The sequence below is a fragment of the Pseudoalteromonas ruthenica genome, from assembly GCF_008808095.1.
Classification (GTDB): domain Bacteria; phylum Pseudomonadota; class Gammaproteobacteria; order Enterobacterales; family Alteromonadaceae; genus Pseudoalteromonas; species Pseudoalteromonas ruthenica.
Genome location: NZ_CP023396.1, coordinates 1,611,515 through 1,669,185 on the forward strand (window position 1 = coordinate 1,611,515; position 57,671 = coordinate 1,669,185).

At 47.5% G+C, this 57,671-nt stretch carries 53 protein-coding genes and 1 tRNA gene (2 of these 54 running past the window's edge); 14 read left to right on the forward strand and 40 right to left on the reverse strand.

Annotated elements, in window-relative coordinates:
- The 6 genes in view from PRUTH_RS07630 to PRUTH_RS07655 are tightly spaced (at most 49 nt apart) and all read right to left on the reverse strand, a layout consistent with a single transcriptional unit that may run on beyond the window.
- A protein-coding gene (locus tag PRUTH_RS07630; RefSeq protein WP_151172977.1) for a sensor histidine kinase crosses the window boundary here: on the reverse strand, nt 1-134 show its start. It extends 1,180 nt beyond the left edge of the window; 134 of the gene's 1,314 nt are visible here — the first part of the coding sequence; it begins with the start codon at nt 132-134; the stop codon falls past the left edge of the window.
- Complete coding sequence (locus PRUTH_RS07635) at nt 134-1,459, reverse strand: sigma-54-dependent transcriptional regulator (RefSeq protein WP_151173717.1); 1,326 nt, start codon at nt 1,457-1,459, stop codon at nt 134-136. Before PRUTH_RS07635 ends, PRUTH_RS07630 begins: the two co-directional genes overlap by 1 nt.
- Before the next feature lie 49 nt (nt 1,460-1,508).
- Nucleotides 1,509-2,714: an FtsX-like permease family protein gene (locus tag PRUTH_RS07640; RefSeq protein ID WP_151172978.1), complete on the reverse strand. Its 1,206-nt coding sequence runs from the start codon at nt 2,712-2,714 to the stop codon at nt 1,509-1,511.
- 10 nt (nt 2,715-2,724) lie between these two features.
- Nucleotides 2,725-4,038 (reverse strand): ABC transporter permease, encoded by a 1,314-nt coding sequence (locus PRUTH_RS07645; protein WP_151173718.1) that lies wholly within the window; start codon nt 4,036-4,038, stop codon nt 2,725-2,727.
- A 2-nt stretch (nt 4,039-4,040) separates the two neighbouring features.
- Nucleotides 4,041-4,775 (reverse strand): ABC transporter ATP-binding protein, encoded by a 735-nt coding sequence (locus PRUTH_RS07650; RefSeq protein ID WP_151172979.1) that lies wholly within the window; start codon nt 4,773-4,775, stop codon nt 4,041-4,043.
- 24 nt (nt 4,776-4,799) lie between these two features.
- Entirely contained in the window at nt 4,800-6,059 is a 1,260-nt protein-coding gene (locus PRUTH_RS07655) for an efflux RND transporter periplasmic adaptor subunit (RefSeq protein WP_130147314.1), read from the reverse strand.
- A 389-nt stretch (nt 6,060-6,448) separates the two neighbouring features.
- Between PRUTH_RS07655 and PRUTH_RS07660 the strand changes: the two genes are divergently transcribed.
- Nucleotides 6,449-7,639, forward strand: coding sequence for a porin (locus tag PRUTH_RS07660; RefSeq protein WP_045978151.1), 1,191 nt, complete (start codon nt 6,449-6,451; stop codon nt 7,637-7,639).
- 10 nt (nt 7,640-7,649) lie between these two features.
- A complete protein-coding gene (locus PRUTH_RS07665) occupies nt 7,650-8,057 on the forward strand; it encodes a substrate-binding domain-containing protein (RefSeq protein WP_045978152.1) in 408 nt (135 codons plus the stop codon).
- 242 nt (nt 8,058-8,299) lie between these two features.
- Here PRUTH_RS07665 and PRUTH_RS07670 read toward each other — a convergent pair whose 3' ends face one another.
- The gene (locus tag PRUTH_RS07670; protein ID WP_257221065.1) at nt 8,300-9,535 is read right to left on the reverse strand and encodes an FG-GAP repeat protein; all 1,236 of its coding nucleotides are present in this window, start codon (nt 9,533-9,535) and stop codon (nt 8,300-8,302) included.
- 306 nt (nt 9,536-9,841) lie between these two features.
- Between PRUTH_RS07670 and PRUTH_RS07675 the strand changes: the two genes are divergently transcribed.
- Nucleotides 9,842-10,780 (forward strand): LysR family transcriptional regulator, encoded by a 939-nt coding sequence (locus PRUTH_RS07675; protein ID WP_257221066.1) that lies wholly within the window; start codon nt 9,842-9,844, stop codon nt 10,778-10,780.
- A 177-nt stretch (nt 10,781-10,957) separates the two neighbouring features.
- On the opposite strand, the gene PRUTH_RS07680 is transcribed toward PRUTH_RS07675, so the two are convergent.
- A complete protein-coding gene (locus PRUTH_RS07680; protein ID WP_045978155.1) occupies nt 10,958-12,583 on the reverse strand; it encodes a methyl-accepting chemotaxis protein in 1,626 nt (541 codons plus the stop codon).
- Between the two features lie 226 nt (nt 12,584-12,809).
- On the opposite strand from PRUTH_RS07680, the gene PRUTH_RS07685 reads away from it, so the two are divergent.
- Together PRUTH_RS07685 and PRUTH_RS07690 are read left to right on the forward strand one after the other, a co-directional pair.
- Nucleotides 12,810-13,889, forward strand: coding sequence for a porin (locus PRUTH_RS07685; protein WP_022945684.1), 1,080 nt, complete (start codon nt 12,810-12,812; stop codon nt 13,887-13,889).
- Nucleotides 13,890-13,904: 15 nt separating this feature from the next.
- On the forward strand, nt 13,905-14,309 hold the full coding sequence (locus tag PRUTH_RS07690; RefSeq protein ID WP_171036757.1) for a type 2 periplasmic-binding domain-containing protein: 405 nt from the start codon (nt 13,905-13,907) through the stop codon (nt 14,307-14,309).
- 69 nt (nt 14,310-14,378) lie between these two features.
- On the opposite strand, the gene PRUTH_RS07695 is transcribed toward PRUTH_RS07690, so the two are convergent.
- From PRUTH_RS07695 to rlmE, 22 genes are all read right to left on the reverse strand, one after another.
- A complete protein-coding gene (locus PRUTH_RS07695) occupies nt 14,379-14,708 on the reverse strand; it encodes a Na+/H+ antiporter subunit G (protein WP_022945686.1) in 330 nt (109 codons plus the stop codon).
- Nucleotides 14,709-14,716: 8 nt separating this feature from the next.
- Entirely contained in the window at nt 14,717-14,986 is a 270-nt protein-coding gene (locus PRUTH_RS07700; RefSeq protein WP_022945687.1) for a K+/H+ antiporter subunit F, read from the reverse strand.
- Nucleotides 14,980-15,516: a Na+/H+ antiporter subunit E gene (locus tag PRUTH_RS07705; protein WP_022945688.1), complete on the reverse strand. Its 537-nt coding sequence runs from the start codon at nt 15,514-15,516 to the stop codon at nt 14,980-14,982. The genes PRUTH_RS07700 and PRUTH_RS07705 overlap by 7 nt, the downstream gene beginning before the upstream one ends.
- Nucleotides 15,517-17,043, reverse strand: a complete 1,527-nt coding sequence (locus tag PRUTH_RS07710) for a monovalent cation/H+ antiporter subunit D (protein ID WP_053910343.1) — start codon at nt 17,041-17,043, stop codon at nt 15,517-15,519.
- Entirely contained in the window at nt 17,044-17,382 is a 339-nt protein-coding gene (locus tag PRUTH_RS07715) for a Na+/H+ antiporter subunit C (protein WP_022945690.1), read from the reverse strand.
- Nucleotides 17,382-20,174: a monovalent cation/H+ antiporter subunit A gene (locus PRUTH_RS07720; protein ID WP_022945691.1), complete on the reverse strand. Its 2,793-nt coding sequence runs from the start codon at nt 20,172-20,174 to the stop codon at nt 17,382-17,384. Before PRUTH_RS07720 ends, PRUTH_RS07715 begins: the two co-directional genes overlap by 1 nt.
- A 234-nt stretch (nt 20,175-20,408) precedes the next feature.
- Nucleotides 20,409-21,623 (reverse strand): hypothetical protein, encoded by a 1,215-nt coding sequence (locus PRUTH_RS07725; RefSeq protein WP_151172981.1) that lies wholly within the window; start codon nt 21,621-21,623, stop codon nt 20,409-20,411.
- Nucleotides 21,613-22,491, reverse strand: coding sequence for a lipoprotein NlpI (nlpI, locus tag PRUTH_RS07730; protein WP_022945693.1), 879 nt, complete (start codon nt 22,489-22,491; stop codon nt 21,613-21,615). The genes PRUTH_RS07725 and nlpI overlap by 11 nt, the downstream gene beginning before the upstream one ends.
- An 88-nt stretch (nt 22,492-22,579) precedes the next feature.
- Entirely contained in the window at nt 22,580-24,709 is a 2,130-nt protein-coding gene (gene pnp, locus PRUTH_RS07735) for a polyribonucleotide nucleotidyltransferase (protein ID WP_151172982.1), read from the reverse strand.
- A 264-nt stretch (nt 24,710-24,973) separates the two neighbouring features.
- Nucleotides 24,974-25,243 carry a 30S ribosomal protein S15 gene (gene rpsO, locus PRUTH_RS07740; protein ID WP_026111212.1) on the reverse strand — a complete coding sequence of 90 codons (270 nt, stop codon included), beginning with the start codon at nt 25,241-25,243 and terminating at the stop codon, nt 24,974-24,976.
- Nucleotides 25,244-25,371: 128 nt separating this feature from the next.
- Complete coding sequence (truB, locus tag PRUTH_RS07745) at nt 25,372-26,307, reverse strand: tRNA pseudouridine(55) synthase TruB (protein WP_022945695.1); 936 nt, start codon at nt 26,305-26,307, stop codon at nt 25,372-25,374.
- Nucleotides 26,308-26,312: 5 nt separating this feature from the next.
- The gene (rbfA, locus tag PRUTH_RS07750; RefSeq protein WP_022945696.1) at nt 26,313-26,702 is read right to left on the reverse strand and encodes a 30S ribosome-binding factor RbfA; all 390 of its coding nucleotides are present in this window, start codon (nt 26,700-26,702) and stop codon (nt 26,313-26,315) included.
- Between the two features lie 78 nt (nt 26,703-26,780).
- Nucleotides 26,781-29,450, reverse strand: a complete 2,670-nt coding sequence (infB, locus tag PRUTH_RS07755; RefSeq protein WP_022945697.1) for a translation initiation factor IF-2 — start codon at nt 29,448-29,450, stop codon at nt 26,781-26,783.
- Nucleotides 29,451-29,475: 25 nt separating this feature from the next.
- Complete coding sequence (gene nusA, locus PRUTH_RS07760; RefSeq protein WP_151172983.1) at nt 29,476-30,975, reverse strand: transcription termination factor NusA; 1,500 nt, start codon at nt 30,973-30,975, stop codon at nt 29,476-29,478.
- A gap of 39 nt (nt 30,976-31,014) precedes the next feature.
- The gene (gene rimP, locus PRUTH_RS07765) at nt 31,015-31,470 is read right to left on the reverse strand and encodes a ribosome maturation factor RimP (protein WP_022945699.1); all 456 of its coding nucleotides are present in this window, start codon (nt 31,468-31,470) and stop codon (nt 31,015-31,017) included.
- Nucleotides 31,471-31,912: 442 nt separating this feature from the next.
- Nucleotides 31,913-31,998 (reverse strand) — tRNA-Leu (locus PRUTH_RS07770).
- A gap of 8 nt (nt 31,999-32,006) precedes the next feature.
- Nucleotides 32,007-32,360, reverse strand: coding sequence for a preprotein translocase subunit SecG (secG, locus tag PRUTH_RS07775; RefSeq protein ID WP_022945701.1), 354 nt, complete (start codon nt 32,358-32,360; stop codon nt 32,007-32,009).
- A 6-nt stretch (nt 32,361-32,366) separates the two neighbouring features.
- Nucleotides 32,367-33,110, reverse strand: coding sequence for a triose-phosphate isomerase (gene tpiA, locus PRUTH_RS07780; RefSeq protein ID WP_022945702.1), 744 nt, complete (start codon nt 33,108-33,110; stop codon nt 32,367-32,369).
- A gap of 80 nt (nt 33,111-33,190) precedes the next feature.
- Entirely contained in the window at nt 33,191-34,534 is a 1,344-nt protein-coding gene (gene glmM, locus PRUTH_RS07785) for a phosphoglucosamine mutase (RefSeq protein WP_022945703.1), read from the reverse strand.
- Nucleotides 34,535-34,542: 8 nt separating this feature from the next.
- A complete protein-coding gene (gene folP / locus PRUTH_RS07790) occupies nt 34,543-35,391 on the reverse strand; it encodes a dihydropteroate synthase (protein ID WP_151172984.1) in 849 nt (282 codons plus the stop codon).
- Between the two features lie 96 nt (nt 35,392-35,487).
- A complete protein-coding gene (gene ftsH / locus PRUTH_RS07795) occupies nt 35,488-37,422 on the reverse strand; it encodes an ATP-dependent zinc metalloprotease FtsH (protein ID WP_151172985.1) in 1,935 nt (644 codons plus the stop codon).
- Nucleotides 37,423-37,486: 64 nt separating this feature from the next.
- Entirely contained in the window at nt 37,487-38,116 is a 630-nt protein-coding gene (gene rlmE / locus PRUTH_RS07800) for a 23S rRNA (uridine(2552)-2'-O)-methyltransferase RlmE (protein ID WP_022945706.1), read from the reverse strand.
- Nucleotides 38,117-38,205: 89 nt separating this feature from the next.
- Between rlmE and yhbY the strand changes: the two genes are divergently transcribed.
- A complete protein-coding gene (gene yhbY, locus PRUTH_RS07805; RefSeq protein ID WP_022945707.1) occupies nt 38,206-38,502 on the forward strand; it encodes a ribosome assembly RNA-binding protein YhbY in 297 nt (98 codons plus the stop codon).
- Between the two features lie 61 nt (nt 38,503-38,563).
- On the opposite strand, the gene PRUTH_RS07810 is transcribed toward yhbY, so the two are convergent.
- On the reverse strand, nt 38,564-39,718 hold the full coding sequence (locus tag PRUTH_RS07810; RefSeq protein ID WP_026111214.1) for a serine hydrolase domain-containing protein: 1,155 nt from the start codon (nt 39,716-39,718) through the stop codon (nt 38,564-38,566).
- 111 nt (nt 39,719-39,829) lie between these two features.
- Here PRUTH_RS07810 and PRUTH_RS07815 point away from each other — a divergent pair, with 111 nt between their 5' ends.
- From PRUTH_RS07815 to PRUTH_RS07840, 6 genes are all read left to right on the forward strand, one after another.
- The gene (locus tag PRUTH_RS07815) at nt 39,830-40,684 is read left to right on the forward strand and encodes a hypothetical protein (protein WP_151172986.1); all 855 of its coding nucleotides are present in this window, start codon (nt 39,830-39,832) and stop codon (nt 40,682-40,684) included.
- Nucleotides 40,685-40,785: 101 nt separating this feature from the next.
- A complete protein-coding gene (locus PRUTH_RS07820) occupies nt 40,786-41,616 on the forward strand; it encodes a MipA/OmpV family protein (protein ID WP_045978163.1) in 831 nt (276 codons plus the stop codon).
- Nucleotides 41,606-42,001, forward strand: coding sequence for a DUF3019 domain-containing protein (locus tag PRUTH_RS07825; protein WP_151172987.1), 396 nt, complete (start codon nt 41,606-41,608; stop codon nt 41,999-42,001). Before PRUTH_RS07820 ends, PRUTH_RS07825 begins: the two co-directional genes overlap by 11 nt.
- Nucleotides 42,002-42,709, forward strand: coding sequence for a response regulator (locus PRUTH_RS07830; protein ID WP_151172988.1), 708 nt, complete (start codon nt 42,002-42,004; stop codon nt 42,707-42,709). It abuts the gene before it with no gap.
- Between the two features lie 19 nt (nt 42,710-42,728).
- A complete protein-coding gene (locus tag PRUTH_RS07835) occupies nt 42,729-43,997 on the forward strand; it encodes a HAMP domain-containing sensor histidine kinase (protein WP_151172989.1) in 1,269 nt (422 codons plus the stop codon).
- Between the two features lie 210 nt (nt 43,998-44,207).
- Nucleotides 44,208-45,557, forward strand: coding sequence for a sodium-dependent transporter (locus PRUTH_RS07840; protein ID WP_151172990.1), 1,350 nt, complete (start codon nt 44,208-44,210; stop codon nt 45,555-45,557).
- A gap of 26 nt (nt 45,558-45,583) precedes the next feature.
- On the opposite strand, the gene PRUTH_RS07845 is transcribed toward PRUTH_RS07840, so the two are convergent.
- The 3 genes from PRUTH_RS07845 to PRUTH_RS07855 form a co-directional block, all read right to left on the reverse strand.
- Nucleotides 45,584-46,558, reverse strand: coding sequence for a GGDEF domain-containing response regulator (locus PRUTH_RS07845; protein ID WP_170268918.1), 975 nt, complete (start codon nt 46,556-46,558; stop codon nt 45,584-45,586).
- Nucleotides 46,559-46,674: 116 nt separating this feature from the next.
- Nucleotides 46,675-47,124, reverse strand: coding sequence for a GNAT family N-acetyltransferase (locus tag PRUTH_RS07850; protein ID WP_268838310.1), 450 nt, complete (start codon nt 47,122-47,124; stop codon nt 46,675-46,677).
- A 61-nt stretch (nt 47,125-47,185) separates the two neighbouring features.
- Nucleotides 47,186-47,929, reverse strand: a complete 744-nt coding sequence (locus PRUTH_RS07855) for a sporulation protein (protein ID WP_151172992.1) — start codon at nt 47,927-47,929, stop codon at nt 47,186-47,188.
- Nucleotides 47,930-48,124: 195 nt separating this feature from the next.
- On the opposite strand from PRUTH_RS07855, the gene PRUTH_RS07860 reads away from it, so the two are divergent.
- Together PRUTH_RS07860 and PRUTH_RS07865 are read left to right on the forward strand one after the other, a co-directional pair.
- Entirely contained in the window at nt 48,125-49,699 is a 1,575-nt protein-coding gene (locus PRUTH_RS07860) for a cation:proton antiporter domain-containing protein (RefSeq protein WP_045978168.1), read from the forward strand.
- Between the two features lie 270 nt (nt 49,700-49,969).
- On the forward strand, nt 49,970-50,236 hold the full coding sequence (locus PRUTH_RS07865) for a hypothetical protein (RefSeq protein ID WP_022945719.1): 267 nt from the start codon (nt 49,970-49,972) through the stop codon (nt 50,234-50,236).
- 76 nt (nt 50,237-50,312) lie between these two features.
- On the opposite strand, the gene PRUTH_RS07870 is transcribed toward PRUTH_RS07865, so the two are convergent.
- From PRUTH_RS07870 to PRUTH_RS07895, 6 genes are all read right to left on the reverse strand, one after another.
- Nucleotides 50,313-51,293, reverse strand: coding sequence for a sterol desaturase family protein (locus PRUTH_RS07870; protein ID WP_022945720.1), 981 nt, complete (start codon nt 51,291-51,293; stop codon nt 50,313-50,315).
- A gap of 12 nt (nt 51,294-51,305) precedes the next feature.
- Nucleotides 51,306-53,510 carry a TonB-dependent receptor family protein gene (locus tag PRUTH_RS07875; protein ID WP_151173721.1) on the reverse strand — a complete coding sequence of 735 codons (2,205 nt, stop codon included), beginning with the start codon at nt 53,508-53,510 and terminating at the stop codon, nt 51,306-51,308.
- 8 nt (nt 53,511-53,518) lie between these two features.
- Nucleotides 53,519-54,799, reverse strand: coding sequence for an imelysin family protein (locus PRUTH_RS07880; protein WP_151172993.1), 1,281 nt, complete (start codon nt 54,797-54,799; stop codon nt 53,519-53,521).
- A 126-nt stretch (nt 54,800-54,925) separates the two neighbouring features.
- Nucleotides 54,926-56,683 (reverse strand): DUF4856 domain-containing protein, encoded by a 1,758-nt coding sequence (locus PRUTH_RS07885; protein WP_151172994.1) that lies wholly within the window; start codon nt 56,681-56,683, stop codon nt 54,926-54,928.
- Nucleotides 56,684-57,017: 334 nt separating this feature from the next.
- Nucleotides 57,018-57,632 carry a hypothetical protein gene (locus PRUTH_RS07890; protein WP_151172995.1) on the reverse strand — a complete coding sequence of 205 codons (615 nt, stop codon included), beginning with the start codon at nt 57,630-57,632 and terminating at the stop codon, nt 57,018-57,020.
- A gap of 16 nt (nt 57,633-57,648) precedes the next feature.
- Nucleotides 57,649-57,671, reverse strand: partial view of a helix-turn-helix domain-containing protein gene (locus PRUTH_RS07895; protein WP_045978285.1) — the final stretch only. It continues 208 nt past the right edge of the window; the window shows 23 of its 231 coding nt (coding positions 209-231); the start codon falls outside the window, past its right edge; its stop codon occupies nt 57,649-57,651.

Genomic DNA, 57,671 nt, shown 5'->3' on the forward strand with positions numbered 1-57,671 from the left:
GCTAAGAGCAACGCCTGCAACACCGATAACAACCCTAGCAATACCCCAGCTACAACCGGCGCACAAACAAACAAGCTCAGCCATGAGCTCAGCTGCCAGGTAAGGCGACTGGTGGGTGAAGTTAACAGGGCCATTAGTATTCAATACCAAATTTCTGCATACGCCGATACAACGCTTGTCGCGATAAACCAAAATCCCGTGCCACTTTGGCCACCACGCCTTGATGTAGACGCATAGAGTGTTCAATGTCCTGCTTCGAGGGCTCATGTTTTTGCACCTGTGCTTGTTCAGCACTTTGCAAAGCAAAATCATCTGCCTGTAATTCGCCTTGCGGCTTAAGCACCGCTATACGCTTACAGGCGTTTTCCAACTCGCGTACGTTTCCTGGCCAACAATGATGACGCAGCGCCTGCTCGGCATGAGGGCTCAGCTCTCGACCTGGTAAAAAGTGCGCAATTAGAGCTGGGATATCATCTTGGCGTTGGCACAAAGGTGGCACCGCTAATTCAATGACATTGAGACGATAATATAAGTCTTCGCGAAAACGCCCTTGTTGAATATCACTGCGCAGGTCTGCATTGGTCGCGGAGATCACCCGCACCGAGACCTTACGGGTTTGCGTGGAGCCCACGCGTTCAAATTCGCCACTTTGCAGCACACGCAACAATTTCATTTGCCCATCGAGTGATAGGTTACCTATTTCATCAAGGAACAAGGTGCCCCCATCAGCGGCTTCAAAGCGTCCTATGCGTGTGGTTTTGGCTCCGGTAAATGCGCCGGCTTCAGCGCCAAATAATTCCGCTTCAATTAAGTCGCTAGGCAGTGCCCCGGCATTCACTTTAATAAAGGGCTGTGCTTTGAGTACAGAGTTACGGTGCACAATCTCAGCAATGCCTTCTTTACCACTGCCATTCGCTCCCGTGATAAGCACAGGCACATCAGCATGGGCCACCTGCAACGCCATATCCACAACCCGCTGCATTGCAGCACTGGCAAATACCAACCCGGCTAAATCAGCGCCAGCATGAGCTTGGCTGCGCTCTTGGGCTTGGCGTTTAAAGGTTGCATTCTCACTGGCGGCTTCGCCCAGCGCGACAAGGTTTTCGATGGTCGTTAACAGCTTTTGGTCATCCCAAGGCTTACCAATGTAGTCGGCTGCGCCGGCTTTGACTAATTCCACTGCGGTACTGAGCTCGGTCCAAGCGGTGATCAAGACCACCGGAAGGTGTGGGTTGATTTCTCGTAACTGATAAAACAGCGCTCTGCCCTCCTCACCTGAGGTGGTGTCGGCACTGAAGTTCATATCCTGTAAAACTAAAGCAATGCGTTGATAGCGAACGATATGCAGCGCCTCGGTGGGCGTTTCACAGACCACGGGATGATAACCATGAATCTCCAGTAGTAGCGACAATGCTTCCAACACTGCGGTGTTATCGTCAACGATGAGTATCTTTTTCATATTATCCATAATGTGGCGGCGCACCTATCGGCGCCGCTTGTTATTGTAATTATATAGACCGCGTAGCGATGCTGGGTTCGATATTGGCGGCCCGCTGAGCCGGCGCCCAGGCGGCAATCAAACTCATTATGAGCATAAAAGTGGCACTCGCCAAGACAAAAGTCCACGATAGACTGGGCAAAGAAAAGACCGTCATAAGCTGCTGCCCTAATAACATGGCCAGACCCGCTCCAAGAACAATACCGACACTGGCAACCAATGCATTCTCGACCAAGAAGTAACGAACAATGGCCGAGCGTCTTGCACCTAAGGCGCGACGCGTACCGATTTGTTTAGTGCGTTTGGAGATATTAAACAGCGTCAAGCCAAAAATACCTAGCGCAGTAACCAGTACTAAGACCACAATTAACACGATCAGCATACGCATGACCAGCCTATCACGCGCCATATAAGCGGCTTTGCTTTCATCTAATCCCTCAATACGATAGATCACGCGCTGAGATTCGTTGTTAAGTAACAGCTCTTCGATTTGTGCCATTACCTGTGCTCGTTTATGGGCCTCGGTGCGAACAATGAACTCGGCTCGCGAGTCGGCATAATTAAACGGAAAGAAGATCACATTGGCCGGGCGACTATCATCAAGCCACGGGCCTTTAATGGTATCGATAACCCCGATTATTTTCAGTGCGCCTTGCCCTTGATAAACGGTTTTCCCAAGCGCTGACTCATCGGGAAACATCTCCTCGGCCAAATCTTTGGTGACAATGGCTGTGGTTGGCAAATTGTCGCGATTATCACTGTGCACGACTTCATCAGCACGGAAGTTACGCCCAGCAATTAATGTGGCACCTAGGGTATTGAGGGCGCTGTCGCTGGTAAGCTGATACGCTGCACGCACACCACGGCCCATCTCTGGCGGTGGCGAAGTGTGCATACTGCTCGAGTCACCACTGCCGGACAGTGGCACCCAGTTAGTCATCGCCACATCAACCACACCATCGAGAGAGCGGATCGCCTGTTCATCCAAGGCGTATTGCTGAACCAGGTTGATATCAGGGTCAAAGTTATTCACTCGAAAGCTAAAAATAGCCGACTCGTCATAGCCAGTAGGTTGATTCAAATAGGCGAGACGGTCGCTTATCATAAACGCCGCGTTACTGACGATAGCCAAGGTGATGGCTACCTGTACCAGTAGTAACACAGCACCAATTTTTGAGCGCAGTAATGCGTTTATCATGGGTTTTAATTCTGACATGCTTTAGCTCCTACTGCGTTTTCAGATAATAAGCGGGGTTGGTTCGACACACCTGCCAGGCTGGTAACAAGCCAGCGACGACACACGCGATAATGGCAATGACTGGCGCACTGATAAGCATGAGCGCGTCCATGGTAGCCAAGTCACTGTAGGCGCTGTAACTTTCTCGCACGCCCCAGAGGCTCAACTGTGCCAGAAAAATACCGAGCACACCGCCTAAGCTGCCAAGCAAGGCAACCTCGACCAAATGCTGCATAAATACTTGTGTTTTGCTCGCCCCCAAGGCTCGGCGCACACCCACTTCGGGTGCCCTACGCATAAACTTAGCGAGCAGTAGACCGAGGATATTCGCCAAGCAAACAGCCAAGAACATAAAGCTTAATAACACTAAAATTTTATTGTCTTCGCTGACGACCTTGTTGTACGTCATCCACTGATTAACATCGCGCAAGGAAAACTTCGGATGCTCTCGCGTGAACCGCCCCAGTTGCTTTTGCTGGTCGATATAATTGCGCAAATAGTCGCTGTATTGCTGCTTTTGCTCATCATTATCTAGCTCGACCCAATATTGCAGCCAATAAATCTCCGAATTCAATTTATCTTGATAGCTTTTGATCTCTTCGCGTTTCCAACCGTTGGAGTTCCCCCATGAGGGCAATTCCAGCTCACGAATTAAAGAGAACGGCACAAAAATGCGTTCTGGCTTGCGAAACGCGCCATTATTCAAATCGTAAAATTTGATATGACGGGTGACTGGCGCAACAACTCCCACCACTTCAAACACATGATTGTCGAGGTATAAGGTTTTTCCCACTGGACTTTGCTGGCCGTAAAGTTCTTCGCTCAAGCTACGCTCAATGACCACCTGTTTCATTGCGTCTTTGTCCGCCTGCTCGCGCCATGCTCCACCATGCACAAACTGGGCGTTAAACATGCTGAAAAAGTCGCGACTCGTTGCTCTTGCCCCCATCAGTTGTGGCTTGGTACGCGCATCTCCAAGATGTACGGCAAAACCTGTGCGCAACATTGGCGCTTGCGCTTTCGCTGCACGGTCTTGGTATAGATTTTCTGCATCTGGGAAAGACAGTTGATAAGGCAAATCATCGCTGGTCCACCAGCCGTCGCCATCGTCCATAGACTGCAATTGCACGGCAAACAGTTGCTTGCTTTTTGCCGGAATAGGGTCGGCGCTCATCATGTGATACACCGATAAAGTCGTCATCGTTACACCAATGCCAATGGCGATAGCCAACACCATCAAGGTGCTCACCATGGGGGTACGCTTGAGCGAACGCCAACTTAAATCAATATAGTGCCAAAACATCATTAGCCCCCTACAGCCTGTTGAGCAATATCGCCGGCACTGCTTGCGCTACTAGGTCGGCCTTGATACAGACTAAAATCAGCAAGTTGGCCATCGACGACCTGAATATTGCGCGGCGCTCGGCGTGCCAACTCCGGATCATGAGTAACCATGACAATGGTCGCCCCTTCACGGTTAATATCTTCAAGAATTTCCATGACCTGACGCGCCATTAAACTATCGAGGTTTCCGGTTGGTTCATCGGCAAGTAGAAAGCGCGGTTCGCCGGCCAACGCCCGAGCGATCGCGACACGCTGTTGTTGTCCCCCGGAGAGCTGTTGTGGTAGGTGTTTAGCGCGAGCACCGAGGCCTACCAGTTCAAGACACCGCTCTATGCGCTTTTTACGTTCTACGGCTTTGATACCGCGATATCGCAATGGTACTTCCACATTTTCATACAAGTTCAAATCTGGGATAAGGTTAAATCCTTGGAAAATAAAGCCAATTTTTTGGTTTCGCAAATCAGCTCGTTGATTATCGTTCAAACCACCCACATCCACACCGTCGAGCTGATACTGACCGCTAGAGAATGGCTCTAACATCCCGGCAATGTTTAAAAACGTGGTTTTACCGCTGCCGCTCGGCCCAGTGACAGCGATAAATTCACCCTGCTCAACATTAAGATTGAAATCCCGTAGGGCGTGGGTTTGCACCATATCCGTTTGGTATATCTTGTTAATATTATTCATTTTAATCATTTTTATATCCTTTTATAAAAGCGCTTAACGCAGCAATACACGTTGCGCTTGGTTAAATACATCGTAACTGGACACCACAAGTTCATCGCCTTGCTGTGCCCCTGCGGTGAGCTCGACCGCCGCCATACTGCTCGCCCCTGTTTGAATTTGAATTCGTTCAGCCACGTCGCCATTGACGCGATAGGCCACAAAGCCGCCTTGATTCATAAATGCCCCACGGCGCACCATCAATACATCTTCACGGTTTTCTAGAAGAATGCGTGCCGAAATCCGTTGGTTTTGACGAATGCGCAAGCCCTCACGCTGGGTAAAACGCACTCGGGCGCTCACTTGGCGATCTTTCACTTCAGGAGAGATAGACACCAGCTCCCCCACCAGCTGCTCAGAGCCAATACTGAGTTCGACCTCAAGGCCTAAGCCAAGCTCATTGGCATAGCTTTCAGGTACCTGTAATTCGGCCTCAAAAGCGCTTAAATCAACCAACGTCATCAGTGCCTGGCTCGGAGCCACAGCTGCTTGCTGTTGAACAAAGTGGTTACCCACCACCCCGCTGACCGGCGCAACAATCGCTAATTCGCGCACTTTACGACTGATGTCATCAACAACAAGCTGCTGCCTGGTGACATCGCTGTGTGCTGACTTTAATTCGAATGCTAAGGTGTCTTCGCCAATTTGTACTTCTTGCTGAGCATGTTTATAGGCCAATTTGGCACGCGCTAATTCATCTTGTGCCTGTTCCATATCAATTTGGCTGATAAGATTGTCTTTAATAGAGATAAGCGCTCGACGATGCTCACGTTTAGCCGCATCTAAAGTCACTTTGGCCATATCCAGCGTGCGCATAAGTGCGAGTTTATCGCGGCGCACCTGTAATTCTTTGCGCGAAAGCTCATCTTCTAAACGCTGAAGCTCAGACTGCTGTTGTTTTAAGTTGTTGGCCAGCTCGGGGCTTTTAACTCGCGCCACGACCTGCCCCACGGCAATGGTATCGCCGGGGTTGACCAGCAGTTCCACATAGCCCTGCGTTGGGCTATATACTTGCGGGGCATTGGCCGCGACGATAAACCCTGTGGTAGCGATATCGCGAACCAGGTTGCCCCGCTCGACGGTGGCAATTTTGACACTCTCACGGGCAATGGAGTGGCTGGTATTAGACTGGGGACTAGCAAAGGTATAGAGCGCTGCAGCGATGACTAATACGCTGATAAGACCAATCAACAAGGGTTTGTATGAGCGCTGGCGCTCTTTCACAACAGTGTCCTGTGCTTGGGTATCGCGGATCATGACTGCGCCTCCCCGACCAACAGGCAGTTACTGTGTAACCAGGTGCTGATAAGTGCCGCCGCAAGCACCAATAATGGAGAGGTAAAAAAAACAAATAAAGTTAATAGCATAACAACTTCCCTTAGTACGTATGAGTACAGGGTTACGAAAACCATGCCAACTTAGAAAGAAAGATTAACTCATTGTTTTGTATGCACTTTTAATATAACTCTTGAGAATCTAAGGTGTCCGCGGACAATGAAAGTGTCCGCTGCGGACACTTTCTTCACTTCATTAGCAATACGCTTACCTTGAACTACTGCTTAAGTATCAGTCACCTACCTTGTTAACTAGGTATTTTATTCTATGCTCAAAAGGCACCCTTAATCGGTAACAGTAAGGAAATCAACATGAAGAAAACGTTACTAGGGCTGTCTATTGCAGCCGCACTGGTTAGCTTGCCCAGCTTTGCTGAGGTAAGAATAAATGGTTTCGCCTCTATTGTCGGTGGTCAAACTCTGGATGATGACGATACGCTCTATGGATATGATAACGACTTTAATATGGAGCAAGAGAGCAAGTTCGCCTTGCAGGTGTCGGCCGATTTGCAAGAGCGCCTAAGCGCCACCGCACAGGTCATTGCGCGTGGAGAGAACGACTTTGATGCTGAGTTTGAATGGGCCTATCTCACCTACGAGATATCTGACAATTCACAGCTTAGCGCCGGGAAAATGCGTATTCCTTTTTATCGCTATTCAGACTTTTTAGATGTGGGTTACGCCTATCGTTGGGTGCGCCCGCCAAAATCGGTGTATAACCTCAACTTTTCCACTTATGAAGGGTTAAGCTATTTATATAACAGCAATATTGGCGAATGGGATAGCAGCATCCAGCTGATGTATGGCTCAGTGAATGAAGATATAGCAGCAGTTACCGAGAGCGATAATGTCGAAATCAATGATGCATTTGGCTTCAATTGGACACTATCAAAAGACTGGTTTACTGCGCGAGCGGCATACATTCTCAGCGAGGTTTCTATTGATGTAAGTAATAGTGCACAGTTAAGTGCATTGTTTAGTGGCCTTTCAGGCTATGGACTCAATGAGCAACGCCAAGACTTAGCTGTTGAAGAGGATGACTCTTACTTCGCCGGCATTGGTTTTGGTATTGATTACAATAACTTTTTATTTGACGCTGAATATACCCAGTATGAAATTGAGGATAGCTTCTTAGCAAAACAGAGTCAGTACTATGCCTCGGTGGGTTATCGTATCGATGACTGGACAGTGCATTTTACCTATGAAAACAACGACGACGAAAATGATAGTTCCGAGTTGAATACGATACCCGCACAGATCCAAACACCTAACGGCCCTATCAATGTGTCGACTAACCCGAGTGACCCAAATGCGCCGTTGCTGCGAGATGTAACTAACTTTGCCTTACTCTCTCAGCGGGCAGAATCCAATACCTACACTATAGGCGCACGCTATAATTTCCATCCATCGGCGGCATTTAAAATTGATGTGAGTCGATTCGAAGACGATATTACCAATACCGAAGTAGATCTTGTATCTATGGGTGTAGACTTAGTGTTCTAAGGGGAAAAACATGTTAAAAAAAGTAGCAGCAGTTTCGCTTTTAGTATTCGCGCAAGGGGTGTGGGCTGATATTGCCGTAGTTGTTCACCCCAGTAATGGTGCAAGTCTAGATCAAAATGCGATCAAGAAGCTTTATCTCGGTAAATCTAAGTCTTTCCCTGATGGCAATAGCGCCACGGCGGTGAATCAAGATGGCACACCCGCCTTTGATGAGTTTAACGATAAGGTGGTAGGCAAATCGAGTTCACAACTTAACGCCTACTGGTCTAAACTAGTGTTCACAGGTAAAGGAACACCACCGGACAAGTTAGCGAACGATCAAGCGGTGATTGACTTTGTGGCAGCCAACCCTGGGGCAATAGGGTACGTTAGTGCCGCAAGTGCCAGTGACAAGGTGAAGGTGGTCGCCACCTTCTAAATTAAATAAACCTAAACCGAGCCTGCCAGATTGGATAAGTGGAACCTAGTCCAATCTGGCAGTTTTTTAAGCGCCTTTTATAGTTGGTGGTAATGTTTTGTTAAGTGACAATAAACTTTGATTACACTCACGCGAAACGCCAAGCCAACTGCTAATAACTAGCCTAAGCTAGGCTGATTTACGAAAGTGCTAAGTTATATCAATTGCCCTCATTCCATCGAGATGCAAATTAGTCACACAGTTTATTTGGCTTTAGCATTTAGATTTTGTATGAATACGGCTCCTGAATCCATGCCGTTTTTATCATGATTCGGGGCAGAAACTACTGCAAATCTGTTAGATAACGCAACGTTCCAGCCGAACCTATCTTTGGAAGAACTGACCTTAGCTGTGATTTTCGACGCAAAGTTCCAGTCCCCTGACTCTTTCTTAAAAATATATATCGCCCCGGTATCAATACCGTTTGCATCATTGTTCATTGCACTAATGATTGCAGTATCTTTGGTTAGTGCCACTGCACGTCCAAACCTGTCGTCTGCAGCTCCATCTGGGGACGTTAGCTTTGATATTTGCCTCCATACACCCTTGTGTCGCTCGAAAACATACGCTGAACCTGCATCTATACCTACTCCTTCAATATCATCTCTTCTAGCTGAAATTAATGCAGTATTATCAAAAAGCGCGACTCTAACACCAAAGATGTCTGTTTTATTTCCATCATTCGCCATCAGTTTGGCTTCTTCTTTCCATTGCTTCTCTTCTAGAGAGTAAACATACACAGCTCCAGCATTTTCAGCTTTGGCGTCATGTAAATCAGCACCCACAATAATGGTGCTACCATGAGTATCAAGGCTTATGCCAAACAGATCCCCTGCAGCACCGTCACTGGCAGTGATTTTACTTTGATAACGCCATTTACCCTTATCTCGTTTATAAATGTAGGCAGCTCCAGAATCTTCTCCCAAGGCGTCGTTTCGCGGAGCTCCAACAACGAGGTGGTTTTCAGTAAGAGAAATACTTTGGCCAAAAGCATCACCTGGTTTGGCATCTGGAGCGGTGAGAACTTGCGTTTGTCTCCAGTTATGTGAGTGGCGCTCGAAAATGATCACTGCACCAGAGTCTTTCCCTTTATCATCCCTATTCATAGCGCCTAATACGGCCACATCATTTTTCAATGCCACCTTACCACCTACAGTGTCTTCAGCGACGCTTTGCTCTGCTACAAGCTTCGCTTGTTGAGACCAGCCACTATGATTTAATACATAGACATAAGCAGCTCCAGCATCCATTACCCCTTTAGTATCTGCTTTATATGCACCAACGAGTACACTATTACCATCAGTCGCTACACTATATCCAAAGTAATCTTCAGTCTTACCATCGCTTGGTAAGATCATGTGTTGCGTTGCGAGACTGTCTGTGGCCACCAAAATAACTATCGTGCTAAAGAATAGCTTGGTCTTATATATTAATCTCACCGATTCTCTCCTGCTCTGTCAAAGGGGTAACGCAGATAGCTTGCACCATATTATTCAGACATGCCTCTTACGTTTGTCATGATTTCGGTTAGATGCAAAACTGCAGTGATGAGGAACGATAATCTGAATCTTTTTTACGTACATATTTTTCTATATGTTTAACCGACTAACTCATATTAAGAGAACACAGGGTAAAAATATAATTTTAAAATGGCATACAACTCATTTCAAAATATGATGAATACAGCAAAATAATCAGTTATACATATATACAATACTTAAAAATAACAATTAAGGATGAGAGTTATGCGCCCGCAGGAGTTAAAATTATTGGTTATCTTTGATGTGATAATGACAGAGAAATCAATAACTCTGGCTGCTAAACGACTATCAATGACTCAACCTGCTGTGTCAAATGCAGTGTCTAAAATGAGGGGCTTATGGAAAGATGAATTATTTGTTCCTGATGGTCGAACAATACAACCAACAACCTACGCCATTAATTTTTGGGTACAGATACGAAGTTCTCTACATAACATTAAGCAAGCAATAGAACCTGAAGAGTTTGAGCCCAGCAGCGCTAATCGAACATTTAGAGTTGCCTTGCCTGATATTGCCCTTGATGCGCTGTGGCTAGATTTAAGAAAATTATTCGAAAAAGAGGCTAAAGGGCTTAACTTACATGCACTCCCTTATGCTATAACCCGTACTAAAACAATGTTAGATGCCGCTGACGTTGATCTTGTGATAGGGCAAAGTAACCGCTCTTTAGAGAATATATGTACAGAGCACTTATTTGATACAAGCTATGTTTGTGTCATGCGTAAAGACCACCCTTTGACGAAAAAGCCTTTAACAATAGAGGCATTTTCATTGGCAGATCATTTATTAGTTTCGTTATCCGGTGATATCGCTAGCCCAACAGACCAAGCTTTACAGCAACTGGGACTAAGTCGGCGAGTAGCTTTTACAGTCAATAGCTTTTCCTCCGCCGTCCCTATCATTATGGAGAGTAATCTTATTGCGGTTTTGCCTACAGACCTGATTCACAAATATTTAGCTTACGGTGAGCTTGCTATTACTCATCTGCCACTCGATATTCCCCACTCTTCAATTTCAATGTTATGGCATAAGCGACAAAACACTGACAAAGGGCTGATTTGGTTACGCAAACACATAAAGCAAATATTCATTAAGCGACGAACACATCAGATAGAAGCGGTGAAGAGCTTCATTGGCTCATAGTCTTGATTTGTTAAACTGTTATTATCGTGGGGGCCTTTTAGCCGAACATGTACCAATCTGAAGGGGGAGTCTAAGCCTATTCACCTAAAGCATGAGATCAGAAATGCGCGACGACACCTCAGTAAAGACCTAAAAAAGGGCGCTATTTAGTAGCGCCCTTACTCACCCTTGATTCACTTATTCCACTTTAAATTTGGCAGTGGCGTCCAATAGGTTGTCAGATAGATAGTGTAGGTTTTTAGCAACATCGCGCACTTCACTAAGCGCTTGCATCGTATCTTCAAAGGATCGGTGCATTGAGGTGACATTATCAACGACCATAGTGGCCACTGAGGTCTGCTCCTCGGTGGCGGCGGCAATTTGCCCATTCATAGTGTTAATAGATAAAATCTGTTCGGAGATTTGCTCAATCGATTGCCCTGTTTGCTCGGCGGCTTGAGCATTATTACTGGCCATATCCCGCGCTGAGGTCATTGCTTTAACGGCATCATTGGCTGCTTCAGTTAACACGGTAAGCAATTCGCGAATTTCATTGGTGGATTTGGCGGTACGTGAGGCCAGCTCTCGAACCTCATCGGCGACCACCGCAAAGCCTCGACCTTGCTCGCCAGCACGGGCGGCCTCGATTGCTGCATTCAATGCCAATAAGTTAGTTTGCTCTGCAATTGAGGTAATAACATTGAGAATCTGGGTCACATTCTGGGTATCATCCGCCAACTTATTAATGGTGCCTGCGGCGCGGTTGATTTCCTCACTCAAGGTTTGTGATTCACTCACGGATACACGAATTTGGTCCTTGCTCTGTGCCACCTCTTGCTCGGCAAGTTGCGCTGCGTCGGATGCTTGCGAAGCAGAATGAGAAATATCGCCCACACTCTGGCGCATCTCTTCCATCGACTGGCGGACAATTTCTGCATCACTGGTTTGCTGGTTGGTAGCAGACTCTGCTTTTTCCATGCCTTGCACCAAGCGTGTGGAATTCTCCATCAGCGGTTCAACCACATTCATCACTTCAACCACCGCTTTTTTTAGCAGAGCAATAAATTCATTAAAATTGATGGAGACTTGGCCAATTTCATCATGAGAACGCACATTGAGCGTGGTCGACAACGACCCCTGCCCCTGTGCCAACAAATGCAAATTTTGCGCGGCATCTTTTGCCGAGTTACCTATACCTCGGGCGATCACCACCGCAAGTAGCACCACAAAAATCACAGAGACCACGGCGACAATTAACATGGTTGTCATTGCTGTGCCTGAGCGGCTTTCAGTTTCGTTTATCAGCTGTAAAAAGCGCGCATTGGCACGCTCTTCGGCGTTGTTAAAGTCAGTCGTGAGGGAATTGAAAATGTCGGTTTTCTGCTTTGCGTTTTGTTGAATTTTACTAAAGTCCGCCGTGCCATCGATCATCCCCTTGGCGATGCTAGCGGCTATGTTTTTATAATCTTGTAGCCGCTTAGTGGTGTTCGCAGGCATAAAACCGCTTTGGATGTTATTTAGCTTTTCTAAATTATCCGTGATGGTTTGATAGACTTCTTCGGCTTTATCCAGCAACTCTGCATCACCAAAGGTGACAGCCTGGGTATAAAGCTCATCAACGCTGTTCAGCGCAGTGGCGTTTTCTGCGGTGATGTTGAGCAGGTTGTAGGTGGAAGTCTCAAGCTCGTTGAGTGACTGCTGATTTGAGCTCATTGCGGAATAGTTGACTAACACAATCACCACAAAAGCCACCACCGCAACGCAAGTAATCGCGTGGATTTTTTTAGTAATGCTTAGGTTTGCGAACGAGAAACCCGTATTCATAGTGTACACCTCAGAAAGTAATGCTTATTAGGTATCGGCCAGCTACCTCTAAGTGTTAACCAAATTTAAGAAAATTCTAACTTTTTTTGCTTTTTCTCTCATTTTTATTGGTTCATGCAAAAAACGCCACGGCGGTGGTTGCCTGCTGAATATACAACAAAAAATTTACAAACCTTATATTTGTCTATACTCAAGGAGCACTAAGCACACAACTTAGGAAACAGGTATGAAACTCAAACTATCGTTAATTGCAGTGGCGTTGTCGTTCAGCTCGCAAAGTTTTGCGGATGTCAACGTATCGGGCTTTGTCAGCATAAATGCTGGTAAAGTACTCAGTGGTGATGGTGTTCCACAATATGGTGTAGAGCCGACTTTTTTAGCCGACTACCCCATTGTTAGTGCTTACACCGATGAAATATCTTTCGAACCCGAGTCGCTATTCGGCCTTCAAGTGAGTGCCGACTTGATGGATGGTCTTAGCGCAACAGGGCAAATAGTGGCTCGCGGTGCTAATGATTTTGATGCTGAGTTCGAGTGGGCCTACTTATCCTATGAGCTCAATGAGAATTGGACTTTGCAAGGGGGTAAGAAGCGCCTACCGCTATTCTACTACTCGGACTTCTATGATGTTGGTTATGCCTATGTATGGATGCGGCCTCCTGCCGATAATTACACCTGGCAAATATTCAATTACAACGGTCTTAACTTGCTATACAACGGCTATGTTGGCGATTGGTCCATCAGCGGTAATATTTATGGCGGCCGTGAAGACGACGAAAGCAACAAGCTACTCAGCGAGTTTTTCTTCCAGGAGCCAACCAGAGAAATATGGAAAGATATCATTGGCGGCGTAATTCAAGCGAGTAACGACTGGTTTGAAATACGGGCTACACACATGCGTTATACCAATGAGCGTTATCGCAGTGGCAATATCGTTGTTTGGGAAGATGGGGATACCGAACGCGACGGTAAGTTCTACGGTCTCGCCTTGAACCTCGACTTTGGCGACGCCTTTGTATTAACAGAGCTTAACCGCCTCGATCTCGATGGCAACCTCGACACCTATATGGTCAGCGCGGGCTACCGCTTTGATGGCATCACCCCCTATGTGAGTTACTCTGAGTTTGATCAAGAGGGCGATGGCGATACCGAGCAGCACAACACCACATCGGTGGGTGTAAGGTGGGACTTCCACCCGTCCGCTGCATTTAAAGTGCAATTCGATAAAGTTGAAGATGATTCTTTTGACTTAGCGGTTGCGGGTGACAGTGAGTCGATCACCATCGGTGTTGACGCGGTATTCTAAATGAGGAGCACAATTATGTATAAGATCGCATTTTTGTTCACGCTATTAAGCTCATCAGTCGCTCTGGCTGATGTGGCCGTTATCGTTCACCCCAGTAATGGCAGTGATATCAATAAAGACACGGTGGAGCGTATCTTTATTGGCAAAGAGAAATCGTTCTCCAATGGCAATAAAGCAATTCCCATTAGCCAAGCCAGCGGAGCCACCGCCGATGAATTTAACCAAAAAGTACTGAATAAGTCCTCAGGACAACTCAAGGCTTATTGGTCAAAACTCGTGTTTACAGGAAAGGGCACACCGCCTAAAGAGGTAGATAACGATGCAGAAGTGATTCAGTTAGTCAGCTCAAACCCCGATACCATCGGCTTTGTTGATGCTGGCAGCGTCACAGATGCTGTTAAAGTGGTCACCACTTTCTAACGGATATTCTAAGCGTTAGATAAAACAACGGGGCGTTTTTCGCCCCGTTTTCATTTCGAATATTGCTACTTAGTCGTCTTCTATTTTATCCAACCCTTTGGTATCTTCTCGCGCTTTTAAATCGTGGTGAATAGCCGATTTGATAAGCATATAACCTGTGATGGGGGCGGTGATCAGCAAAAATATAGAAATCAGAATCTCTTTGATGTTCACTTCACCATTAGTAACACTAAAGTAAACATTGGCGGCAATAAGTAGCGATGCCATCCCTAAGGTGGTGGCCTTCGTTGGGCCATGTAAACGCATAAAGAAATCCGGCATTTTTACCAGACCAATAGAACCAATTAAAATAAACGCGCCGCCTGCAAGTAAGAACGCGGCAATTATCCACTCAAACATACCCTCTCCTACTCAATGATATCGCCACGTAGTAAATATTTACATACTGCGACAGTGCTGACAAAACCAAGCATGGCAATAAGCAGCGCAGCTTCAAAATAAATTTGTGTTTGCATACCGATACCATACAAAATAATCAACGCGATGGTATTAATGTACATGGTATCGAGTGCCAAGATACGATCAGGGATAGAAGGGCCGACAATTAAGCGCCACAAATTGAGCACCAGTGACACGCCAATCATCGCAAACACGATAAGTAAAACATGTTCTAACATTGAAAAATCTCCTTCAACGGCGCTTCGTAACGGCTTTTAATGGAGTTAATCAGCTCCTGTTCGTCTCCCATATCAAGCACATGGATCAACAAGAAGCGTTGTTCTGGCTCTTGTCCTTGTGGCAGAGACTCTGGAATCGGATACACCTCAGCACTGACCGTGCCGGGAGTTAATGACACAGTGCTCGCAAGCATGGTGATAGGTAAATCATGTTTCAAATCTAACGGCACTTTAATAAACCCAGGACGCAAACGCTTGCTTGGCCCCAGTATTTTTATCGCTACTTCAACATTCGCAGTGATAATGTCCCACAGCACGATAAGTAGTTGCTTGAATGCCAAGCCGGGGCGCAATATTAACGGCTGAGGCTTGCGAAATGGTGCGATAGACAGCGGAATAACAATAGCCAGTACCGCCCCTAAAATTAAATGGCCCGGCGATACGCTGTTGTTAAGCAACAGCCAAACCGCAAACAATAATATGGTGCGAAACGGGGTGGGTAACCACTTATATTTTGCTTGTAAACGCATTTATTGCCCCTTAGCCAACGCAAAAACAGTATCAACCGCGACTTGAGTATTATGCAATGTTGCTGCTGCATGCTGGCTCACTTCGGTCAGTGGTGCAGCGAACACTGTCATTAATACTGGCACTGCAAGCATCAATAGCACCGCGAAGCTTCGGCGTTTGCCAGCGTATACGGCATCTTCAAATTGTTCATCTTGCTGTGGGTTGTCATGCCAAAATAGGCTCGTTCCAGCTCGCGACAAGGCCACAAGGGTTGCCAAACTGACAATCAGGTATATGGGCCAGAACACCCAGGCAACGTTGCTTTCCCAAGCCGCATCCAATAACCATAATTTAGCGATAAAGCCAGAAAGTGGTGGCAAACCGGCCAAGGCAATGGCGCACAGCACAAAGCAGATACCGAGTAGCTTAGGCTCGGCAACACTGCGGCTATTCACCAGCCTATCTTGCACTTTACCACGCTGTAAGCCAATCAAGTCCGCGACTAAGAACATTGCCGCACAGCCTACTGTTGAGTGCAGTAAATAATAGATTGCCACAGCTGTGGCCTGCTCATTATTCAGAGCCACCATAGCCACTAAGGTGCCCACCGAAACAATGACTAAATTTGCCGTTAGCCGACGTAAATCTTCCGAAGCTAAAACGCCAACAGCCCCAACCACTAAGGTGACCAGTGCCAGAGGCCATAACCAAGTGGTGGCCATACCGCTGAGCTCGCCGGCGTTATCACCGAAGATCATAGTGAACACGCGCATCATGGCGTAAATACCAACCTTGGTCATAACCGCAAATTGCGCTGCTACCGCAGGCATTGCACGGCTATAAGTTGCCGCTAACCACAAATGTAATGGCAATAAGGCGGCCTTTAGAGCGAAGACAATAAGCAGCAACAAACCACCTATTTTAGCCAAGTAAATATCATCGCCCTGTAGCTGAGCTACTTTAGTAGCTAAATCCGCCATATTCAACGTACCGAGTACCCCATAAAGAATCCCTAAGGCGATGAGGAAGATACTCGAGCCCACCAAGTTAAGCACCACGTAGTGAAGCGCGGCTTTGGTGGTCTGTTTATCCGTTTTATGCATTAGCAATGCATAGGAAGCAATCAGTAGCACTTCAAAAAAGACGAACAAGTTAAATAAATCCCCGGTTAAAAAGGCACCATTCACACCCATAAGCAAGAAGTGCGTAAGGGGATGATAGAAGCTGCCTTTTTTGTCATCACCGCGACTGGCGTAAATGGTGGTAACCAAGGTTAGGAAGCTTGTTAGGATAGTCAGTAGCACCGCCAACGGATCGGCGTATAAAACGATACCAAAGGGTGGCTGCCAAGTACCAATAGCATACACAATCGGGCCGCCTTGCAACAGTTGCTGCAATAACACCGTGCTCGCTATTAACGTAAGCAGTGCCATAAACATCGCTGTCCAGCGGCGAATAATGAGGTTTTTACCACAAGGCGGGAGCAGTAAAATGATCCCCGCAAGTAAAGGCAGTAGGATAGGTAAAGTGATCAAATGCTGCATCAACTATGACCCCTTTTTCGAGCGTGGTTGACCATCCACATGGTCATTACCTAAATCCGCGCGACCACGAATAGCCAAGATCACCACAAACGCGGTCATCGCAAAACCAATCACGATGGCGGTCAATACTAACGCTTGGGGAAGCGGATCGGCATACCCTGCAGACTGACCCAACACCGGCGCCTTATTGATTTGTAGACGCCCTGAGGAGAACAAAAATAGGTTCACCGCGTAAGAGAGCATGGTAAGCCCGAGCACCACCGGGAAAGTGCGCGCTCGTAAAATAAGATACACTCCGCAGGCCACTAATAGACCTACACAGCTTGCATATAAGAGTTCCATTAGAGGTTGACCTTTTCTTTCGGTGTTTCTGCTGTCAATTTACCTAGGCTTGCCAAAATCATCAAAGTGGCACCTACCACAGTGAGATAGACCCCTAGGTCGAAAATCATTGCGCTGGCAAGCTCGGTTTTGCCCACCAACGGAATATCAAAATAATCAAACCAGCTGGTTAAGAAGTTACGCCCAAACAGCCAGCTTCCCATGCCTGTCAGTGTAGCAATGGCTAATCCTGAGGCTATCACCTTGCGGTAATTGATATCCATGCGCGCACGTATCCAGTTCGAACCATTGGCCATGTACTGCAAGATGAAGGCGATAGAAGTAACCAAGCCAGCGATGAAGCCACCACCCGGTAAGTTGTGACCACGCAAGAAAATATACACGGACACCATAATGGCCAGCGGCAGCAAACTTTGCGAGATACTCGCCAGCAACAGCGGGTGACGTTCGCGAGCCCAAGGACGCCCTTCACTGTCTGATGCTGGCATAAACAGTGGCAGATTAAGTAATAGCTTGTAGATACCCAGCGCTGCGATACCCAGTACAGTAATTTCACCAAGAGTATCAAAGCCACGGAAGTCTACGAGAATAACGTTTACAACGTTGGTACCGCCGCCACCGGTTTTGGCATTGGCAACAAAGAATTGCGAGATGCTCTCGTGGGGGCGTGTGAGCACCGCATAACAAATACTGCCGATGACGATACCAATGGCACTACTGATCCCTAAATCTCGCAAGATTCGAATTGAGCTTGATTCCTTTGGCGTACGTTGCGGTAAGAAAAACAGTGCCAACATCAATAGCATCACCGTGACTACTTCCACAGTAAGCTGAGTGAGCGCCAAGTCAGGCGCAGAGAAACGACTGAAGGCCACTGAGGTCATCAACCCCACCACCGAAATCATGATGAGGGCCACCATGCGCGAGCGATGCCATACCAAGGTGGCAAGCGCGCCAATCATGAGCAAGGCCGCGCCAATGGCATTATGAGCATCAATATCGCTCAGACCTTTAGACCCAGCCAGCGTATGCATTTCAAATAATGGCAGACCGGCAAGAACCAGTGCCGAGAGCAATAAAATAAAGACATAGCGCTGCAAAGAGCCATTCTCTATACGCAGAACTTGCTCACGTGACCACGTCATCACCTGTTGGATACCGGCGTCGAATGCCCTTTTTGCATTAACACTGGGTAGCGAGGCTTGGAACTGGAATAAATATTTGCGTTGAGAATAGATAAACAAACCACCGGCTACTGCCACCGCACTCATAAATAGCGGTAGATTAAAACCGTGCCAAATAGCCAGTTTGTAATCCGGTGCATCACCGGCTAAAACTGCATTGGAAGCGACCGATAAAATAGGGTCCACTACAAAGGCTGGGAACAAACCGACGAGCACACACATCGCAACCAACACTTCAATGGGCACGCGCATATAACGCGGCGCTTCGTGAGGATCCTTAGGCAGGTCTTTGGGCTCACCATTGAAAAATACATCGTGAATAAAACGCGCCGAATAAGCCACTGACAATGCCCCGGCTACCGTCGCTAACACTGGAATTAACCATGACATAGACCCCAGCATTTGCTGGTGTAAAGTCTCAGCAAAGAACATCTCTTTTGATAAGAAGCCGTTCAAAAGCGGCACACCGGCCATGGACGCCGCCGCCACCATCGCTAAGGTCGCGGTATAAGGCATATAACGCCACATACCGTTCAGTTTACGCATGTCTCGAGTACCGGTTTCGTGATCGATAATACCCGTCGCCATAAACAGTGATGCTTTAAAAATAGCGTGATTAATAATGTGGAAAATCGCCGCAACTGTCGCCAGCTGCGTATCCAGGCCTAGGAGCAAGGTAATAAGACCCAAATGACTGATGGTCGAGTATGCCAACAAGCCCTTTAAGTCGTGTTTGAATAAAGCAATGTAAGCACCGACTAACAAGGTTGTCAGGCCGGTTACGCCAACAATAATGAACCATAGCTCGGTGCCTGCCAGTGCGGGATAAAAGCGGGCTAACAGGAAAATTCCGGCTTTAACCATCGTTGCCGAATGTAAGTAGGCGCTGACTGGCGTAGGTGCCGCCATCGCATGCGGCAACCAAAAGTGAAAGGGAAACTGCGCAGATTTGGTGAACGCCCCTAGCAACACCAACACCAAAATAACCGGATACCAAGACGATGACTTGATCACCTCGGCACTTTGTAGAATAACGTCAAGCTCGTAGCTGCCCACTAACTGGCCGATGAGCACTAAGCCCGCCAACAGGGCCAGACCGCCAGCGCCGGTAATAGCCAATGCCATACGTGCGCCTTTACGTGCTTCAGGTTTATGGGACCAGTAGCTGATCAATAAAAATGAGCTAATACTGGTGAGCTCCCAGAAGAACCACATTTGAATAATATTATTCGCCGTCACAATGCCTAGCATGGCTGTCATAAACAGCATTAAGTAGGCATAAAGCTTAGGCATGGAGTCATTCTCACTAAGGTAATAGCGAGCATAAAGAATAACCAGCAAACCGATACACAGGATCAGTAAGCAAAACAGCAGGGCTAACCCGTCCAGACGGAAAGACAAGTTCACGCCTAATTCAGGTATCCAGGGTAGGCTGGAATAGAGGGTCTCACCCGCCAGCACATCGGGGGCTAAACTCAGTACTAGGGCTAAGCCTAAAATGGGCATTATTGCGGTGATAATCGCACTTTGATTGCGCGATAATTTACCAGTAAAACTCGCAAGTAAACTGCCTATAAGGGATAACAGGGGTATCCACAGCAAAGTCATAGTTTGTGAACCTTTATTATGGTCGCTGAACCTTCAAACAACCTTCTTATAATCAACTCCAGCATCGGGTTTGCTTCCGTGTGCTAAGTTCCTCAACTAGGGTTAGTATAGCGCCAATTAAACATTAATAATTAGTCAGTTATACTGTTGTGCTCACTCTTTGTCTAGCCTAGATGCGGCTATTCGCCTAAAACTTGGGCTGAGATTAACACCTCACTAACCTTGCTTACAAATCTAGTTGTTGGCTTGGTTAATAGTTGTACGGCCTTCACCTGCTCCATGTGTGGCAAGTGGGTGGCGTTGTAGCCAGATTGGTAGCGCACTTAGGCGATGAAAGTAATCTTGATAGCGCAGTAATTCATCGCTGTGTTGGCGCAATTGTTTCACCCAAAGGCGACGATACAAAGGCGATAAGCCAACCTCTGAGTGTTGCATAATGCTGATTTTATCAGTGGGTTTATAGCCACGCCCATTGTTGCAAAAATCGCTTTTATACCAACCAGAAGGCCTTGTATCATCGACATAAAGGTTAGCATAGATTTGCCCTTTGTCTGTGCATGCGTGTTGTTGTACTTTAGGCCCCGGATATTCGTCCGTGAACCCGGCAAAATGCATGAGTTCGTGTAAAAACACATGATAAGGTGCCTCTGTGCTTAATTGCATGACTCCTGCTTGGACATTGGCGCGCCCCTGCTTGGTCATCATAACAATGAAATCAAAACCCGGGGGCAGTCGTGATGGCTGCTCTGCCAAAGGCTGCCAATTGCAGCGCACATAGCCCCCCCTACTCGACGTGCAATCAAGCTGGCTACCCATATAAACAGGCTTAGATAAACACATCAGTCCCGGTTGTGGCTCTGCTTTTGCAAGGTATCGTTCACGCAATTGTTTTAACCTCACGATGCCTTGCGCGTGATCTGCCAATAATAAAATATTGTAATCACATTGGCGTGCCTCAATTGCTCCTAAGCGCACTTCAAAATCATGATGCTGCGCATAGTCAGTGGTAATTCGACTTGGCGGCACACCTTGGTGCATCAGTAGAGGCTGAGCAACTTCTTCACTAAGCGCACGATGTTGTGAGATGGTCGTGAGCGAGTGCCACTGCTCATTAAGGAGTAGCCGCTTGGTAAGTTGCTGCCACTGCACAGCTTGGGTGTCGTTTTGATGTGATAACGCCGCCTGCCAATACGGCGTGGCATCCTCTACACGGTGGTCATTGAGTAGCTTGACGGCTAGGGCCAGTTGCGCTGGCGCCACACTCTGCCCTGCCAACACTCGCAGCTGTGCCTGATTAAGTGATTGATAGTCGATACTGTGTGGCTGATAGCGATGCCAATAACCAAGGTAACTGGCAGAGTTTGCCGCTAGATGGGAAGCTAAATGAGGGGAGAAACTGCTGCTGGCACAAAGTAGTAGTGCCAGCAGTATAATTACACTAGTGCGCACCCTCGCCTGCCATTAAGCTCAGCTCCAAACGGGCGTACTTATATTCAACAAACTCGTACACATTAGTCGATAACGCCAATTTAAAGTAGTCACTGGCCAAGGCTGTATTGCCTTCAGCTTGGTGACGCTTGGCGATATAGAAATACGCCTCACACAATCGCTCAGCATACTCTTGATGCGACTCGACGCCCTCGCTCAAGGTGTTTAACAGAGCCTTTTCATCAATATCGCCATTGTAATAAGCGACCAACTGATAGGCCCAATTCTGTGGGTCTAACGCTTGCGCCATCTTAGCTAAATTGGCTTTTGCTTGTTGAGCGTCGTTCGCACTTTGCGCCAAATAAAGCCATAGCACACGGTAGGGATCGTCCGGCGCAAAATCTAAAAAAGCTTGTAAGTCGTCACTGGCCAGTTTAGGGCGCTCCCCATAATAAAGGGCGATGCCTCGGTTTAAGTATGCATATTCATGCTCAGCGTTAAGCTCCAACACCGAGTCGAACATTTCGTAAGCTTTGCCGTATTGCTGCATTAGGGTGTGATGAATGCCTAAAAAGTTATAGACCTCGGCTAAATCAGGCTTAAGTTTTACTGCGCGGTTAAAGTCAATGCGCGCCAAGGTACTAAGCCCTAAGCTATCAAATAGTACACCTCGGTCATAATAAAGCTGCGCTTGTTGCTCATTAGGAAGTTCAGCTTGCTCAATGAGCTCGGTATAACGAGCTATGGCAATTTCGCTGCGAAAATCACTGGGCAGAGGCGCTGTAAATGGCACTGCAACTAAATACTGAGGCTCTTGGGAAGTGGATTGGCAACCAGCCAACACAGCGGCTAGTGCGCCTGCAATAATGAGCGAAATGGGTTTTCTCAACGTCCTGCACCTATATTCAACGGCTATAGATTTTCATTAAACCACAAAAAAGGGGGCTAAACAGCCCCCTTTTACATCAGATTAATGCTTATTCAGCGCTTTTTGACTCTTCTGCGTTTGCAGCTGGTTTTTCTTGCGCTTCTTTGATACTCAAGCGAACGCGGCCTTGGCGGTCTACTTCTAGTACCTTAACTTTAACTTCTTGACCAACGCTTAGGTGATCAGTCACGTTATTCACACGCTCTTCGCTGATTTGTGAAATGTGTACTAAACCATCTTTGCCTGGCAATACATTAACAAACGCACCGAAGTCTACGATACGAACTACTTTACCTTCGTAGATTGTACCTACTTCAAGTTCTGCAGTTAACTGCTCTACGCGAGCGATTGCAGCGCGTGCGCTTTCGCCATCGGTGGCAGCGATCTTAACCGTACCGTCATCATCGATTTCGATAGTAGTGCCAGTTTCTTCAGTTAACGCACGGATTGTTGCACCGCCTTTACCAATTACGTCAGCAATTTTCTTCGGTGGAATGTTTACCGTGTAAATGCGTGGTGCGTAATCTGAAAGCTCAGCCGCTGGTGAAGAGATGGCTTCATCCATCACGCCAAGAATATGCAAACGGGCAGCTTGTGCTTGGTTAAGCGCAATTTGCATGATTTCTTTAGTGATACCTTCAATCTTGATATCCATTTGCAGCGCAGTGATACCTTCAGAAGTACCGGCTACTTTAAAGTCCATGTCGCCTAGGTGGTCTTCGTCACCCAAGATGTCAGAAAGAACAACAAAGTTGTCGCCTTCTTTAACAAGACCCATAGCAATACCCGCTACAGATGCCTTAGTTGGGACACCGGCATTCATCAGCGCCAGCGAAGTACCACATACCGAGGCCATTGAAGATGAACCGTTCGATTCAGTGATCTCTGATACCACACGGATTGAGTAAGGGAATTCTTCAAGCGTAGGAAGAACAGCCGCAATACCACGCTTAGCAAGGTTACCATGACCAATTTCACGACGCTTAGGTGAGCCTACAAAGCCTGTTTCGCCAACACAGAATGGAGGGAAGTTGTAGTGCAACATGAAGCGGTTAGTTGAGGTACCCGTAATAGCATCAATCATCTGTGCGTCACGTTCTGTACCCAGCGTTGCGGTAACAAGTGCCTGAGTTTCACCACGGGTGAAGATAGCACTACCGTGCGTACGTGCAAGCACACCGGTTTTAACATCTAGGGCACGGATCATCTCAGGAGTACGGCCATCAATACGTTTTTCACCGGCAATGATGCGACCACGTACGATTTTCTTCTCAAGTGAACCGAATACACCCGATACTTCTTGCTCATCTAAGCTTTCGTCTTCACCCAGCTCAGCGCTTAGCTTCTCGATTACTTGTGCTTTCGCTGCGCTTAGCGCATCTTTACGCGCTACCTTGTCAGTGATGTGATACGCTTCACCGATTTTCGCTTCCGCGATGGCAGCCACTTTTTCCGCTAGCGACTCGTCTTTCGCTGGTGCGGTCCAATCCCATACAGGCTTGCCTGCTTCGCTAGCAAATTCGTTAATTGCAGTAATAATGGCTTGTGACTGCTCATGACCGTAAACAACGGCGCCTAGCATCACGTCTTCTGGCAATGTTTCAGCTTCCGACTCAACCATCAGTACCGCGTTGTCAGTACCAGCAACAACAAGGTCTAGCTTACTTTCGTTTAGCTCAGTAAGTGTTGGGTTAAGGACATATTGACCGTCGATAAAGCCTACACGAGACGCACCGATTGGGCCATTGAATGGAATACCCGAAAGCGCAAGCGCCGCTGAAGTACCAATCAGCGCGACGATATCTGGTTGAATTTCAGGGTCTACTGAAACAACGGTTGCGATAACTTGCACTTCGTTTACGAAGCCATCAGGGAACAGTGGACGGATTGGACGGTCAATCAAGCGCGCGATCAGTGTCTCGCCGTCTGATGGACGACCTTCACGCTTCAAGAAACCACCAGGGATACGACCCGCTGCGTACATTTTTTCAATGTAGTTAACAGTCAGAGGAAAGAAGTCTTGACCTGGGTTTGCTTCACGCTTACCAACCACAGTCACGAGTACCGAGGTATCGCCAATGCTAGCAAGTACGGCACCGTCTGCTTGACGTGCAATCGCACCCGTTTCTAGCGATACAGTGTGTTCACCGTATTGAAATTCTTTAATAATTGGTTGCACTTAATTATTTCCTTTAAGTTGCATTTAGCCCTACTTAATCGTACTAAGCAGACTAAAGTTTGGTTTTCTCAAGCACCTTACCAATTACAGTAAATAACCACACTCACGCTGGAATGCCTTTATTTACTACAATTGGCAATATGGTGCCATCTTAGCCGACGGCCATACATTGCCCTACCGACTTAGACAGGGCCTAGTATACTCGCCAAAAGCACACAAAAAAAGGGGCTAGATAGCCCCTTTTTGTAAACTGATTTCAAAGAATTAGCGACGTAGGCCAAGTTCTTGAATTAGTGCAGTGTAACGCTCGATGCTTTTACCTTTTAGGTAGTTAAGCAAGTTACGGCGTTGGCTTACTTTGCGAAGCAGACCACGACGTGAGTGGTTGTCTTGCTTGTGGTTAGCAAAGTGACCTTGAAGCTTGTTGATATCGTGAGTTAGCAAAGCTACTTGTACTTCAGGTGAACCTGTGTCGCCTTCAGCGCGTGCGAATTTTGCGATGATATCTGCTTTTTCTTGGTTGCTTAGTGACATAAATAACTCCAAAAAATGAGTGTTTTAATACGGTAAGAGCCGATCACTAATCCAGCCCCACCAAATGAGCGCGCTATTTTAACAATTTACGCGAGAACTACAAGCGCTTTATAGGGTGCGCCACTTTCCTAGCTGGTAATTGCCACAGCACGTTTGGCCTTTAAGTGGCCGTGTTGGTTACGCTCACCAACGCCTAGAAAGCGTGTTTTGCAGCGCACCGCACATACCGGCGCAACCTGCTCGCCGACAACCACAGTTTGCCCGTGGGCAAAAGCAGTGGCTTGTTGTTCGTCAAGCTCGATGCTTGGTAAGTCTTGCACCGCAGTATCCATCGGCAACAGCAAGGGGTCGAGTACCTCTGCTGGGGCGATGTCTTTGGCTTTGGCCTCATCGAGTAGCTGCTGCAACGTCTCTAACGTCACCATTTTTTCTGCCGGATAGTGACCTACTTTAGAACGGTGAAGCATAATCACATGGGCGCCACACCCGAGTAACTCACCTAAGTCATCAACAATCGTACGTATATAGGTGCCTTTGGATACGTGCGCGGTCATTTGTATCTCGTTGCGCTCACTGTCGAACTCATCTAAGGTCAAACTGTAGACATGAATACGGCGGCATTTACGCGGTACTTCAATGCCTTCACGGGCATATTTATACAGTGGTTGGCCTTGGTATTTCAGTGCCGAGTACATCGACGGATACTGATCCGACTCCCCAATAAAACTGGCAACCTGTTCACGTAAATCCGCTTCACAGACATCCACTGCTCGGGTTTGCACAATTTCACCATCGGCGTCAGAGGTGGTCGTGCGCTCGCCTAGTTTAGCCCGAACCACATAGGTTTTGTCGGTGTCGAGTAAAAACTGTGAAAACTTGGTCGCTTCACCGAAGCACACCGGTAACATCCCCGTAGCAAGAGGGTCTAACGCGCCGGTGTGGCCCGCCTTTTGCGCAAAGAAAATACCTTTTGCTTGTTGTAACGCGCGGTTACTGGAGATCCCTTGCGGCTTATTAACCAATAGTACGCCATCGACCGGGCGGCCTTTTGTCCGTCTGGCCATCGCGCTTACTCTTCTTCGTCGCTGTTGTTGCGCTTATCCTGATCTTCACGCATTACGGTGTCGACCAAGTTAGAAATACGCATCCCCTCGAGCAGCGAGTTATCAATCACGAAACGCAACTCAGGGATAATGCGAGCACGAATACGCTTGCCTAATAAGGAGCGAATGTAGCCGCTGGCATCGTTCAAAATACGCATGCTTTGTTTCGCTTTAGTGTCGTCATCTTGGTTAAAGACGGTGACAAAAATTTTGGCGTAGGACAAATCACGGGATACTTCCACCGCAGACACGGTCACCATGCCTAAACGCGGGTCTTTCACTTCGCGCTGGATGATCACCGCGATTTCTTTTTGGATTTGCTGCGCTACGCGCTCTGTGCGAGAAAATTCTCTCATTTCCACCACTTCTATTGATTACACAATGCACAAATGGGGGCACAAGGCCCCCATACTTTTTATGACTAACTGTGAGGTTTACAGCGAGCGTTGTACTTCAACGACTTCGAATACCTCAATTTGGTCACCGACCTTAACGTCATTATAGTTCTTAACGCCGATACCACATTCCATACCGTTACGAACTTCTTGAACGTCATCTCTGAATCGACGTAGCGACTCAAGCTCACCTTCATAGATAACGACGTTATCACGAAGAACGCGAATTGGGTTAGAACGTTTAACCACACCTTCGGTTACCATACAACCAGCGACAGAGCCAATCTTCGGTGCCTTAAATACATCACGTACTTCGGCAAGACCAATGATTTCCTGCTTGAATTCAGGCTGTAGCATACCGGTCATGGCTTGCTTCACTTCTTCAATCAGGTCATAGATAACGCTGTAGTAACGCAGGTCAATGCTTTCGCTTTCAATCACTTTACGTGCAGAAGCGTCAGCACGAACGTTAAAGCCAACGACAATCGCATTTGATGCGGCGGCAAGTGATGCATCAGTCTCGGTGATACCACCAACACCGCTACCCACGATTTTCACTTTAACTTCTTCAGTAGAAAGCTTAGTCAGTGAATCAGCAATCGCTTCGATAGAGCCTTGAACGTCGGCCTTAAGGACAATGTTCACTTCGCTCACGTCACCTTCAGACATATTGCTAAACATGTTTTCCAGTTTCGCTTTTTGCTGACGAGCAAGCTTCACTTCGCGGAATTTGCCTTGACGATAAAGCGCTACTTCACGCGCTTTACGCTCATCGCGTACCACAGTGGCTTCGTCACCAGCTGCAGGCACACCAGAGAGACCTAAAATCTCGACTGGAATTGACGGGCCCGCTTCTTTGATTTCTTTACCATTCTCATCGCGCATTGCACGAACACGGCCATATTCAAGACCACAAAGAACGATATCGCCTTGCTTAAGCATACCTTCTTGAACAAGCACAGTGGCTACTGGACCACGGCCTTTATCTAGACGTGATTCAATCACCACACCCGAGGCCATGCCTTCAGGAATAGCGGTTAGTTCAAGGATTTCTGACTGCATCAAGACAGCTTCAAGAAGCTCATCAACACCTTCACCCGTTTTCGCTGAGATATGAACGAACTGCGTTTCTCCGCCCCATTCTTCTGGGATAACATCTAACGCTGCAAGTTCATTCTTAACGCGATCTGGGTCCGCGCCTTCTTTATCGATTTTGTTCACCGCAACAATCAACGGTACTTCTGCTGCTTTAGCGTGCTGTACTGCTTCTTTGGTTTGCGGCATTACACCATCGTCGGCAGCAACAACAAGGATAACGATATCCGTTGCTTTTGCACCCCGTGCACGCATTGAAGTAAAGGCCGCGTGCCCTGGTGTATCTAAGAAGGTGATCATGCCGTTGTCGGTGTCAACGTGGTAAGCACCAATGTGCTGGGTAATACCGCCAGCCTCACCCGATGCCACTTTGGCTTTACGGATGTAGTCAAGCGTCGAGGTTTTACCGTGGTCAACGTGACCCATTACAGTTACAACCGGTGCACGCGATTCAGCCTGACCGCCTTCAGAGCGATCGCTTAATACGCGCTCTTCAAGCTCGTTTTCTTTGGTGATCACTACTTTGTGACCCATTTCTTCGGCCACCAGTTGTGCTGTTTCCTGATCGATAACTTGGTTAATGGTTACCATGTCACCCATCTTCATCATGGTTTTCACCACTTCAGCGCCTTTCACCGCCATACGTGATGCTAACTCAGCAACGGTGATGGTTTCACCAATGCGTACTTCAGCTTTTTTATCCGCTACCGGCTTTTTAAAGCCATGCTGTAAAGACGTAGGCGCTTTCAGCTTACCTTTCTTGCCTTTAAGCTTAGCTGGAGCCTCGGTTTTACCCTTTGGCTTTTTCTTTTTACGACGTGCACTTTTCTCTTCGCGCGCGTCTGATTCGTCCTCTGCTTCACGGGCATAGGTCGAGGTTGTGAGGTGATGGTCCGCTGTTTCCTCGCGGCGCTTACGTTCCTCTTCTTCTTTCTTCCAACGCGCTTCGTTTTCTTCCGCTAGACGGCGGGCTTCTTCGGCTTGACGTTTCGCTTCTTCTTCGGCTTTCTTCAATGCTGCCTCTTCTGCTTCTTTCTGTAAGCGCTCAGCTTCTTCACGTTCTTTCTGAGTTTGCTCCTCGTCCTTTGCAGAATCATGACTGTCTTTGCGCTGTGCTTCAGCTTTACGCTTCGCTTCTTCTTTAGCCTTACGCTCTGCTTCTTGTTTCGCTTTGCGTTCAGCCTCTTCTTTTGCTTTGCGTTCGGCTTCTTCTTTGGCCTTACGCTCTGCTTCTTCTTTGGCCTGTGCCTCGGCCTCTTTACGCGCTTGCTCCTCTGCTTCTAAACGAGCTTGCTCCTGCTGCTCCTCTAGCGCGCTCTTTTTCACGTAGGTGCGCTTTTTACGCACTTCTACTTGTACGGCTTTCGCCTTACCCGTTGAACCTGTCACGCTGAGCGTACTTTTCTTCTTACGCTGCAGGGTCATGCGCTCGGGGCCAGTTGAACCCGCACCGCCGTGTTGCTTCGACAAGTGGTCGAGTAGTTGTGCTTTTTCTGACTCAGAGACATGGTCGTCAGCGCCTTTTTTTATACCGGCACTGTCTAATTGCTGGAGCAATTTATCAACAGTTGTACCAATGTCCTCGGCCAGTTTTGCTACACTTACTTCTGCCATATTCTTTGTTACCTCCGTTAATAAATTACTCGTCACCGAACCAGCAAACGTTACGCGCGGCCATAATCAGGTCGCCCGCTTCCTGCTCGGAAAGCTCGGTAATTTCAACTAGTTCATCAATGCCTTGCTCAGCTAGATCTTCTAAAGTAATCACCCCTTTACTTGCCATGACAAAGGCAAGGTGGCGATCAAGTCCTTCAAGATTCAATAAGTCTTCAGCTGGCTCAGCACCTTCTAGCGATTCTTCGTCTTTCAACGCTTTCGTTGTTAATGCATCTTTAGCGCGGTTACGTAGCTCTTCAACAGTCTCTTCATCAAGACCATCAATTTCTAGGAGCTCGCTAGTAGGCACATAGGCCACTTCTTCAAGCGTTGAGAAGCCCTCGCCGATTAATAATTCAGCGAAGTCGTCATCAATATCTAACCCTTCAGTGAATAGGTTGATAAGTTTGTCTGATTCTTCACGGTTTTTAGATTCCATATCTTCAACCGTCATCACGTTCAGTTCCCAACCTGTAAGTTGGCTCGCTAAACGTACGTTTTGTCCGTTACGACCAATGGCCTGTGCCAGGTTATCAGCCTCGACAGCAATATCCATTGAGCGCGAATCTTCGCCCATAACAATGGATGCGACCTCAGCAGGTGCCATCGCATTAATAACGAATTGCGCTGGGTTATCATCGTATAACACGATGTCAACGCGCTCGCCGCCAAGCTCTGTAGAGACAGCTTGCACACGCGCTCCTCGCATCCCCACACAGGCACCCACAGGGTCAATGCGCTTGTCATTCGATTTTACTGCGATTTTGGCACGTGAACCTGGGTCACGCGCTGCAGAGCGTAGCTCAATCATTTCTTCGCCAATCTCTGGCACCTCAATGCGGAATAGTTCCATCAGCATTTCAGGTTTAGAGCGAGTGACGAACAATTGCGCGCCGCGCGCTTCGGGGCGCACTGCATAGAGTAAACCACGAACACGGTCACCTGGGCGGAAGTTTTCGCGCGGTAACATATCTTCACGATAAATGACGGCTTCGGCATTGTTGCCTAAATCAAGCACGATGGCGTCGCGGCTGGCTTTTTTCACCACGCCAGTAACTAACTCACCTTCTTGATCTTTATACGCTTCAACCACTAAAGCGCGTTCTGCTTCACGCACTTTTTGGACGATAACTTGCTTCGCCATTTGCGTGGTAATACGGTCAAACTTAATAGATTCAATCTGTTCTTCAACAAAATCACCAAGCTGGATTTCAGGTTCTTCTACCTGCGCCGCTTCGAGGGTGATCTCGCGGTATGGGTGTTCTAGGCTGCCATCTTCTAGCGCCTCTGCCACCTGCCAACGACGGAACGTATCGTATTCACCGGTTTTGCGGTCGATAGATACACGCACATCGATATCACCGTCATGTTTTTTCTTTGTTGCGGTCGCTAGTGCGAACTCTAATGCTTCAAAAATTTTCTCTTTGGGGACCGCTTTTTCATTGGAAACGGCTTCCGCCACCAATAGGATTTCTTTTGCCATAGGTATTGCCTCGCTTGCCCTATTCCTTTCGCACTGAAATTAAAATTTGGCGATGATATTGGCACGCTCAACGTTGCTGATCATCAACATAAACTCTTGATTATCAACGTTGATAGTGACCATATCACCATTAACTGCTACTAAGTCGCCCTTAAAATTACGGCGACCATCTTGTGGAAGCTTGGTACGCAAGCGTACTTCTTCACCCACTGCTTGTTGGTAATGTTCTGGTTTGAACAGTGGACGATCAACGCCTGGCGACGACACTTCCAAGTCGTATTCGTTGGTAATGGGGTCTTCTACATCGAGAATCGCGCTCACCTGTCGACTTACATCTGCACAATTATCCACAGTAATGCCATCTGGATGGTCGATATACACACGTAATGTGGAATGGCGACCCGCTTGAATAAATTCAAGCCCCAGTAGCTCGAAGTCTAAGGCTTCAACTGCCGGTGTTAACATGTCAGTTAATGTTTGCTCGAGCTTTGTCACGAAACTCCTCCATAGAAACAAAAAAAGGGCTTAAGCCCCATTTTTCAAGTACAGATACAACAACGCCCCGAACCAAGCGGGGCGTCACACCGGAGATATTCGTAGTACGAAGATCTCCTGATCTTCTGAGCGGCCTAGGGCCAAGCTTGGCTGCGGGCTATATCTGCACGATAAAAACCGCTGCAACGTTTAGCAAAGTTGCCTTGGCTAAACGCAAAACGCGCATTACTAAGAATGCGCGAACATCAAATAAAACAAAGCCAACGTAAAGAGAACCTTGTTTGAAAATCTGCTGCATGAGAGATACGGCTGCATCACCTCATTCGTGGCGACTATTATAGAGGTAAGGTTTATATTTAGCAACCACCTAGCATGACTAAAGGCCAGTATTAACAAGGCCTTTACAATAAAAAAGCCAAGCAGATGCTTGGCTTTTTTAATTTGGTGCCGTGGGCGGGACTTGAACCCGCACGAGCATAGCTCACCACCCCCTCAAGATGGCGTGTCTACCAATTCCACCACCACGGCTTAATTTTTTAGTTTGGCACGTCTGGATTCGTGCTCTTAGGCTCTTCTACTGGTACATCAGATGCATCTTCAGTCACCGTCTGTGCAGCAGGTGCTGATTCTAGGTTTTCCCACTCGTCGGTCTTTTTAATTTGACCTGCAGTTAAGTTACCTAGCACGATGCTTAGCACAAAGAAGATAGTTGCTAATACTGTGGTTGTCTTAGTCATAAAGTTACCAGCACCTGACGAACCAAAAACGGTTGCCGATGCACCTGCACCAAATGAAGACCCCATATCAGCGCCTTTACCTTGTTGAATTAGCACGAAACCAACCAGTGCAATTGCAACAATCAAATAAATTACTAATAGAATTTCGTACATTTAATATTATCCTTTTGCACTTTCACAGATGCTGACAAAAGCGCCTGTTTTTAGACTTGCACCGCCGATAAGGCCGCCGTCTATATCTTGTTGTGCAAATAATTCTTCACTATTCTTTTCGTTTACGCTGCCGCCATACAATATGCGTAAGCCTTGTGATAGACCCTGATCTTGCTGGGCAATCTTATCACGAATAAACTGGTGTATGTCTTGAGCTTGCTGCGGCGATGCAGTTTTACCTGTGCCTATAGCCCAAACCGGCTCGTATGCTATCACAGATTGTGATAATGCAGCCACACCTAATTTTTGGATTACCGCCTCAATTTGAGCACTAATCACTGATTCTGTTTCACCCTGTTCACGTTGCTGCTCGGTTTCTCCGACACACAGTACAGGGATAAGGCCCTGCTGTTGCGCCATAGCAAACTTATTTGCTACGTCTTCGTCAGACTCACCAAAAACATGGCGACGCTCAGAGTGCCCAACTAAGGTGTAAGTGACACCTAGCTGCTTAGCCAGCGCCGCTTGGGTCTCCCCAGTGTAAGCGCCCGCTTCATATTCAGACACAGTCTGCACACCCGTTTGCAAACCTAATTTTACAGCTTCTGCTGCTAACAAGGCGGGAACAAACAGTGCCACATCGACTTCTTGGCCATTAATATCTTCTAAAACATTAGCCATTTCATTGAGCAATGTTTGAGAACCATTTAACTTCCAATTACCAGCCACTAAAGGCTTACGTGATGCCATGTTTTACTCCATGTCTGAAAGCGGACGAGATAGTACCCCGAGTCATTTCAACTTACAAGTAGTTATTTATGCAAACTTGTTTAACTGCTCACACTTTCAACAACTTGCGCTATTTTACTACTCAAATCCAGTACTTGTTTTTCATGCTCGGCTTCAACCATCACACGAACCACCGGCTCGGTACCCGATTTACGTAGTAGCACCCGCCCTTTACCGGCGAGCTCCTGTTCAACCTCGGCGACAACCTGTTGCACAGTGGGTGCTTGTGTTGGATCACTACCAGGGGCATAGCGCACGTTAATCATATTCATCGGGTATTTAACAAATCCTTGCCCTAAATCGCGCAATGTTTTGTTCGTCGTGACCATAGCGGCAAGTACTTGCAAGCTGGAAATAATACCGTCGCCAGTGCTGATTAAATCCAAGTTCAGCACGTGCCCTGAACTTTCACCGCCGATTTTCCACCCTTTTTGCTTTAATAGTTCCATCACATAACGGTCACCCACTTTCGAGCGAGCAAAGTCTATTCCTTTCTCTTTAAGGGCATTTTCAAGACCCATGTTGGACATCACCGTGCCTACCACGCCACCACCCAGCTCTCCTTGATGGTGCAGCGCGCTGGCAATGATGTAAACGATATCATCGCCATCAAACACTTGCCCTTTGTGGTCGACCATCATCACCCGATCGCCGTCACCGTCATAAGCAATCCCTACATCGGCCTGCTCTTCAAGCACTTTGCGTTTCAGTGCGGATACATCAGTGGCGCCACACTCAGCATTTATGTTCAAGCCATTAGGCTGACAGGCATAAGGGATCACCTCTGCACCCAGCTCTTGCATAACGGCAGGCGCAATGTGATAGGTTGCGCCATTGGCACAATCGAGGACAATTTTAAGCCCTTCCAAAGAATGCCCTTGCGGGAACTGACCTTTACAGAATTCAATATAGCGGCCATCTGCACTTACCAGACGTCGCGCTTTACCCAGCTTTTCAGAAGGCACACAGGTCATATCACTGTCGAGCATGGCTTCTATTTCAAGTTCAATATCGTCGGCTAGTTTAAGGCCATCGCTGGAAAAAAACTTAATACCGTTATCGTGATAAGGGTTGTGTGAAGCACTTATCACAATGCCCGCTTCCGCTCTAAAGGTTTGCGTTAAATAAGCAACCGCTGGCGTTGGCATTGGACCAAGTAAGACAACATCAATGCCCGCTGCGATAAGCCCGGCCTCTAAAGAGGTCTCAAGTAAGTAACCGGAAATGCGGGTGTCTTTCCCGATAATAACCTTCCTCGTTCCTGTTTTGGAGAGAACCTTACCAGCCGCCCAACCTAGCTTAAGAGCAAATTCTGGCGTTATCGGGTATTCACCAACCTGACCTCGCACGCCATCGGTGCCAAAGTATTTACGTGTTGTACTCATGTTTTCTCCTAATCTTGTACTTGCAAAGGGGCCTGGGTGGCTTGGAAAACCTTTACAATATCCGTTGTTTCTTGCACATCATGCACGCGCACAATGCGCGCGCCCTTTTGCATACAGATTAATGCGCCAGCTAAGCTTGCGCTGAGACGCTGATCTGCATCTCGATTTAATAATTTTCCGAACATTGATTTGCGCGATAGACCAGTGAGTACTGGGTATCCTAGTCGCTGTAGTTGCTCAAGCTCACTCAACAATTGATAGTTATGTTGCAGTGATTTACCAAAGCCAAAGCCGGGGTCGATAATAATGTTCGTTTTACTTATCCCAGCTTCGATACATTGTCGCGCTCGCTCTTGTAAAAACGTACCCACCTCTTTGGTGACATCAATGTAATCAGGAGCATTCTGCATAGAGCGTGGTTGCCCGCGCATGTGCATAATGCACACAGGAACCTGAGCGCTGGCTGCTGCGCTGAGTGCTCCAGGTTCTTGCAGCGCGCGCACATCGTTGATGATATCTGCACCGGCCTGAACCGCCGCTGTCATCACGCCGGCCTTACTGGTATCAATGGAGATGACGCAATCACTGCGCTCGCGAATGGCGTTGATTACGGGGACCACCCGCTGCAACTCTTCTTGTTCAGCGACATCGTCTGCGCCTGGGCGTGTTGACTCGCCGCCCACATCAATAATAGTGGCACCTTGTTCTAACATCGTTAGGGCACGGTTGACAGCGTTGTCTAGGGTATTGTGTTGGCCGCCATCGGAGAAGGAGTCCGGCGTGACATTTAAAATCCCCATGACTTGGGGAGTACTGAGATCCAAATAACGATCTCGAGGAAGTGTTAACCTTGTCATTACTTACTCTGTCTATGAAGGTCTTCCAAGTACCGGTTAATCAATGGCTAACTTGGGGAAAGGAAAAGCCCCAAACTGTGTTGGGGCTATTGGTTTTTACTCTTTGTCGTCAGAGTTCGGCTTATCGACGTTATTATCGTCTTGCGCCGTTGCTTCATCGGCCAGCTCACCTTGCGATTTAGCTTTGGCATCTGCTGGAGGCTTCTGATCGTGGGCATCACGTGGTGGACGCACCTCGCGACGCTCCATCAAATCATCGATTTGCAGCGCATCAATGGTCTCATACTTCATCAATGCGTCTTTCATGGCATGCAAGATATCAATGTTATCACGCAAGATTTGCTCTGCACGTTCGTAGTTTCTATCTGAGATATCACGTACTTCTGAATCAATCAGTTTGGCTGTGTCATCAGACATGCTGGCACTGCGTGATGAGCCTCGGCCCATAAACACTTCGCCTTCTTCTTCAGCGTACAGCAGCGGGCCCATTTTCGCGCTTAAGCCCCACTGCGTCACCATCTTACGGGCAATTTCAGTGGCCCGCTCAATGTCGTTACTCGCACCCGTTGTCACTTTCTCATCGCCATAAATAATGGCTTCAGCAATACGGCCGCCGTACAAGCTAGAAATCATTGATTCCAAGTGCTCTTTCGAGTGGCTCACTCGGTCTTGCTCTGGCAAGTACATGGTGACACCTAAGGCACGACCACGTGGAATGATTGACACTTTGTACACTGGGTCGTGCTCTGGCACGATACGCCCAACAATAGCGTGACCGGCTTCGTGATACGCGGTCATCTCTTTTTCTTCCTCAGACATCACCATCGATTTGCGCTCTGCGCCCATCATGATTTTATCTTTGGCGGCATCAAATTCAGCCATGCTCACAACACGCTTGTTACCACGAGCAGCGAATAGTGCGGCTTCGTTCACAAGGTTGGCTAAGTCAGCACCAGAGAAACCAGGCGTTCCTCGAGCAATCACCGAGGCTTCAACATTATCGGCCAATGGCACTTTTCGCATGTGCACTTTTAGGATCTGCTCACGACCGCGAATATCTGGTAAACCAACGACCACCTGACGGTCAAAGCGACCTGGGCGAAGTAATGCAGGGTCCAGTACATCCGGACGGTTGGTTGCAGCAATAACGATAATACCTTCGTTACCTTCGAAACCATCCATCTCTACCAGCATTTGGTTCAAGGTTTGCTCACGTTCATCGTGACCACCACCCATACCAGCACCCCGTTGGCGACCTACGGCGTCAATCTCATCAATAAAGATGATGCAAGGAGCGGCTTTTTTCGCTTGCTCAAACATGTCGCGAACCCGGGATGCACCCACGCCCACGAACATCTCAACAAAGTCAGAACCTGAAATTGTAAAAAACGGCACTTTCGCTTCACCAGCAACAGCTTTAGCGAGCAAGGTTTTACCTGTACCAGGAGGGCCTACCATGAGTACGCCCTTAGGAATACTGCCGCCCAATTTTTGGAACTTGGATGGGTCGCGCAAGAAATCCACTAGCTCGGTAACGTCCTCTTTGGCCTCATCGCAACCAGCAACGTCAGCGAAGGTGGTCTTCACCTGGTCTTCGCTCATTAAACGAGCCTTACTTTTGCCAAAGGACATCGCGCCTTTGCCGCCACCACCTTGCATTTGTCGCATGAAGAATATCCATACGCCAATAAGCAGTAACATTGGGAACCAGGAAATGAAAATGCTTGCCAGTAAGGACTGCTCTTCAGGTTGAACACCTTTTACGTTGACATCATTTTTGAGTAAGTCATTGATAAGGTCTTCGTCATACATAGGCATGGTTGTTTGAAAACGCTCACCACTGGTTTTAACTCCAGCAATTGCGCCTGTTCCACGGTCTATCACGACTTCGCGCAACGAACCGCTGCGTACATCCTTGACGAATTGTGTGTAACTCGTTTGCCTGTCTAAATTGTCGGAGCCGTTAAAGCTTTGAAAAACCGACATCAAAACAACGGCAATAACCAGCCATAGTATTAAATTCTTTGCCATATCACTCAAGGTGTTAACCTCTTGTATCCAAATTAATTAAATTCAACTTTTCCCGACAACTGTACTACAGTTTGTAGCCCGTAGCTACTACATATACCTCACGGGAACGTGGGCGCGACGCATCGGGTTTACGTATTTTTACAGTGCGAAAGCTGTCACGAACGTCTTTGACAAACTGATCAAAGCCCTCGCCTTGGAACACTTTAACCGCAAAGGCGCCGTTTTTCTTTAGCACTTGGTGGCACATATCCAATGCCAACTCTACCAAATACATGCTTCCCGCTTGGTCAGTACTCATATTACCGCTCATATTCGGGGCCATATCCGAGAACACCACATCGACGTTCTGCCCATCTATACGCTCGAGCAACGCATTTAGCACAGCCTCTTCGCGAAAATCGCCTTGTAAAAAGTCGACCCCAGCCAAAGAATCCATAGGCAGGATATCACAGGCGATAACCTGACCATTGTCGCCAACCTTCTGCGCCAAGTACTGTGACCAACTTCCTGGGGCTGCGCCTAAATCGACGACCGCCATGCCGGGTTTAAGTAATTTGTCTTTGTTTTGGATTTCATCAAGTTTGAAAACCGCGCGCGACCGCCACCCTTGCTTTTGCGCTTCATGCACATAATGGTCGTCGAAATGCTCTTTCAACCATCGCTGGGAGCTCGCCGAGTGCTTCTTATTCGCCATAAATTAACACGCAACTAAAATAGTAATATCTGCTAGATGGCGTTAGAATACCGATAATTCAAGCTCGAATCAGCAAAATTTGAAAATCTATGAAACTATCGAATAAACAGAAGCAATACCTAAAAAGCCTCGCACACCCACTTAAGCCTGTGGTTTTGTTGGGTGCTAACGGCCTGACCGAAGGGGTGATTGCCGAAATCGACAGTGCTTTGGACATCCATGAGCTCATTAAGGTTAGAGTGCCAACCAGTGATAGAGAAACTAAAGCACTTATTTTTGATGCCATCATCCGTGAAACGGGTGCTTACAAAGTGCAAAGCATTGGTCATATTTTAACTATTTATCGCCAAAGCGAAGAGCGTAAAATTCAGCTACCTCGCGGGTAGTCACAAACGCTTATAAAAAAGGTCGGCTCATGCCGACCTTTTTTTGTTTCAACGCCCACTTTTATGCCGGTTGTGACATCGCCAGCAACTGATCAAGAAATTGCGTGGTCAACTCGTTAATTAAACCTGTTTCGGCATTCAGCAGCAGACTAAAACCCACATTTAAACGGGGGATAACCACAATATCGGTGCGATAGCCCTGCACCCAACCGCTGTGATAAAAGATGGTCTCATCATCATAATCATAGATACGCCAACCCAGGCCATAATGTGCCTCATTTACATGCTTTCGCCACACGCGACGATAGCGCTCCTTTTTGGTCACCGTGTAAGGACGCACTTGTGCCTGTAACGCCTCAGGCGGCAGCACACTTGGGTACATGCCAAGCTGTGCTTTGAGCCACTGCACCATGTCTGCGGCGCTGGCATTGACGCCTGCCGCTGGGGAAACCTTGTAGTAATTTTTCTTTAACCGCGCCGTATGCCAGCGTTTTCGCCCGCGCACATGGGGGTAAGCAAAGTTTTCATCCCGCACCATCCCCTCATAACCAATACTGGCATGACGCATACGTAACGGTTTAAATATAAACTCTTGCATCCATGTTTCGTACTCTAAGCCGCTGGCATTACGAATCACATCACCGACCATAGCAAACATCACATTTTGATACCCGTAGCACTGCCCTGGTGTGCATAATGGCTCAACTTTCAATAGCTTTGAGACGATATCTGGATAGTCCATGCGTGACTCAATGAGGTTATCATAGGCGTTAGGCACTAATCCGCTGGAGTGACTTAATAGATGAGCGACTTTTAAGTTGTCCCTATAAACGGTATCATTGAACGCGGGTAAATATTTTTGCACCGGTGCATCTAGATTGAGCACACCTTGCGCCGCCAGCTTAGCAGCTAACGAACCGGTAAATGTTTTTGAGACCGAGGCAAGTCGAAAACGGGTATTTACGTCCACTTGTCGGCCTTTTCTTATTTTTGTTTTACCAAATCCTAAGGCGATGGAAGGAAAGTCAGGGTGAACAATAGAAAGCGCGGCCCCGGGCACTTTTTTTTGCTCCAGTTGACGTTCTAAGCTCGCCACATAATTATCAACAAACCGGTGCCATTGTTTAGCATCGGTTGCCTCGGTGAACGGTGGCTGTTGTTCAGCATAAGAAAATGCACTAAACGCAGCAACAAAGAGAATAACTAAGAACTTCATTTTCATTATTATAGTTATGGCAATGCTGAATCATAATCGCAGAATAATATCATGAAGTTTACAGTAAACTCACGTACAATGCTGCGGTTCAACTTGCTGGGATATGAGTGAATGAGTGTAATTGAGAGTTATGGCACTATGAACAAGCATTTATTAGTAACTGCCTTTAGCGCGTCAGTGCTATTGACCAGTGGTTGCACCACTATGGAAACGACCTTGGCACCGGTCCCTGAAAAAGTACGGATGCCAATTAAACCAAGCCTAAGTGAGCGCACCTACATACTCGAGTATCAATACGCGCACCAAGCGCCGCGTGTGAAATCAGTGCAATTGCCCGCACACCCTATTACACGAGGCCAAAGTGTGGTCATCGAAAGTGAGCAGGTGGCATTAACCGAGCGCCTGCGCAATCGCCTAGTGGCTATTTTAAATGATAAGCAACTAACGGTGATCAGTGACCGCAAGCAAGCCGATTATGCATTAAGCATAAACCAGCTAGATATCAGTGAAACCGAAAGTATCGAATATCAACTTGCTAACGCCACTGTGTTTGGCGAAAGTGATTTGGCGCAGCAGTTTACCACCAAACAGTGCAGCAATATTCTCGGCTCTGTGAGCATGAAGCTTTCCCATCAAAGCTCTCAAGATGTTGTATGGTTTGCTAAATCGTCAATAGACACCGCCAGTTTCCAACGTAACCCTCTGCGCTACAAGCTGGTAATGTCTGATCACATAGAAAACCTTGAGCAAGTGCAACAGTTTGTAAATACTCACAATGCACCCGATGCGATGCAAAAACGAGGGGCTCAGCCAGCACCGCAAGCACCTCAATACATAGTACGCACTAAAAGTTCAGGCTTAAGTAAAATAGCAGGAGCCTGTGAGCAAGCTGAAGTCAGTGCTTTAGTCCCTGATTTACATTACTATTTAAGTGGTATTTTGCTAGAGAAGATCAACGTAAACTAGTCCCCTTTGGTCACGCATGGCGGCTTGCTGCCATGCTACATTTTCTTACAGACTTGGCCGCTGGAGATCGGTACACTGGAAAATAAAAAACCATTACCACTATGCGCGCCTTAATCTCCCTCATTATTTTACTTGTTAGTTTTGCTGTCTCTGCGAGTAACCGCTATTACTCAGATAATCGTCTTGAACCACAGCAGGGTTTTAACTGGGACTGGAGCGTAGGTCTGGGCTACTACGTCGAGGACTCGTACCTTATCGGCTTGGACTCTTATGATGATGGCCTTGAACCCAATATTAACTTAGTGCTCAGCTACGATAAGTTTTACCTCGACGTCGACAATAGCCAACTCAGTGGTGGCATGGTCATTGGCTATTCACTCATCGATAAATATGACTGGGGCTTGGATATTCTTGGCACCAATGTGCAATCCGGTTTTGATGAAACAGGCTTAAAGTTATACGACCGAGATGTGATAGATGCCCTCGCGGGTATCGACCGACGTCACTATGATTTTGATATGGGTATTAGGCTATCGCGGCGCTTTGAGAGCAGCCAATTATCTTTTGAGTTACTTCATGATGTCACTGATACCCACAACGACTGGGTATTTACCACGTTTCTATCGAGCATTCAGCAATATCGCAACTGGGAGTTTCGAGGTGGTCTAGGATTTAATGTGTATGGTCGTGAGTTTAGCGATTATTACTTTGGTATCGATGAGCATGAAAGCACCGAAACTCGACCGTATTATAAGCCAGATATCGCGTATGCGGTCATGCTAGAGCTCCATGCTGAGCACCCACTATCACAGAATTGGGTATTCCTTGCAGGCTGGTTATCAACCTATTTCTCGGGTGAGATCAGTGACAGCCCTATCATTTCTCAATCTTATCAGCATAAAGCCAAGGTAGGCGTGCGTTATGTGTTTTAGATTAGCCCTCGCCCTCTTCGGCACAACCGTGTTCCCGAGTGCGCCCTTAGCACAGCAAACAACGCCGCCAACGCACGCTTTATTGGCAACGCCGAATACCTGTGTAGCACTGCGTCAGGGCCGCACCTGTTACTCTGATATCGAGTTGCAATGGCAAGTGGCCAATGACGCAGCTTACTGCATCCGTGAACAAACTAAGCAGCAACCTCTGCATTGCTGGCAAGGACAACGTCAAGGCTATATGATCGTCGATTTTGCCAGCCCTAAAGCCGTGCGCTTCGAGCTCTTTCCAAGAGCATCAGGCGAGACCATTGCTGACACCGAAGTGCGAGTGCAGTGGGTTTATACCAATGGACAGAAAAAACGTCGCTGGAGATTATTTTAGATGCAGCAATCACCCCATATTCTTGTTGTTGAAGACGACCTTTCTCTGAGCGAGTGGATGCAAGACTTCCTAAGCCAAAATGGCTATCAGGTCGGCTGCTGTGGTAACGGCAAGGAAGTAGAAAGCTATGTACAAAGTTATCATCCTGATTTGGTGTTACTCGATGTCATGCTACCAGGAATGGATGGCATAAGTGTCTGTACACGCTTACGGCAATTTTATCAGCAGCCGATTATTATGTTGACTGCGCGCGATGATGAATTAGATGAAGTCATCGGCCTTGAAGTGGGTGCTAGCGACTATATCGCCAAGCCGGTACGCCCTCGAGTTCTACTGGCTCGCATTAAAGCGGCGTTACGCCCAGGCAGCGACGAGCAACCGCCCAAAAAAGAACGCGAGAGCATTCAAGTGGGCGGTCTCAGTATCGATACTGAAGCGCGACGTGTCAGTTTTAACAATAACGAGGTGGCACTGTCGAATGCCGAGTTTGCCTTGCTCTGTTACCTTGCCCAGCATGCCGGTGAAGTGGTAGACAGAGATTCCGTGTTTCGTGCCGTTAAGGGACGAGAATACGATGGCCTTGACCGCAGTATTGATGTAGTGGTCTCGGCGCTGCGCAAACACTTTAATGACAATGGCAACAAGCCGCAGCGCATTAAAACCATATGGGGCAAAGGGTACTTGTTAGTGAAGGATGCGTGGAGTTAGCTCCTAATCGTGCGTTTATATGAAAAAACTGTACTTATCTTTGTTATGCACAGCGTTAATTTCTGTGGTGTTGCTAAGCTGGCTTATCGACAGCTTCGCTAGTGGCCCAACGCAACAGGATAACTTCACACAACAACGGCAAGTGCTTGCAGGAATGGTCTCTTACCTGAGTGAGTACGAGGCGAAAAATCAGCAACATGGATTGGATGCGCTAAACCAACACTTCAAACTCGATATCGGTCTTGAGAATAACGCTACGTTAGCCCTTCCCCCTTCTTTAATCACCCAGCTGTATAGTAATTCCGGACTAGTACTTGCCGATAACCAGGGCCTTTATTTAGTGCGCGCTGCCGACAGCTTGCATGGGAAGCACCTCACCATGCGCCTACCCAAACCCAAAGCGGCGGATCATGACTTGCTACTCACGGTGTTATTCTACACCGGGGTCAGTTTGTGTATGTGGCTCCCTCTTATCCCCCTCACCCGTCGTATTAGTGTGCTCTCTAATGTAACTCAACAATTTGCTGACGGTCATTTAGAAAAACGTATTAGCGCCAGCCGCTGGAGCTATACCACACAATTAGAGCGACGCTTTAATGCCATGGCGGAGCAAATTAATGCGCTACTCGATGAGAATAAACTGATGGCGTCGAGCCTCTCTCATGACATTCGTACACCCATTGCCTGCCTGCGCTTTGGCTTGGATGCGGCAATCGAAAATGACGACCCAGGCGCGCAACAGCGCTACCTCCAGCGTATGGAAAAAGATTTAGACACCATGGAGTCGATGCTAAGCAGCTACCTGAGCTACGCGGCTCTGCAACAGCAAACTCAACAATTAACCTATAGTCAAACAAGCGCGTCGCTCTACTTGCACGATATTTGCGAGCAATTACAAGCGCAAGCGAAGGCCAATGGGCAACATATTGAGGTAAGCTGCTCAAATGCATTAAAAATAAACGCCGACCTACACTGGCTGGCGCGAGCATTGATTAATATTTTGGGTAATGCTCTTCGCTATGCACATCAATCAGTAACCGTCTGTGCAGATATTGACGGTCACTTTCTAGCGATTACGATTGAAGATGATGGCCCCGGGATCCCTCAGGCAGAACGTGCGGCAATATTAAAACCTTTCTATCAAAGTGCCAAACACCGCTCTGCGCAGGGTTATGGATTAGGCTTGGCCATATGTCAAAAAGTCATGGTCTGGCATCACGGCTACTTAGAAGTGAGTGAATCAAACTCTTTAGGTGGGGCAAAATTCACCCTTAAATTACCTCTGTAACCTTCAATTTACATTCCCTACACTGAATCACACTTGGTCGCAAATAAGCTCAAACAGCGAGATTACGGCCCTTTATGATAGGCGACCTTTTTTCTATGTACAGCGCGCTTTACCCTGCTATACGGGCAATTAATGCCCCCGTGAGCTTTTTATTTCATGGAAATTACAGTAGATTGGGAGCGCCGTTCACCTACAGAGAAATATAATAATATGAGTGCGTCGCGTGGGGAGTTTAGCTCCCGTTTTGGTTTTATAATGGCCGCTGCTGGCTCAGCGGTCGGACTCGGTAATATTTGGGGCTTCCCCACCCAAACAGCCTCCAATGGCGGGGCTGCTTTTGTATTGGCTTATTTAGTATTGGCGTTTTGCTTAGCCTATCCCGCACTGATGGCGGAATTGGTCGTTGGTCGCTATGGTCAGGCCAATGCGGTGGCGTCGCTTAAGAAGGTGTCGAACCATCGCTGGCAACACCCCTTAGCCTTTATTGTTGGCTTTGGCGGCATCATTTGTGCGGGGTTAATTTTAAGCTTTTATGCCATAGTGGCGGGTTGGATGATCAGCTTCACTGCTGAGCCAGTAGCGCAACTAGCCGGGCAGAGCGAGGCTGCCAATTGGCTGACTAGCCAGTCACTGTCACGCAACTTACTCTTTGCAGGCGGCTTTATTCTCCTGACCGTGATGATCATTAGTAAGGGCGTTGAAAATGGCATTGAAAAGTGGTCAAAACGATTGATGCCAGCGTTACTGGCAATTTTATTCGCTCTGATCGCCTACGTAATGAGCCAAGAAGGCGCGACACAAGGATTAAAGAACTACTTGCTGCCTGACTTTTCTGCGCTATTTGAACCGGCGCTGCTGGTCAGTGCTTTAGGCCAAGCATTCTTCTCGCTGTCGTTGGGCACCAGTGTCATGATCATTTATGGCTCGTATATCTCTAAAAGCGAAAACCTCGTTACCCTCGGTGCATCGGTTACCTTAATTGACGTGTTTATAGCCTTTGTTGCTGGCCTTTTGATAATCCCAGCGATGTACGTAGCACAAGCCCAAGGTGTTGAAATATTTGATGCCTCTGGCAAATTACTTTCTGAAGACACGCTGGTCTTTCAAGTGTTACCGGCACTTTTTGATTCCATGGGAAGTGCGGGGCTGTATGTGGGTTTTGCCTTTTTCGCCTTGATGAGCATTGCCGCGCTAACCTCGTCTATTTCCATGCTTGAAGCACCTGTGTCTTATACCGTTGAGAAGTTTGGTCTTAACCGCCGCCCAGCAACCTGGGTGATCGGCGTACTGATTTGTTTAGTGAGCTTCACCATCATTTTCAACTTTGAGCAACTGTTTGGCTTCGTGATTGCGCTAACAACGCGCTTCGGACAGCCCCTACTTGGACTTATGTGTTGTGTTTTTGTGGGATGGATTTGGCATCGAGCGTCACTGCTCAAAGAAATTCAGTCTGGTTGCCCTGAGGCAGCGAATAGCTGGTTCTGGAAAATCTGGCCTTGGTATATCAAGTTCGTTTGCCCCATTTGTATTTCCTTGGTATTCATCAACTCGCTGCGCTAACAGCCTAGCTAGTCAGCCGCATTGAGTTACTGCGGCTGACTCCCCTGCTCAACAGTACATATCGCTTTATTTCGTCCTTGTGCTTTTGCTTGGTATAGGTTTTCATCTGCTTGTTTAATCATGCTGCGCCAGTCCTCAGGTGCAAATCCACAGGTGATCCCGCCAACAGAGACACTAATGCGGTGATAGTCCGAGTGTTTATGAGGTAAGGCTAACGCCCTGACACCGGTGAGTACCCGCTCTGCGATAAGTTGTGCTCCGCTTGCATCGGTATGCGGCAAAATAACCGCGAACTCCTCCCCTCCTAAGCGGGTTACAAAGTCTGTCGAGCGCATTAAGCTACGCGTGAGTACTTCAGCGATCTGTACCAACGCCGCATCCCCGGCGAGGTGGCCGTAGCTGTCGTTGTACTTTTTGAACCAGTCCACATCAATCAGCAAGGCCGATATTTCCGGTGTTTCATGGCGACTGGATAACTGCAGCATGGTGGACTCAAGGTAGCGGCGATTAAACACTTTTGTGAGTGAATCAACCATGGCCGCTTCTTTGTATTCATCGAGCATTTTCTTGTATTTTAAATGGTGCATTACTCGCTTGTACAAGGTCGTTAAGCTGTAGGGCTTACGCACAAAGTCACTGCACCCAGCATCCCAAAAATCAACTTCGCGCTGGGCATGCTCCTCACTGCTGACCATTAATACCGGAATATCATCAAAACGGCTGTGCTCTCGAATTCGCTGACATAAAACAATACCGTCCATGCCTTGCAAACTAAATTCGGTGATCACGATATGCGGGGCAATGTCCATGATAAGCCGCAGCGCAGCTTCACCATCACGGCAGCGCTTAACATTGAAATGAGGGGATAACACCTCCCGCAGTAAATCAAAGTCGGCATCATTGTCTTCGACTATTAAGACAGTGCTATCGTCGATAGCTTCTCTTAGGTGTTCTTCGACCTCTTCAGTATCCGGTTCCATCGGGGTGTTTGTTGCACTCAAGTCGCCCTCCATTGAGTCACTGGCGTTGTAATGCCCAGCCGGTGGCTTGTCATCTACTAGTTACTTTTATTCCCTAAAGGTAGGTGATATGAGCCATTAAGCAACTTTAGCGGGGGTTAGCGCTTATGCAAATACATATCCTGATGCTCAATGCCGTCTTCTAGATAAGGCGACCCACGCGTAACAAACCCCAATTGCTGATAAAAGCCAAGTAAATAGGTCTGCGCACTTAACATTACCGGACGTTCACTAAAAAACTGCTCACACACGCCTAGAGCATGCTGCATTAAGCGCTGGGCTACCCCCTGTCCTCGTGCATGGGGCAGCACGAGCACGCGTCCGATAGCGACACTTTCTGACTTGTCGATACAACGCGCATAAGCACACAATTGATTGTTCTGATACCCTAAAATATGTTTGCTATTGGCATCAATATCGCCATCATCTAGTTCTGGATAGGGGCAGTTCTGCTCGACGACAAAAACATCAACACGAGCACGCATCAAAGTGAATAATTCGGTGGTTGTCAGCTCATCAAAGCCTTTACATAGCCAGTGTATCGTCATACTTATATCCCATTAAAAAAGCCCAGCGGTGCTGGGCTTAACGCTTTGTTGTTCTGCTAACTTAGTGAATTAAGCGCTCTAATTGGTCGCAGATCTGTGATAAGTTCACATGATCGTGCTCTATGGTCAAATCAATGTACCCATCGGAGCGAAACGCGCGATCTAACTCAATTAAAACATGCGTTTTATGTGCTTCGGGGACAAACGATAGCTCGACCTCTTGAATGCCAAACATGCCGCCGCTTTGCGGTCGGTACTCAAGTTCTTGATAGCACCCCGAGGTAGAATGGAAGCTCGGTGCGCGCAAATAGCCTTTTTCAACATCGGCTTTCATTAACCTAAAGCCCAGCCTATCCATTGCCTGCATACAGGCTTTAACAGCTTCGTTAGGGTAAATATGCAACGGATCGCGATCGCTGGCGTCAATGGCCAAATCGATATTTAAACCTGTTTGAATCCATACATGGGTTTGGTTGTAACCGGCGATAAATTCGGTGATCGGAGTTTCAGAATGCAATCGTGCTTCAAACGGAATACGTTTTTCTTCACCAGGTTGTAAGATCAGCTTCTCACCCACACGCCACTTTTCAATAATATGATTCGTAAAGTAATCGCCATCATCTGACTCTACTTTTACGCGGGTCATCAAGGCCAATTCCAAACCAGAAATATCTTGTTCTACTTCACCCCCTTTTATAATGATTTCGGCATGAAACTTTTGCCCGGGGTGTAAATGCTCAGTTTGTAGTACCGTATCGACTTTCGCGGCACCAATTCCTACAGAGGCCAGGATTTTTTTAAACATCACTTCTCCTGTTAATGAATCCTTTATTGCATCTTAACCACAATTGCGCGCCCTTGTCAGTGAAAACTTATGCAAACCATAAAAAAACTTCAATCACGATTAAAGCGAGAGGAAATGGGCCCTGGCATACATAGTATTTTCAATAACTTCTACAATTAGTTACACTGATTACACCTGCACTAAGATAACACTTTTATGGAACTGATCTTTTTTGCCGTTGCCTTTGTTTGTGGTTTTGCCGCCTATCAAGTAAAACTTCCCCCCATGGTCGGCTTTTTGGTAGCCGGATTTGTCTTACATATGGCTGGCTATAAAACCACTGCATTATTGGATCAAATCGCCGCGTTGGGGATCACCCTATTGTTGTTTAGCATAGGCTTGAAGCTCAAAGTATCGAGCTTGATGAAAGTGCAAGTGTGGCTCCCCGCCAGTGCCCACATTATTATTAGTACCGCATTGTTTTGTGGCTTTTTGCTACTGCTCGGGGTGTTCGCCCTGCCCCTCTTTATCGACCTGAACTGGCAAACCGCATTATTGCTTGGCTTTGCGTTTAGTTTCTCCAGTACCGTTTTTGCCGTTAAAGTGCTTGAAGATCGCGGTGAGATGTCGAGCCTCCACGGTAAAATATCCATCGGCATCCTGGTCATGCAAGACATCTTCGCGGTGCTATTCTTAGTAGCCAGTACTGGCAAATTACCCAATTACTGGGCGATTGCCCTAGTGGTGTTGTTGCCACTGATGCGCCCAGTCATGTTTTGGATATTGAACCGCTCCAAACATGGCGAACTACTGCCCCTGTTTGGCTTCTTTTTCGCACTTGTCGCCGGTTATCAAGCTTTTGAATTTGCAGGCATCAAAGGCGATTTAGGGGCCTTGATCTTAGGAATGATGTTTGCCAGCCACAAAAAAGCGGGTGAACTCGCTAAGTCATTACTGAGCTTTAAAGATATTCTTCTGGTTGGTTTTTTCTTAACCATAGGTCTTAATGCCGAGCTCACCGCCAGTGCATTGGTTGCAGCTATCTTGGTGGTCTCTGTGCTGGTCTTTAAAGTCGCGCTTTATTATGTACTGACTAATGCTGTGCGCCTACGTGCGCGTACCTCCCTATTGAGTGCTTTTACGCTTGCCAACTACAGTGAGTTTGGCCTTATTGTCTGTGCGCTAGCCGCAAGCAGTGGTTGGCTGTCGTCACAATGGCTAGCTGTGGTTGCCACGGCGGTCGCCATTACCTTCGTGATTGCTTCACCGTTAAATGCCAGAGCCAATGATATCTATGTAAAAATAGAGCGTTGGCTACTGCCTTTTGAAAGTGACTCGCGACTGCCAGAAGAGCTACCTGTGAATCTACACAATACCCGCATCGCTATTTTTGGCATGGGCCGCATAGGCACCGGTGCCTATGAGACTATAGCCCAGAGCTTCCCACAAGCGGTGGCGGGGATCGATATTAAACCCGAAGTGGTGGCTCGTCATGTCAAGCGCGGGCGTCGAGTGGTCACTGCCGATGCCACCGATCCTGATTTTTGGCAACGATTGAACCATGCGAAGGTGGAAATGGTGATGTTAGCCATGCCCAAGCACAATCAAAATATCTTCGCCTTAGAACAGTTACAAGCTTCGGGGTATGAGGGGCAAGTTACCGCCATTGCAAATTACCCAGATCAGCAAAAAGAGCTCGAGGAATTGGGCGTAAACTCTACTTACAACTTCTACCTTGAGGCCGGTAGTGGTTTCGCTGAGCACGTCAAAGAGAAAATTTCACTTTCTTAAATAATCCCGCTTTTAGGTAAGTGATAACGCGTTTTATTTAGTTATCACTTACTTATCAATTTTGTACCTTGTCACCAAGCTTGGAACGTTCCGAATACAGGTGTGGCGCTATTTACAAAGCTTTACACGGTTGTTGGTAATAACCGTAAAAAAAGGAGTAAACTAGGTCTATACAGTGATGTAAGTCACTATTTTTAACACAGAATTTAGCAAAGGCAACCAGATTACATTCGTTAATATGCAATTGCCGATGTGTGTAGGAGGTTGATTATGACCATCGACAATAAGCAAGCAACGCACAGCAAACTTGATAAGCAGCAAATGCGTGAATTGCAGTCGCAGCTCGATGATATCCAAGACTCAGGTGTGACTCCGGAATTTTTACGTTACGTACTATTCCAAAAAATGCTCGATGTCTATCAAGTGCCAAAAGATCATGCCCTGCGCGGTGACAGCACCCCAGAGCGCTTAGACGACCCGGCCTTGATCAATCATCTACATCAGTTAGGTTTTGCCAAGCGCAGCGCCTACCACTAACTACTTTCTGAGGGCCTACTCCCTCATTTAATAGGCTGGCAATGCCCGTCGCCAGCCTATTCCTCTACCTTACTTTTTATGCCACTGGCTTTTTCAAAGTATCCGCTTTGCGCTTAGGTTTTAGGCTTGCGAAAGAATCGCGCACCGGTTTAGTGTAAATAGCCCAGATAGAATCATGCCCGGCATCGTATTGACCCACTCCGATACTGATCTTGCCCACTTCATCGGCGCGAATGAGGGTGCCGAATAATCGGTCCCATATGGCTAAAGCCGAACCCAGGTTGGTATCAAAGTGCTGCGGGTTGTCACTGTGATGAATTTGGTGTTGCGCGGGACTAATCAACCATTTTTCAACATGGCGCCCCCAACTCAGCCACACATGAGAATGCCGCAAGTTTGACCCCATGGCATTAAAAGCGAACACAAAAATGTTAGCACCGAGAATGTCCACCATGGATAACTTAGTCCCGAATAAGTAGTAGCATACACCGACCACCATCCCTTGTGAGAGCGCCATACGGCAGGCATAAAGGTAACTCTCTAGCGGGTGAGAGCGATAAATGGTGAAAGGGGTCAGCACTTTAGCAGAATGGTGTACCTTGTGGTAATGCCACAAAAAAGGCACCTTGTGTAGTGCGTAATGCAGTAAAAACCGTGAAAAGTCATCGGCTAAAAACAGCAATACGGTAAAAATGATGACCACGCTGGTTTCACTCAACGGCATCGGCGCCCGTAAACCAAACGCGCCCTCTAATAACTCCGTTGTGGCCAGCGCCACTGGCACCATGGTCAAGATAATAGGCGTAAACAACAGTGCCTTAAGCACACGGTTGTAAATCCATAACTGATAGTCTTGGCGGGCACTGGGTGCCCACCAGATTTTTTTGGCAAACACATAGCGAAAAAAGCCACGTGTTGATTTCTTGCTCTTACGCAAGCCATAAGCAAGCGCAGCTAAGATAAGGGCCATGATGCTGTAACCAATAAAAATACGCTTATTGGCGTCAAACAGATAATCCGGCGTTTGCGCAATGCTTTGCCAAATAGTCTCTAGCATGGCCCGACCCTCTTAGAACTGGTATTTATAACCAAGCGACAGCGTCCGTGGTTTACCCGGTCGCGCCCCATAAGGGCGACGGCTGACGATGTTGTCTTGGTCAAACAGGTTATCTACCTTGGCATACACGCGGCCATATTGGCCAAGCTCATAATGAGCCGCGATATCAACCACCGTCGTTGCCGGCACTTCTTGACCCGCTAAGGCGACATCAAAGCCCTCGTAACCGACGCCCGCCGTTTCTGGCATATCGCTGACATACTTAATGAGCATATCAACCGCCCAATTTTTATGTGCCAACCCGATACTGAGCGTCGCTTGGTGCGTTGGCAAATAAGGCAGCCTATCGCCAGGGCGAATGTAACCCCACTGCACAAACTCAGAGAACAACGCTTGTTTGAACTCGCTTTGCGTATAGGTATAAGTCAAACTCATAGGAATATCGAGTTGCAGATTTAACGGATAGGTTTGAGCTATTTGCGACTCGACTCCCCACACATCGACCTCGCCACCGCTGAATTCTTGATCAAGCTGACCTTGGCTGCCGCAATTTGACTGTCCACAGCTTTCAATTAGATTAGCGTAATCATTGAAAAAGCCGACCATTTCAAATTGGGTGATGCCGTCGTTATAACGACCACCAAATTCATAGTTCACGCTTTTTTCAAACTCGTCTTCGCCATCGCGCACTGGCGCTGACGGGCTAGCAGGAACAAAGCCTTGGTGAACACCAAATAGCAAGCCGCTGTTATCATCTAACTGATAAAAGCCGCTGATCCCTGGCAACCATACACGGGTGGTCTTTTGTTGCCAATCATCAGCAAAACCCGACTTATCATTTTGATAGGTCATATCCATCAGCTCACCGCGCACGCCAACACCTAAGGTTAGCTTATCGATGGTTACCTGATCTTCTATATACACCGACCAGGCATCGGTGCTTTCTGTGTTCTCGGTGGTGAACCGGCGGGTCTCGGCGATGGCAGTATTAATGCCGTCAACCATGGCATAGGTGTCTTCATAGTGATTACGCTCAATCTCATCTTGGTGGAAACGAACCCCAAACGAGACTGTGTGCTGCAAGCCAAACAGCGGTACTTGCCAATCACCATCGAGCTGAATGCCTTGTGAGTAGTACTCACGGTCATTGGTGCCCATATTTAAAAAGTAATTGGTTTCACCGGTGAGCACAGAATCGCGCTGGCCACTTAACACCTGATATTGACCAGCAAACTGCTCAGGGTTTGCCAAAATATCAGACAAGCTAGCATTGCTGTTAGACAGGCTATTTAGCTTTAACCAGGCGCGCTCATAATCGTTACGGTAAACCCGCGTTGTTAGGTTTACATCTTCAGCGCTTAGCTGATAGGTAAACATCACTTGCGTATGCTTAGTATCCATTTGTGCCGGCTGAGATGCGGCATAACGGCGATAAGGGTTAGCCTTGTAATCGGCGTCGGTCAGACCTAAATAGGTCTCATCGGAGAGTTCATCGGCGTAAGAAAGCTTGACCTCAAAACGCTGGTCGAAACGCTGGCCATCCAGCTGATAATCCACTTTGACCAGTAAATCGTCTTTATCGAAGCCGGTATCACCGCCGCCATCGAGCTCTTTAAAGCCATCACTTTGTAAGTGCACCCCTTCGACTAAAAAGCCAAGGTTGCCTTGGCGGTCGCCATAATAAGCATGGGCTTTTTTGTAGCCATCTCCACCGGCAGATAAATCGACGCCACCAATACGATAATCTGGCACTTGGCGGCTGACCATATTCAGTGTTCCGGCCACGGTTTGTGGGCCGTATTTTATCGCCGCAGGCCCTTTAAAGACCTCCACCGCCGTCATTCGCGTGGTTAACGGGAAGTAGTAAGCGGCAGGCGCAGAATAAGGAGCCGGACCAATCAACACCCCGTCTTCTAAAATGGTGATCTTCTTACTACGCTCTGGCGTCACTCCACGAAAGCCGATATTCGGGCGCAAGCCGTAGCCGTCTTCTTCGCGTATGTTGACTCCGGGTACGTGTGATAGCACGCGGTGAATATCGTCAAATTCAAACTCTTCAAGCTGCGCTTCACCTATTAAGGTGGCCGAGCCTGCTTCGGTGCGCAGTTTGTCGTGGTGGCTAATAATCTGTATATGCTCGAGCTCTTTATCAGCAGCAAAAGCATTCAATCCAAATGCCGCAATACTCACGGCTAAGGCAAGTTTACTGTGTTTCATCATGATCCTTAATCGTTATCACCCGCCGAAGTGGTCGGCAACTCAAGTGCCAGCTCATTGATAAAGTCGTTCTTCAACTCATCGGTAATGGCTTTAACCTGGGTGTGCACTTCACGTACCTGCTCTTCGTTATCAAGTAATGCAGTGGCTAAGTCACTTTCAATTGCCGCAATCGCCGCTTTAGTGTCACTGATCCCTTGCAGCATACGCTCCTTAGTGGCGCTTGCTTGCTCATCATCAAGGTAATCGTCGAAACCCACTAACGCGGGCTCGCCCTGGCGTTGACCCACGACTAGGGCTTCAAAGGCGAGCAAGTTGGCTTTGATATTCGCCAATGAGCTTTTAGCATCGAGGCTCTCTACATCCTGTGGACACGCAGACGTACCACAGGAGTTAGGTAAAATCCCTATGGGCTCCGCCAACTTTTTATCTTTGACCACTTCGGTTAAATAAAACATTGCATCGGAGATGTGATTCAGGGCGCTATGGGCAGATTCAAACTGCGACCCGCTTTGCCCCGCTGATTTGAGCTCGGCGGCAAAGCCATTGTCGCCCTGCCATTTTTCCAACAGTTCAGCACTGGAGTTGTGCACATCCATTGCTGCGGTGACAGCATACTCACAGCGCGCCACTTTACGCGCCAGCACTGTGCGGCTATTCCAATCCGCTAAGGCATCATTAGCAACGCTACAATGGTGATCATACTGCTCATTAAAAAGCACATGTTGCAACGCAAAGAGGCCACGCCGTGTGGCGGTACGGGCACTGATATCGTATGGTCGCTCAGGGTCGTTATTAATGATGCCGTCTTGGTGGTACACCACATCTTGGTCAATGCCACAGCGGCTAATAGCAGGCCACGAATAAATGCGGTTACGCAGCTCGCCGTTGTTGGTCAAAAGCGGCCCCATTTGCATCATTTCCACCTGCTGCCAAGCGCCCATGGCATCTAACCATGCATCTTGGGCTTCAAGCATGGCCGTTTGCGCCTGCTCCGAACTACTTTGTACGCTGGCTTTTTCTAATTCACAATAACTGGCAATCGCACTTTGCTGCGCTTGTGCTTGCTGATGAAATAAAGTAAACGCCGGGGTGATCACGTTATCAACTAAACTTGCCACCAGCGCCGCTTCATCAAAGCTGGTCGGCTCGGTCGGTGAGGTTGGCTCACCGCTGCCACTGTCATTAAAACCGGCGCCTTGCGAGCTTGAGGTGCTCTCACCACAGCCGCCCAGAGCGAATGCCACAGCGAGGGCCAGAGCGCCCTGCTTGAGGATTGCTTTTTTCATTCTACCTTCCCACTTGCTAGGTATCCCACTAGGGGATTTAAACGACAAAAAGGCTAGCATTAAGCCGAGGCCTAAAAGCTAACCTTTTATGATCTTTATGCTGGCCTTAGGCCATGCAGCTGAGCCTTACCAGTTGGCAACATTCTCAGCGTTGAAGCCGTATACTTGTTGCATCAAGTCACGAGCTGTTTCTAGGTCAGCCTTGTATGCGGCAATGGCATCGGCGTCGCCTGTTACTGGTGCGTCACCAAATAGCGCGTGTAACTCGGCGAACTTACCAGCATTGGCATCGTCATTAAAAGGAGAGAATGGGCTGAACTGGAAGTTCAACGCAAAGCCTTTCATCTCACCAAAGTGCTTAGCTAAGTCGGCAAAGTTGTCGGCACTGTAGTCACCATCGCTAATTTCATCTAAATCAGCCATCGTATCGTTGATGTAGTGCACAACCGTAGCGGCAACCGCTTTTTCCCAATTGGCAACAGCGATATCACGGTGCGCCAATAACTCATCCATTTGCGCGTCGCTAAGCTCGCTGCCGACATTATCGTTGATGATTTTACGCCCGGCTATAAAGGCGTTCATCGCTGCTGCGGTGAAATCAGTGGTCACAGTCGCGCCACGGTCACGCTTTGCGGCGTTCGTTGAGTTACCCCAGTTATACTCCGCAGCTAGGTCAATCTGACCATTGCTGTCGTAATCGTTGTAGCCATTAGCAAAACCATCACGGCCACCCTTACCGGCGATTTCATCGTCGCTGTACTCTAGGTAGTTGCGCGCCGCACCAAAATAACCAAAACCTTCATCAAACTGGTGCTCAAGCGTGGTGTATAAAGCACCGTCTTTTTGCGCCACGATGTTATCGGTGGTCAGACCTTCATCAAGGTAGTCATCGGTGCCTTGAGAGAACATCAATGCGCCTAGGGTGTGCTTTTGAATAAGCTGATTGAGGTCAAGACCAGTTTCAGTAATGTACAACTTCGTGATTTGATTGCCCGCTGGGTCAACCAACAGCTCGCCTGCATTGTATTTATCAATGTTTGCCGCTAGCAGGTCGAAATAATGAAACACTAACCCTTCAGGTGTTTCGGCCTCGGCACCAAATTCGCTCCATCCCACAAAGCTGCCGGCTGCAAGCCAGTCTTTATGCATTTTCGCTGCGTCTGCACCAGCGACTTTGCCGCTAAGCTCTTTACCTGATGAAGAGATTTGAGCAAAAGAGTTTTGCTCTGTCTCAATGCCATCAGCGAAGTTAAGGCTGCCGTCTTTGATGGCTTCATAGTCACCCCACAATGCCATCAACTGCGCTTTTACAGCATCGCCGGTCAAGCTGTTAGTGGTTACAAAGTCACCAGTGAGTTGGCCAATGTAGTTTTTGATTTCTGCGCTTAGGGCATGGCGAGCGATCTGTCCGGTGTAGCTCACCGAAGAACCGCTTCCTAGTTTAGAATCGAACTCATAAAGGTTAACACCTGCTTCAGGGGCCACATCGGCAACCGTTACGGTTAATTCTTTTGCAAAGCTTAAACCACCCGCATCGGTCACTGTGACGCTTACGCTAACCTCAGTTTGCTGCTCGTAGTTCAGAGCAATACCATCTTTAAGCTTGAGGGTATTACCGTCAACAATTTCAAAACGCGCTTCATCAGCGCTCAGCGTATAGGTAAAACCAGAATCAGCGTCATCAGTGGCACTCAACGCGCCTACTTCAGCGCCCACCAAATCGTCATTTACCGACGTGCTAGACAAGCTGATGTCGGTAGGAGCTGTATTTGTTGGTTGTTCTGGGGTGGTGTTATCTGATGAATCTGATGAACCACCGCAGCCAGTTAAACCTAAGGTGGCAGCTAGCACGGCACTAGCAACTAAAGATTTACGCAATGTCATGTTGTTATCCCACTAAAGATGTGAATCATTCTCATTTTAATTGCTGTCATTATAGGGATACTCAAATAACAATCAATGGTATTTATAAGTTTTTTTAAAATCACAAATTAAAATAAATTAAACAGGTACGTAAGAAACCCGCTGAGGGCTCACACTGTTCACATCACCGATGTGAGCATACTTAATTAAGACGCGAATAAGCGCTGCGCGCACGAGCAATCGTATATAAAGGATAACAATCGGACGATAAATTAGGATGGGCTGGCTAAAGACATAAGCCGAAATGCTAGCTCAGCGCCAAAGGCGCCAAGCCATGTATGTCAGTGATGTGCTGTTACACCACCTCCAGCGTGTCTGGTTTTTTACTGAAAAATAGCGTTAGCACAATAAGTGCCATTGGGAATAGCAGCAAGTTCACGTAGGCAAACACCATCGTCAGCTGTAAAGTAGCAATGATGAGTAGCATGATTGCGAAGACTTTTAGCAACACTTGCTCACGAGCTGTCTCAACTAACAAGATAAGCGCCAAAGAAATAGCGAAAACGCTGTACAGTAACAAGCAACCACCGGCAATAAATAGGGCAACAACCGCACTATTTGAAAACGTATCAGGCTGCATCTCCTGGCCTGTTATCGCAAAGTACAGATCAAAGAGTATGGTGGCGTGAAATATAGCGACAATACACGCTAAGATGATGAGCATTGTCCGCGCCAAGCGCAAACTCAAATGATTTTTTAATACTCTCGCCAGGGTCCAATAAATATAGATCTCAAGAGCACCAATCACCATAAACAAGGCATCGGACCAAGACAGGCTATAAAGGTCTTGTTGAAATGCGGTGTCAAAGCCATCAAACGCGTGGCCATATAGGTTGCTCCAATATAGTGGAAATAGAATCGCTAGCAATACCGTAGCGATAGCCGGGATAACGAGATCACGGTTTAACATATCTGCTCCTGAGATTTTATTTATCATTATCTAAGTAAT

What these genes read in the sequence shown, in the direction of transcription:
- PRUTH_RS07815 (WP_151172986.1), top strand. Translation starts at nt 39,830, where the DNA reads ATGAGTGTAATTGAGAGTTATGGCACTATGAACAAGCATTTATTAGTA.
- PRUTH_RS07715 (WP_022945690.1), bottom strand. Translation starts at nt 17,382, where the DNA reads ATGGAACTCTTATATGCAAGCTGTGTAGGTCTATTAGTGGCCTGCGGA.
- PRUTH_RS07660 (WP_045978151.1), top strand. Translation starts at nt 6,449, where the DNA reads ATGAAGAAAACGTTACTAGGGCTGTCTATTGCAGCCGCACTGGTTAGC.
- tpiA (WP_022945702.1), bottom strand. Translation starts at nt 33,110, where the DNA reads ATGGCATCACGTAAGCCTTTAGTGGCTGGTAATTGGAAGTTAAATGGT.
- infB (WP_022945697.1), bottom strand. Translation starts at nt 29,450, where the DNA reads ATGGCAGAAGTAAGTGTAGCAAAACTGGCCGAGGACATTGGTACAACT.
- PRUTH_RS07640 (WP_151172978.1), bottom strand. Translation starts at nt 2,714, where the DNA reads ATGTCAGAATTAAAACCCATGATAAACGCATTACTGCGCTCAAAAATT.
- PRUTH_RS07885 (WP_151172994.1), bottom strand. Translation starts at nt 56,683, where the DNA reads ATGACATTGCGTAAATCTTTAGTTGCTAGTGCCGTGCTAGCTGCCACC.
- PRUTH_RS07665 (WP_045978152.1), top strand. Translation starts at nt 7,650, where the DNA reads ATGTTAAAAAAAGTAGCAGCAGTTTCGCTTTTAGTATTCGCGCAAGGG.
- rbfA (WP_022945696.1), bottom strand. Translation starts at nt 26,702, where the DNA reads ATGAGAGAATTTTCTCGCACAGAGCGCGTAGCGCAGCAAATCCAAAAA.
- PRUTH_RS07650 (WP_151172979.1), bottom strand. Translation starts at nt 4,775, where the DNA reads ATGATTAAAATGAATAATATTAACAAGATATACCAAACGGATATGGTG.
- PRUTH_RS07865 (WP_022945719.1), top strand. Translation starts at nt 49,970, where the DNA reads ATGACCATCGACAATAAGCAAGCAACGCACAGCAAACTTGATAAGCAG.
- PRUTH_RS07890 (WP_151172995.1), bottom strand. Translation starts at nt 57,632, where the DNA reads ATGTTAAACCGTGATCTCGTTATCCCGGCTATCGCTACGGTATTGCTA.
- rpsO (WP_026111212.1), bottom strand. Translation starts at nt 25,243, where the DNA reads ATGTCACTAAGCAACCAAGAAAAAGCAGATATCATCGCAAAATTCGCA.
- PRUTH_RS07855 (WP_151172992.1), bottom strand. Translation starts at nt 47,929, where the DNA reads ATGTTTAAAAAAATCCTGGCCTCTGTAGGAATTGGTGCCGCGAAAGTC.
- PRUTH_RS07675 (WP_257221066.1), top strand. Translation starts at nt 9,842, where the DNA reads ATGCGCCCGCAGGAGTTAAAATTATTGGTTATCTTTGATGTGATAATG.
- PRUTH_RS07810 (WP_026111214.1), bottom strand. Translation starts at nt 39,718, where the DNA reads ATGAAGTTCTTAGTTATTCTCTTTGTTGCTGCGTTTAGTGCATTTTCT.
- PRUTH_RS07870 (WP_022945720.1), bottom strand. Translation starts at nt 51,293, where the DNA reads ATGCTAGAGACTATTTGGCAAAGCATTGCGCAAACGCCGGATTATCTG.
- nusA (WP_151172983.1), bottom strand. Translation starts at nt 30,975, where the DNA reads ATGGCAAAAGAAATCCTATTGGTGGCGGAAGCCGTTTCCAATGAAAAA.
- PRUTH_RS07830 (WP_151172988.1), top strand. Translation starts at nt 42,002, where the DNA reads ATGCAGCAATCACCCCATATTCTTGTTGTTGAAGACGACCTTTCTCTG.
- PRUTH_RS07700 (WP_022945687.1), bottom strand. Translation starts at nt 14,986, where the DNA reads ATGTTAGAACATGTTTTACTTATCGTGTTTGCGATGATTGGCGTGTCA.
- PRUTH_RS07705 (WP_022945688.1), bottom strand. Translation starts at nt 15,516, where the DNA reads ATGCGTTTACAAGCAAAATATAAGTGGTTACCCACCCCGTTTCGCACC.
- PRUTH_RS07720 (WP_022945691.1), bottom strand. Translation starts at nt 20,174, where the DNA reads ATGACTTTGCTGTGGATACCCCTGTTATCCCTTATAGGCAGTTTACTT.
- PRUTH_RS07690 (WP_171036757.1), top strand. Translation starts at nt 13,905, where the DNA reads ATGTATAAGATCGCATTTTTGTTCACGCTATTAAGCTCATCAGTCGCT.
- PRUTH_RS07875 (WP_151173721.1), bottom strand. Translation starts at nt 53,510, where the DNA reads ATGAAACACAGTAAACTTGCCTTAGCCGTGAGTATTGCGGCATTTGGA.
- secG (WP_022945701.1), bottom strand. Translation starts at nt 32,360, where the DNA reads ATGTACGAAATTCTATTAGTAATTTATTTGATTGTTGCAATTGCACTG.
- folP (WP_151172984.1), bottom strand. Translation starts at nt 35,391, where the DNA reads ATGACAAGGTTAACACTTCCTCGAGATCGTTATTTGGATCTCAGTACT.
- PRUTH_RS07860 (WP_045978168.1), top strand. Translation starts at nt 48,125, where the DNA reads ATGGAACTGATCTTTTTTGCCGTTGCCTTTGTTTGTGGTTTTGCCGCC.
- PRUTH_RS07880 (WP_151172993.1), bottom strand. Translation starts at nt 54,799, where the DNA reads ATGAAAAAAGCAATCCTCAAGCAGGGCGCTCTGGCCCTCGCTGTGGCA.
- glmM (WP_022945703.1), bottom strand. Translation starts at nt 34,534, where the DNA reads ATGAGTACAACACGTAAATACTTTGGCACCGATGGCGTGCGAGGTCAG.
- PRUTH_RS07850 (WP_268838310.1), bottom strand. Translation starts at nt 47,124, where the DNA reads ATGACGATACACTGGCTATGTAAAGGCTTTGATGAGCTGACAACCACC.
- yhbY (WP_022945707.1), top strand. Translation starts at nt 38,206, where the DNA reads ATGAAACTATCGAATAAACAGAAGCAATACCTAAAAAGCCTCGCACAC.
- PRUTH_RS07655 (WP_130147314.1), bottom strand. Translation starts at nt 6,059, where the DNA reads ATGATCCGCGATACCCAAGCACAGGACACTGTTGTGAAAGAGCGCCAG.
- PRUTH_RS07680 (WP_045978155.1), bottom strand. Translation starts at nt 12,583, where the DNA reads ATGAATACGGGTTTCTCGTTCGCAAACCTAAGCATTACTAAAAAAATC.
- PRUTH_RS07840 (WP_151172990.1), top strand. Translation starts at nt 44,208, where the DNA reads ATGAGTGCGTCGCGTGGGGAGTTTAGCTCCCGTTTTGGTTTTATAATG.
- PRUTH_RS07825 (WP_151172987.1), top strand. Translation starts at nt 41,606, where the DNA reads ATGTGTTTTAGATTAGCCCTCGCCCTCTTCGGCACAACCGTGTTCCCG.
- PRUTH_RS07835 (WP_151172989.1), top strand. Translation starts at nt 42,729, where the DNA reads ATGAAAAAACTGTACTTATCTTTGTTATGCACAGCGTTAATTTCTGTG.
- PRUTH_RS07685 (WP_022945684.1), top strand. Translation starts at nt 12,810, where the DNA reads ATGAAACTCAAACTATCGTTAATTGCAGTGGCGTTGTCGTTCAGCTCG.
- PRUTH_RS07635 (WP_151173717.1), bottom strand. Translation starts at nt 1,459, where the DNA reads ATGAAAAAGATACTCATCGTTGACGATAACACCGCAGTGTTGGAAGCA.
- PRUTH_RS07695 (WP_022945686.1), bottom strand. Translation starts at nt 14,708, where the DNA reads ATGTTTGAGTGGATAATTGCCGCGTTCTTACTTGCAGGCGGCGCGTTT.
- truB (WP_022945695.1), bottom strand. Translation starts at nt 26,307, where the DNA reads ATGGCCAGACGGACAAAAGGCCGCCCGGTCGATGGCGTACTATTGGTT.
- PRUTH_RS07820 (WP_045978163.1), top strand. Translation starts at nt 40,786, where the DNA reads ATGCGCGCCTTAATCTCCCTCATTATTTTACTTGTTAGTTTTGCTGTC.
- rlmE (WP_022945706.1), bottom strand. Translation starts at nt 38,116, where the DNA reads ATGGCGAATAAGAAGCACTCGGCGAGCTCCCAGCGATGGTTGAAAGAG.
- PRUTH_RS07645 (WP_151173718.1), bottom strand. Translation starts at nt 4,038, where the DNA reads ATGTTTTGGCACTATATTGATTTAAGTTGGCGTTCGCTCAAGCGTACC.
- ftsH (WP_151172985.1), bottom strand. Translation starts at nt 37,422, where the DNA reads ATGGCAAAGAATTTAATACTATGGCTGGTTATTGCCGTTGTTTTGATG.